Origin of the sequence: Halorubrum trueperi (assembly GCF_042662525.1) — an archaeon.
GTDB lineage: Archaea > Halobacteriota > Halobacteria > Halobacteriales > Haloferacaceae > Halorubrum > Halorubrum trueperi.
Window position 1 is genome coordinate 312,446 of record NZ_JBHSXI010000023.1, and the last position, 51,364, is coordinate 363,809.

Here is a 51,364-nt window from a genome sequence, read left to right on the forward strand (position 1 = left end):
TCGCGACCGCGGCCGACGTGCGGGTCGCCTCCGAGCGCTCGGAGCTCGGACAGCCGGAACACGACCTCGGGTTGCTTCCGGGCTGGGGCGGTACCCAGCGGCTCGCCCACATCGTCGGCGAGGGGCGCGCGAAGGAGATCATCTTCACCGCGGACCGCTACGAGGCCGAGACGCTCGCGGAGTACGGCTTCATCAACGACGTGGTCCCGGACGACGAACTCGACGAGCGAGCGTGGGAGCTGGTGACGCAGCTCGCAGCCGGACCGCCGATCGCCCAGAAGTACACGAAACGCGCCATGCACGCCGGCCGGACCGACGCCGAAGCCGGCCTCGAAGTCGAGGCGATGGGCTTCGGCCACGTCATGAACACGGACGACCTCATGGAGGGGATCACGGCGTTCATGGGCGACGGCGAGCCGGAGTTCGAAGGGAAATGAGCGACCTGCAAGTCCGCGTCGGCGACCGCGAGCTGACGGCGACGTGGACGGACGACGCCCCCGAAGTTCGCGAGGCGATAGCGAGCGGGCTCCCGCTCGCCGGCGACGCCGAGCGGTGGGGCGACGAGCTCTACTTCGACGTTCCCGTCGACGTACCGGCGGAGAACGCGCGGGCTGCGGTACCGGTCGGGGCGGTCGCCTACTGGCCCCGCGGGAACGCGCTCTGTCTCTTCTGGGGGCCGACGCCCGCCAGCGAGGGAGCGGAGCCGCGCGCCGCTAGTCCGGTGAGCGTGGTCGCCGAGATCGACGACGTGCGCCCGCTGCGGTCGCTGTCCGGCGGTGCGAGCGTCGCGATCGAACGGGAGTAGGAGTCGGATTACAGCCTCGAAACGACCGGAAGCGTCCGCCGCCAGTCTCGAAACGTGCGGAGACTTCAGCACCGAACGGAGGCGCGTCGCTGCGACCCGTCTAGACGTACCCTTCCTCGACGAGCAGCTCACCGTTGAGCAGCGACGCACCCGCTGCACCGCGGATCGTGTTGTGCGCGAGGCAGTTGTACTTCGCGCCGGCGTCGGTCGCCTGCACGCCGCCGGCGACGACGCCCATCCCGTCAGCGTACGTGCGGTCGAGGCGGGGCTGCGGGCGCTCCGGTTCGTCGTCGCCGAAGACCTTGATCAACTGGTCGGGGGAGCTCGGAAGCTCGGCTGCGCCCTCGAACGACCGCATCGCCTCGCGGAGGTCGTCTGGGGACGGGTCCTCCGCGAACTCGGCGAAGACGTTCTCCAGGTGGCCGTCGAGCGTCGGGATACGGTTACAGGAGGCGGCCACGTCGGCGCTGTGGAGGTCGACCGCCGCGCCGTCGAACTCGCCGAGCAGCTTCCGCGACTCCGTCTCCATCTTCTCCTCCTCGCCGCCGATGTGCGGGATGGCGTTGTCGATGATCTCCATCGACGTGACGCCGGAGTAACCCGCACCCGACACGGCCTGTAAGGTGGAGACGCGGACGCTCTCCAGGCCGAACCGATCGATCGCCGCGAGGGTCGGAACCATCGTGATCGTCGAGCAGTTCGGGTTCTTCACGAGAGCGCCGTCCCAGCCGCGCTCGTCGCGCTGGACCTCGATCAGATCGAGGTGGTCGGGGTTGATCTCGGGGATCGTCAGCGGCACGTCCGCGGCCATGCGGTCGTTCGAGGAGTTCGACGAGACGACGTGTCCCTCCTCCAAGAAGTCAGGCTCGACCTCGGCGGCGACGCCCGAGGGAAGCGACGAAAAGAGGAGGTCGACGTCGGCGTCGGCGACGCCGGCCGGGGTCGTCTCCGTCACTTCCATCTCGGCCACGTCGTCCGGGATGGGCGTGTCGACGCGCCACTTGGCGGCCTCGCGGTACGTCTTGCCGGCGCTGTCCGCGCTCGCCGTGACCGCGGCGAGATCGAACGTCGGGTGATCGTCGAGCAACTGGATGAACCGCTGACCCACGGCACCGGTGGCACCGAGGATGCCGACTCGTACAGACATTGCACGTGGGTCGGTCACAGGGACGTAAGTGCGTTCGGATACGCGCCGGTTCCGCCGACCCCGGTCACCTCGAAGACTGCCGCTATTCCAAAAATCTGAATACGCGTTTGACAGTATGCGACGAACAGGGCCTTTCTCAACAGATTTGCGCAGAATCTTTCGAGTATTTCCGATATTATTCTCGACTCCGGCAGTCGTTCGGCCGGGGAGGACTTATGTACATCTGCGTGGGATACGGTACCAATGACCGAGTTCGGAGCGCTGTCCGTCTTCCCGCCGTTGCTCGCGATCCTGCTGGCGGTGATCACTCGCAAGGCGGTTCTGTCGCTGTTCCTCGGCATCTGGTCGGGGGCGGTGATCTACACCGACGGCATCGGGATCGTCCAGACGTTCGAGTGGATCGTCGCAGCGATCTCCGACGAGTTCCAGGCGACGATCATCGTGTTCACGCTGCTTCTCGGCTCCGGCGTCGCCATGGTATGGAACCTCGGCGGGACCGCCGCCGTCCGCGACTGGGCGCTCGACCGGCTCGACAGCCAGCGGAAGGCCGGGCTCGTCGCGTGGGGGCTCGGGCTCGTCCTCTTTTTCGACGACTACGCGAACACCGCCATCGTCGGCTCCGCGATGAAGGACGTCTCCGACCGGCTCCGGATCTCCCGAGAGAAGCTGTCGTACGTCGTCGACTCCACCGCGGCACCGGTCGCGACCCTCGGGATTTCCTCGTGGGTGGCGTTCCAACTCTCGCTCATCGGAGAGGGATACGAGTCGGCCGGCGTCGCCGAGGCCGATCGCCCCGGGACCGTCGAGGTGTTCCTCTCGTCGATCCCGTTCAACATGTACGCGATCCTCGCGATCGCGATGGTCCTAGTGATCGTCGGCTCCGGGCGCGACTACGGCGAGATGCTGACCGCAGAACACCGCTCGTGGACGACCGGAAAGGTCACCCGCGACGAGGCGGTGCCGATGCAGGACGTCGCCGGCGAGCTAGGCGAGCCGCCGGCGTCGACGCCGCGACTCAGAAACTTCTTCGTCCCCGTGGCGGTGCTGATCGCGGTCACGATCGCGACCGCCCTGTGGTCCGGTGAGTTTTCGTCGGCCGGCTTCGTCGGCGATCTCCTCGGCGGCGAGTTCGCTCTCGCCGGGCAGCGACTGTGGGACGCGGCGCTCGGGGCATCCTACGAGATCGCGCTCATGATCGGCTCGTTCGCGATGGTCGCGAGCGGGTTTCTGCTCGGAAAGATATACGGCGTCTTCGGCGTCGGCGACGCGACCGAGTACACGATAGACGGGTTCGGGATCATGCTCACCGCGGTCTCCATCCTCGCGCTCGCGTGGGGAATCGGCGAGGCCATCGACGCGCTCGGAACCGGCGACTACGTCGCGACCGCGACCGTCGGTGCCGTCTCCCCCGAGCTCTTGCCCGCGCTCGTCTTCGTGGTCGCCGGCGTGATCGCCTTCTCGACGGGAACCTCCTGGGGAACGATGGGGATCGTCACTCCCATCGCAATCCCGATCGCGTGGGAGATCAGTGGCGGCGGCCCGGCGGGACACACCCTCGTCGCGGCGATGGTCGGCGTCATCTTCTCCGGTGCCATTTTCGGCGACCACAGCTCGCCGATCTCGGACACGACGGTCCTGTCGGCGACGTTCACCGGCGCAGACCTGATCGACCACGTCCGGACCCAGATCTACTACGCCGTCACCGTCGCCGTCGTCGTCGTCGTTCTGTTGGTCGCGTGGGGATACACGCGGGTGACACCGCTCGCGCTGCTCCCGCTCGGGGCCCTGCTTCTCGTCGGGCTCGTGTACATCCTCTCGGAGATCGACGCAGCGCGTCGCGGGATCGATCCGGTGTCTGCGAACGAGTCGCAGGCGGACGACGGCGAGGCGGTGATCGTCGCCGGGAGCGAGCAGGACGATTAAGCCCCTCCGCGCGCTACGACCCAACGCGCGCCCTCAGTCCCCGCCCGAGTACTCCCCGATGGGAGCGATGACCGCGCGGAGAACCCAGGCGCGCGACATGTGGTCGCTGACGCGACCCGCCCGTCGCCGCGCAGGCGACCGCCCGCCACGAGGGTTTCCCGGTCGACGCGGCACGCCGCCGGAGATGAGACCGGTCGTTAGTGTCGCGGGCGACAATCTACTAGTAGATAGCTACCGCCACGAAACAAATCCACACACGACGGCTGTATTGGAATCCCTGGCAGATAATATATTTTGACTCGGTTGTGCTCAAGACAGGGGACTCAAATACTGAGCGGAACCGGGGTCAAATACATCAGTTGGAGAGGTTTTTAACAGAGCCATCCCAGTCTAATTTCTGATTTATTCTCTCGTAGGCATTCTTAATCAACGCCGTGCAGATGAGTCCCAAACTTGCATCGACGAAAACCTCAACAAAGGAACATAGGATGTTCATATATAGGTAGTAGTTATAGTGCCGTCGATGATTGATTGAGCGTAGGTTTTTATGAATTGGCGGGTCTGTTGAGATCCTCTACAACCGGTTCTCGGGTTCAGTGGGAGTTTTAGCGCTCAAATAGATAACAAACCTTCTCACTTACGCCATCAGAATTATTCAATGGCACCCAATAATGTTTAACCAGATGGCTCGTTAACCATTATATATGGCTGACAAGATTGAACAATCTGGAGACCACCTCAGTATCAAGATTATCTCCCTCACAGACATTGATTTGTCGAAGTTGACGGATAATCCGAGAGTATCTGGGGATGGTGGGCAGAGGCGAGTGGCATTCTTTGAAATACACAATAAGAGCGATGATCCATGGGAATGGGAAGAAGATGGGTTTCAGTTCGTTACTAAAGATGGATTTGTTATGGAACCAGATCTAATTCGTATCCCATCTCATAACCTTCCAAAAGGGTGGTACTCTTCAACTGTGGATATACCCTCATCAGCCAAAGCGAAAGTAATCGTTAGTTTAGGCCAGCTTGATGAAAGAGATCATATTGACTACATATTGTATAAGAAAAATCTTGCTGAGGCATGGTATAGCGCCTTATCTGATGAGGAAGTCAGAAATTATTCAGACAAATTTGAAGAGATAAAATTAGATATACCTAATGATCTGATCCATGAGTTAGATAAATTGCCAGATATTTAGAAAAAGTACGCATATTTTCCAATACTATCTTCTTGGAGATCAGTATCTGGCCCTATATCTGAATATTCACCCGCGACACTACCTTCTGCTTTTTTAGCATCTGCTTTTGAGGGATACCAGCGGATCTCTTCGATTTTGATAGGCGAAAATATTTTTGTAAATAGAGATCCATTATTTACTACATGTTTAGTTATTCTTTCTTCTACTTTATTACTCCAGCCAACATAATATATGTCCTCAGCGTTGTAACAGTATTCAATCCACGCTGGATATGAGATATATGGATCGTATTTCATGTTCTTTGTTTCAGTATCAAGCGCTTCTTCGAATGAGTTAGGCCTTGAAGTGCTTGAAGTTCTATTATCTCTCCTTTCTTTGATTGGGTCTAAATATAGTTTCTCATCATCATTAGGATATTCTTCTAGTAGCTCTTTTGCAGCTTCTATCGTTGATTCTTTTGATTTTGCCTTATTACACTCAAGTACATAAACAGAATCAGATTTTTCATCACCTGGATGGGATTTTTCGACAAATTCTTTAATTCTTTGTTTGACTTCTTTTGTATTTGGATTCTTGACAGGCAATCTCATTTGTCTGTTATTAGCATATTTGACATTACTTATAAATTTAGTCTTCAGTCCATGTTCGAGTGTAGCTTGATATATTACGGGCGTATCTTCATCTATCTAAAACGATAGGCTCAGAATATCATACTAGTGTTCCCTAACAATTCGTGGTTCTAGAATAAGCCTCACAGCAATAGAACCTCAATTCGCAGTCTTCAGTAATCAGTTGTTTCAGACAAGGATATGTCTGAAGAAGATGGTTTCAACAAAGCTACAATAATCTATCTGAAGAATAGAATTCCAACAGAAGCCCGGCTCAATCGGCAATTGAGCAAGTAGGAGTCTGGCTTACAGGCTGTTGACGATGTGGAGACACACAACTGTGGTGATGAGAGCATGTTCATAGCGAAACACACGAACAATACCGTTGTTACTGGTGTGGACTGGGAGAATCACGTGAAGAAAAATGGGGCGGTGAACCCACGTCTTTCATGCCCGATTTGTGCGAAGCCCGTTGAGAGGAGTGGATCAGTAAATCATGTGGTTAATTATTTTTCACATGCTGACGGGACGTTGGATTGTTTTGCGATTGAGTCAGCATCCGATTCACATCGACTCGGTGTTGAACTGACAGTAAAGGCCCTTTACAATCGCGTGCGGGAGATCTTCGGGTTACCTATTGAGATTGACGTAGAACGGCGTGTCGGGGATCAGTCTAATTTTGTAATTGCAGACATTCGGATGTCGTCACCGTTCCAGATTGTTGCTGAGGTGTACTACAAGAAGGTGTATCTTGAATTGGTACGGCGGTTACAGACGCTATTTGCGAACAATTACCAAGCATTTATTATTTTTCATACTGAGGGGCGGCACGATGTGGAACAGGTTGAACAAGAGATTCAGCGAATCGCTCCATTACAGGTTGGCCGATTCGATCCTGACTCGCTGGAAGTCTCGCTTGGGGATTTATTTTCGAGGGAGCACGTGCCAGTGAGTCCAGCAGTACGGGACTTACTGCCAATTCATATACGGTAAATTGGCTCCGTTGAAACCCCACTCTTCAGCCACAGCTGGTAGCTGAATACTGCGTATCAGTCACGAGGCTCCTTCCACAGTGAAGAAGATTAGCGCTTCAGATTACTCGTAGTAACTGACGCGCTCGACAACTTCCGCGAACGCGACATTCTCGCGCACATCGGTGATCTCGATAGTGACACGCTCGCTCTGTTTGGTGTCGGGTACAATAACGACGAATCCGCGCTCAACACGGGTGATGCCATCGCCTTGGTCGCCAATGTCTTCGATCTCAACAGTGCGTTGTTCGCCTTCCTCGACAGGGGGCGTCTGTGGCGTTTGCTCGGGCTGTGGAGCGGCGTCAGTATCGTTGGCCTCGTTGGTCGCGGGTACCGGTAGAACAGCCACACGGTACGTCTCATCTACCTGTAGGCCGCCAAGGCGGAGCTCTTGCGCCGGTACCTCAACCACATATGACCCGTTGCGCTCTTCGACACTGCCCGAGAACAGACAATGTAGTTGCTCTGAAATCTCCATTTGTAGACCTTACACCGGATACGCGACGAAGAACACTTTATTCTGCTGTCTGTGAACTACTCCGGCGCGACAACGTCTTCGCATACCGGACATTCGGCCCACACCCCCTCGGTACCGTCTTCCTTCTCGTACTCAACAAGAATCCACGCTTCCGAAACGTCCTCACCACATTCCGGGCAACGACCGAGGGACGATTCGTCAGCGTTCATGGAAAGGGGAAGGAGCGTGTGACAGTGTTCCTTCCAAACGAATGTCAACCGGCTGTGAACGTAAGCCTTTGGCGGCATTGTGGGTTGAACACACTGGATTTCCGGTGGATACTCACTATTTCAGTTCGGTGATTCGGTATACTGGTTTTCCCATTCTTCCCGTGCTGTGATTTCGCGTTGCCCGCGTCTGGTCAGCGTATACACGTTTGTTCTGCGATCTTGTTCGCCTTTCTCAACGAGTCCTTTCTCAACAAGCGTGTCCAGATTTGGATAGAGTCGTCCATGGTGAATTTCTTTCTCGTAGTAATTTTCTAATTCATCTTTCAGGGCAAGTCCGTGAGGGTCATCGAGACCCGCAACTACGTACAGTAAATCTCTCTGGAATCCTGTCAAATCGTACATAGTTATAAGTAGTGTTATAAATTATTAAATCTATTGTTGTGTCAAAACAAATCCCAGTCGTTGTACTCAGGGTGAAGCTAGAAGTACGGAAGTTCACTCGGAGTGGTCGATTGGTCACTATGAATGCGGCGCTGACTTAAGTGGTAGAGAACATTGAGTTGAATTTCTTCGGCCATCATATCAAGGGCTGTTTGCTGTGAAATAGTGGACGAATCAGTGCGTGGGGACTGGGCATCTAACCACTTAGCGAGTGCATCCCGCCAGTCGTTCGTGTCAAACCCTTCGTCCAGATTTTTGTCATCCGGTTTTAGTCGGTCATGAGTTGGTTCCTTGTATAATTCTGTGTTCGTATCAACCAATATTATATCTGGGATAGTGTCTGTGTCAGGTGATTCAACGCGTGATTTCCCGATTTTAATGCCGTCGGTTAGTGCTCGTCGGAACTGTAAGAGTTCGTCAACGCTCTGTGACGGATTCATTGCTGATCCAACGCCACGATCGGGGTCATTTGGTGAGGTTGATTCGTCCCGGGGGTGGAGCATCATGTCTTCGACAATATCTGTGTAGTCGATTGGTTCGTTCGTGATGATGTAGGCGAGTGCGATCAGGTACTGGGCACACTCTTCCCGATCCATATCTGTGTGCGAATCGACGCGGGTAAAGAGGTCGCTTAGACTGTCGGTCGAAGGCTGCGAGATTTCATCAAGATCTTGATCGAATAAGAACTTGATGTCGTCCATCAGCTCGGCTATGGCGATCGTAAGTGCATGTTTTTGGTCATAACGGCCGTGGTCGCCTGAGAGCCACTGCTTGTCGGTGTCTGTGAGGAGACCTTGTCTCTTGTCAGATGTCATACCTTCGGGTTTCGCGTAAAATTTATTAATAGTAATGGTCGCAGCGCAGATTCAGCGAAAGTCTCGAAGTCTGCTTCGAAAAAAGCAGATTTCGCTGCTGACGGGAGTTTGGGGCGCATGTCGTTCCGACTAATGAGAAGCGGTTTGCCGCCGACCAGACGTATCAATCAGCGATTGCCTATTGGCTTAGTCCCCGTGCGTGTGCGTATGTGTGTACGGAATGAGGTGAATAACGATGAGCGCTGACGGGGCGCAAGATGGAGCGTCGGAGTGCGAGACTGTTGTCGCAACGTCGTATGTCCCGCAGGGGCAGTATGAGCGGTGGGAAAGTGAGGCTACGAAGCGGAACCAGTCTGTGAGCTCGTGGATCGCGTCGATGGTGGAGACTGGGTTACGCGATATTCAGGTTGAAGCGGAGTCGCCGGATGAAATCGGTGATCTACGTCGTCGACTACGGCAGTTGCGGAATGAGCGAGACGAATTACAGCAAAGATTGAATGCGCAGCAGCAGCAGGAGTACCAGGTTGGCCTGGGTAAAATAAAGGACCTGATTATTGAGAATCCAGGGTTGAATCGGAGAGAAATTATGAACCATGTGAGTGACAATATTGCGGTGTTTGTTGACGAGTTCTTGGATCACTTGGAGAATTCAGAGTTCGTTAAGGACGACGGTGACTGGTATCCACCGGAAGAGGTGAACAAGCGATGATGGAGCTGTCTCGGAAGTCCGGAGACTTCCCACCGGTCTACTCCACATTCGATCAGATTCCCGAGGAGAGGCGGTTCTGTACATACGAGGATCAATTTGCAGGTCGGGATATTTGGAGTGAATATATTGACGACCAGTATACTGGAGAAGACGGTGTTCGTAATTACCGACAACGTCAGCTTGTGGAAAGGGTGTGGAAGCAGTTCTGCGAAGAGCAGGACTGTCACCACGCGTTAGCATCCCCGACGGTGATAAACGAATGGTGCGAAGAACTACTGGAAACTCGAAAGCCAATTACCGTGAGTCGGGGGTACCTAAGGTTTCTAAACACGTTCTATCGGTACTTGATGTGGAACGTTGAGTACCCACACACGTACAATCCAGTTCAGTTTGCTGCAGCGGAGTTTGAGACAGTTTCCCACGTTGAAGGGCTTGTGTACGAGTGATTATAATGAGTGAAAAACCAGAGGACGACGACGAGTTATCAGCATTTGACAAGTTTGGAGAGGCATTCAATCAAGATGAGGATAAACTTCGGGAGTTTGATGAGAAATTCAGGCAGTTGGATGAGGATCCCTTAGAGTTATATAAGAGTACTCGGATTGGTGGACAGAATATCACGAAGAAACATATTCAGCGCAAGAAGAGTAATATTGATCGGTGGAAGCGTCATATGGCAGGATACGATCGGCATGCTGCCTGCCCAAGTACGAGGCATGCCGGTGATTTTATTGATGTGTTGATAACGGAAGACCTATCAAAAGATTATACAAAACGGATACTGAGAATTATTAGAAATATGTTTGATTATTGGTCGAAGCACCCGAAGATGCCGCATGGTACAGGCGATGCTAAAGGGTACAATCCAATTGAGGCCGCGATGATGTTCAAGGAAGACAAGATCAATAGTGAAACAGCCAGTGAGGCACGGTCAGTGCCGCGAATAACGGTTGAAGAGTTGGGACACCGCTTGCGAAATGTAAAAAACCTATTACATATAGTGGTGATGAATACACAGTTTAAATACGGAATCCGTGGGTCGCAGGTTTGCCATATTCAGCTGCCAGAAGTCAAGATCGAACATAAGGAATTGAATGAGTTGTACCCGTCTTTGGGTACACATCATCGTATTGAGGATATGGATGGGGATGTTATTTATTTCGCATCGCGGGATGAGACACCGGGGGTCAAGTCAGAGCGGCCGATAGTGATGCCGATTGATCGTGAGACTCGACAGTTGCTGGTGAAATATCTTCGGCAGCGTCCACCGGTTAAATCGTCTTGGTTGTTCATTAATAATGCGACTGGGAATCAGCTCCAGACGGGTTATCTGAACAGCGCGATCTACAAGCCGGCGTTCCATCCTGAGTATAGTGGATCTGACGAGATGAGACCTGTTACGTCGCATTATCCTCGTCATAAATTTACGACGCATTGGAAGAAGGAGAAGGATATTAATCACGAGTTGGTGAAATATATGCGAGGTGACAAGCAAGGGGAGCTGAAGAATAATAAGACAGATGCTGTGGATTATTATGTCCACACATATTATGAGGATATTAAAGACGTGTACTTGTCGAACATCTATAAGTTCAATCTCTAGCATTTCTATCAAGTTATCCTATCTTTCTGGTATTAATTACTTATAGTAATAAATGGCTGTGGTCTCACAGCAGTTAGAATAGGTTTGATCTACGTAGCTATTGGATGGTCGAATTTTATAATTGACAGTTGGTGATGATGGTTGAGGTAGTTGAGGTGACCCCGAAGAGTTTGATATATATGAAATTGAAGAAGATACTAGCATTTTCTGGATTCCAGACCGGGAAATCCGGATTATGCTAGTACACCTGCGGAAGTCATCGGGGACAACGTGTTAGTTGTATACAGGGGATTCATAGACCGAATTTACCATACACCTCTCTCACTTCTGTTAGGAACGCCCTACAAGATACAGAGTATCTATCCATCAATAGTATTATCAGTATTTGTTTTGTTAATATTCAGCCATGATCGCGGCAGCAGCTATCGGATTTGGTGCCACGGTAGTTGGAGCACTTGTCGGAGCAGGTGCTTCAATTTGGACAACAAAAAAAGCTCAAGAATCAGAAATGAAAAGATGGTATGCAGACTATTTTTTGGAGAAAGAATCACAGCGAATGGCTGATTTATATGCTGATATTGAAGATTGTCACTACACATTAAATCGATATGGGAACGCACCCCCCTCTGAGCGTGAGGTGTATGAGGAAGAAGTAAGTCCGAAACTTGAATCGTACATACGGTCATTCAGATTAGCTCAAATACATCTTGATGATGAAGAAGAGGAGCCACTGAAGGAGCTTTTGGGCAGTTTTAGACGAATGGATTACCATATTATTCGAGAAATGCCTGACGAAGAGTGGAATGGCTACAATCCTCCTCAAACCGATACCGACCCGTGGCACGAATTTTCAACTGATTATGAGCGTGCCATGGAAGTGATGGAAGAAATATTGCAGCCCGCCGCCTTAGACAATATTGAAGATAACTTTGGTAATTAATACAAATACCACTCATTTTGATGCATTTGTAACATGATGGTCATATAGCATTAGGAAATCACGACACGCGGATTATGCGCATTGTATAGACCGATCTGAACAGATAGCTTTCCGTAGACTTCCCATGCCAGATACGCGCGCTGGATCTCGCACGGTTGACGGAACATCCCTCTGAGCTGGTAGAATTCTGGGCGGTCAATACGCACCTCTCATCGACCAGCTGTTTCAGATGAGAATTTGTCTGAAGAAGAGGATTTCAACAGAGCCACTTGAATATGTTCGCCAAGATGGACAGATTGAGTTAGAAGTCGGGAAGTACGTTCACACTTGGAAGTTGCTAAAGTTGTTGAGTGGTAAATATGCTGAAGACGGTATAATGGGGACACAATGGGAGATGGATAGTGGACAACGGTTGTAAGAAAGACTGCTCATCTACAGACGGAGCAGGCTGAGTGCCTCGGGGCTTGACCCCAAGGCAGTTCACGAGTGTAGGACTACCGTGGATCGTCTTGTTTCTCAAGCAATTGTATTCCCCCATTCTGAGTAATACCATAGTGGATGTTCATGGTGCCATCCGGGTCGATTCCAAGGTCAACTAGATCATCGGCTCTAAGATGGAGTGACACACCCACTGGGTCACCATTGTCTCGCCGTATCACTGGGGTTTCCCAAGGGCCTTTCACGACATCAGCCGACTGAGCCTCGCAGGAGTGACCACCTTGATCATTCGAAGTACTGGATGGGTCGCTTGCCATAGCGTACTTATTAGGTACTTGGGTAATCGTCAATTGGTGATTGCGAGGTTAGTCCGCCAGCATAGAGATCAGCTGCAGACGTGTGGAATACCATGTGGATCGGTGAAGTCGTTGACACTGCGATAAGGAGCGGGAACAGGTTCTGAGCCGGGCGCACAATCTTCCGATCTGAGTCATACGATACGGCATCGATCGCGTCCAGGCGCGGGAGATGTGACTGGATCAACGAGGTGTACACGTTATGATACGGTTCGCCTGTCGCGCGATCGGTCGGAACTTCTTGTTCAATAGCTGTGATTTCTCGTGCAATCTCACGGACGGTTAAGTCTCCATCCGCAGAATTCTGTTTGTCATACTGGTCACGGTCTGATGGTTGCTGTGCGAAGGATTCTGAAACGTGCTCGGCAACGATGACGATGCAGAGACGCCGGCGTGAAGAACGGAGTGCGTGGTGGATTGCGGAGACTGAGTCATCAGAATACCAGTCCAGTAATGAATTCATACGTACCTCTTATGTTGGTTGTCTTCGGTGCCGGGACACCCGGGTGTGCAACGAGGCGTGAAGCACGCTTCATTGTCGACTGTCATGTATGCATTCTCCTATTTAATTCCTCGGTAGGAACTAATTCCTCGATTGGAGCAAATGTCTATTTTAACACGACTAGATGGTCCATACAATGGCAGGCCGAGAACCGACTATCACCGATGATGACGTACTCGATGTTTTCAGAGGTGCCACTGACCCATTCCTGACAACGAAAGAAGTTTCAGATGAACTGGATCTTGGACGCCGAGGAACTTACGATAGGCTGACCGATCTCGCAGACGAAGGCAAGTTGGAACGGAAGAAAGTCGGAGAATCAGCGATCATCTGGTGGTATCCAAAAGCCTTGGAAAATAACCATACGTAGTCACGGCTCTAGGCCAGTCAGTACATTTCACTGAGAGTCCACCCGCAGCAATATAGTTCGACTGTCGGTGAAAGATCGGGTTCAAGAAAGATTTATATGGTACTACCGTACTCGGAGATTCATCTCCTGCGTCTCGAAGTCGGCTTCGCAGAAGTTCCGTTGAAAATACGGCCGGACGATTAGTGGATGGCAGCACGGGAAGACCAAACCGCGATACGAACCGCCTCAGTCGCAACATTCGACGATCAACCCGTTGGTGTTTGCATCGTTTTATCGCCTGTTGACCTGCGCGCGCTCGGGATTGACCCGGACACGACGACAACTGTTCGGTACTGGGCAGATACTCAAGACCACCAGCTCAGACTGCGGAGCACCGAGCAAGAGGGGTAACACGCGATGACATGGCTCAACCACCGATTGACTACGCCGTTTCCCACGGTGAACGTCCACCAAGGAGTCCACTTATGCCAGATATAAGTGACGACAAGGCCACCGCTACGACGTATCCGCCGGCCGATCTCTATGCCGAGTGGTGTGTAGGTGCAGATGAGCGGAACATCCCGATCAGCCAGTTTATCATTCGGATGGTTGAGGCTGGGCGGCAAGAGATCAACCTGGATACGCTGACGAGTGATTCTGTCCAAGAACTCCGGCAGCAGCGAGCGGACCTACAGCAAGAATTAGATCGGGAACGTCGTCGTGTTGAGCAACTGGAACAGCAGCTCCACCATACGGCGCAGGTTGATATTCTGAAGTATATCGAGAAAAACCCGGGAGCGACAACGCCGGAGATCATTCAGCACGTCGCTGATACAGTCCCTTCCCGGGTTGCCAGTCACCTCGACGTTCTGGAAGGAGATGCGATTAAACACGGAGACGACGGGTATCACCTACAGGATACTCAGGGTGAAATAGACACTCCGAGTGACGTGGTCTCGTTCATCGGGGCTGGGGTGGATGGATGAACCGGAAGCCGACTTCACCAGAAGCCCATGCAGGCATCTTCCAAGAATACGGTGACATCCCAGCACGGTACCGCCTGGAAACCTACACGCAGCATTACGACGGTGTAGATACCCTACAGCGGTACTACGATGAGGTATACTACCCAGCACATGAGCCAGTCTCAGACTGGATGGAAGAGCAGATAGACCGCGTCGCCACCTCATGGAAGAACCACATGGCAGACCGTAACCGGCATCATGCGCTCGCTACACCGGAAGACGTGGACCTGTGGTGTCAGGACTTACTTGAGTTCTGCAGCCCGAAAACGAGTTACAAGTCGTATTTTCGCCGTATCTACAACTTCTACAATTACCTTCAGGACAGTCACCAGCACCCGCACTTGTACAACCCGCTGCTCTTAGCAGCAATCGAATACGACGCGACGTACCGCGTCTGGCAGTACCGAGTCAAACTACGATAACAATCTCAGTAATCATGAGTAACAACACTCCTTCACAGTCGAACTCAGACGACGCACGGAACGCATACGCAGAAGCATTCAACGAATCCGCAGACCCCTTAGCACAGTACAGCACCCAATTCTATGAATTACCGGACCCGTTCGAGTACTATATCGAGACGGTGATCTACAATAAAACAAACATTACGCGTGAGTCAACGATCAACGAATACCGACGGACGTACCGGCAATGGCGGAATCATATGGAGTCGAAGGATCGTCACCCGGCGTGCCCGAGCCCGAAGCATGTCTCTGGCTTTATTGCCTGGCGGCGTGACGAGCATGAGAATAGCCGCCGATCGATCAAATCCAAGTTAAGCCGGCTAATTGGTGCCTATGAGCACTGGCAGTCAGAGTCCGTTTTCCCTCACCCGTCGGATTTTAACCCGTTTGCACTGGCTCGGGAACGCACCGATCTTGGATCGAACTCGCATAAGCCGTTTCCGGACCCATCGTTATCTCAACTCCAAAGTGACTTCGCTGAGATCCAAGATGTGCGGAGTCGTGGTGTGATCGGGACTCAGCTCAAGGAAGGAATTAGGCGAGGTGAGGTCTGTAACCTACAATTACAGGACATTCATATTAGTCATAAGGAGCTACAAGAGGCGTATCCGGAGTTAGGAACACACCCCGCCCTTGAGGGGCGCGAGGATGCGATGTACATCCCACACGACAGAGAAGGGAATAAGTCGTCGAATCCTCGATTGCTGCCGATCGATGAGGAGCTCCGATGGTTGCTCGTGCAGTATCTGGCTACCCGACCGCAGGTTGATGAGCCGTGGGTGTTCCTGTCGGAGACGAGTTTCAGTCAGTTGGGAAAGAAGGATGTGAATGAGATTTGGAAGGATGCGTTTCATCCGAAGTATGCGGAGACGGACCAGACGAGAGGATTGACGAGTCACTTTGGCCGGCACTGGTTCAGTTCTCACTGGCGGTTAGAGATTGGGCTGGAACGGGAGCTGATCCAGTACATGCGTGGTGATCGTGTCGAACCGATTAATGAGTTCCCGGATGCGATTGACGATTACCTACATCCGAATTTCGATCACGTGGAGCAAATGTACCGAAATAACATCTTCAAATTAGATCTCTCAATGCGGCACTTCATCTCTAGCTAGCATAGGTGTCAGAGACGAACCGGTTCACCAAAGCAGAGAAGCAAACAACTCATCCCCTAAATCGGCAAAATTATGCGATCGGTTCTTGTTGTATTTCCATATTGATGGTAGATCCTGCATGGTTTTTTTCAACCTTGGCTCAAGCTACTGCAGCTTCGATCGGGTTCCTGATTGCATTTTTAGCAGCGTTGTATACTGCTAGGAAAAATAAGACACAAGACAATTATCGGGAGTTTATGAATCAGTTGCAGCAAATAGAGACAAATTACAAGCCTCTCCTACGTCAAATGCAAAAACAGCTGGTTGGTGTCACTGATTTTTCGGTATCTGGCGGCACTACTGAAGAGACCTGTGAAATTGATTTATCTCAATCCGAAATTGAGGATATTGCTGAGGAGTATGATCAATCGACTGCCGTCAGAATGTGGGCCAACTTAAATAGGAGTCAGAAGATTCTGGATCAAATAATTCTTCCACAGCCAAACAATAAAAAACGCTGTCAGCTTCGACGATTGAATGAATCATCGAAGGCGATGATTGAGCAAATTGATACAGCAGCATCTGCGTTTGAATTGCTTGGCGACACCAGTATCGGACACTTAGAACCGGAAGAAGTGAGGAACAAAGAGGTGTTTCCTGATGTAGTAGATGATGAATCAGTAGTAGTGAAGGGAACCCACCCAAAGACAGATACATTTCAGTCGTGGGAGAAGGTTCTTAGTGAGTTTCGACAACAAACGGTTAGAGCTGCAATGTGGACTCAGAATTCGGAACTGACTGTGGATTTTGATGAATTCAAGATAGCATTAGACCAAATACTGACACTATTCTTCATTGGTGTAGCCCTGCCCATGCTCTTTTTATTATCATGGGTACCGGATTGGTGGGTTACAACCAATGGACTGGCTCTCACAATTATTGAACTCGCATTTATTCTGGCGGTTAGCTACCACACAGTAGCATTATTCGGGACTGTCAAGAGTATATTGACCTACTCCAACAGGGTGTGAAGGTCTCAAAGATTGAGTTTTGACAGCCTAACGAAGATTTGAATCTGATCTTCGCTCTTCTGGCGGAGATTGTTGATACAAATCAGTCGAACTCGAAATGAGTGCTGAACCCCACGGAGATCGGTTTACAAGACGATTCTCGAACCGAAGTCAAACCCATCAAACCGCAAGAAGGCGGGCCATCAACAAACTGCTACACATGAGCGTACTAAAAATAAGTAGGTTGAACAGTATGCAGATAGACATTACAATCAAGTACTTCGCAGATAGATTATGGATAATGGCTGTAGCTTCTAACCCACAAAAAGCAGTTAGAGATGCGGTGGACGAGGTAACGGCTGATGCTGTTTCTATTGGAGACCATAATCCAGAAGATATTGAAGCATTTGATCGCGGGAAAAGGAACAAAAATATTATGTGGATATTCATGATCTTAGCACGGGAGAACGTGGTCAAGTAATTGTAGAATTAACTAAGAGATCACAAGTCTGGGAAGGAAAAGTGATTAATAAGTTTAAAATCTGATTTTAATCATTGATGTCCATACGGGACTGTATCAGCTGACATCTATGACAACTCCCACATGGACATCAGTTATTTCCTCCGTTGTTTCATATAATGTGTCTCCTTCTTCGTCTTGTATGACAACTTCGGCGAGAATTGCTTCATCAGTAGTTATATCAATATTTACTTCTTCTTCTGATATTATGAAGTTTGTCTTGCAATTTTGTAATTGGGTTTCACTCATATGGAGAGTTCCTCCCGTCTGAGGGCTCATTACTGTCAATTCCATTTTATATATATCAGATTGTTCACCATTATACTGAATATGACTACGTAAGATAGAACTTTCATCGTCAAGGATCTCTGGGGTTCTGACTAAACTCAGATGTTCAATCGTAATTGGACTTTCATCAGAACAAGATACATCATTAATACGATAGTAAGACGTAAAGGATAAACTGAACTTAGCATCTGTCCCTGGTTCATGGCTTTCAAAATGTAGATAGTATAATCCTGCTGGAACTTCTAAAGAAAACTCTGTAGTTTTTTCAATAGGCCTCCGGCTACCTTTCTCAATTGTATCAAATGGCTCGTTTTGAATAGAATTAAAATGATTGTCTGCATCGACCAACGAGACCTCTATGGGTGTTTTTTCATATCCAGGTTGCTCGTCTAAACTGACTTCATATTCAATTAATGCAGTAGTAGGAATTTCCAATGCAATAGCCTTCCGCCCAAATTCGCTTTCCTCGTCATTCTCCACCCCTACAGAATCAGTAATCTCAATAGAATTTATCTCTTCATTCTCGTCGGAAGGAGAATCCTCTGAATTGGTTGAATTGGTCGAATTGGTCGAATTGGTCGAATTGGAAGGTTCATCATTGTTGGCTGATATACAACCAGAGAGAGACGCCGTACCAACGCACGAAGAACCTAAAATAAACTTGCGACGATTCATTGGTTTAATATCGTATTAGTAGGAGGGACTTATATGATTTGTCAAGTGTGTTTGCGAGGTTCAGATGGTCGTAATATAAAGTAACATCAGAGTGGTTATGGTCGAAATCGAACGGCTCACTGAAAGTATCGCGTGGATCGACTGATCATTTGTGGAGCAATCTCAGGCGGTGTTTACAGGACGCTCTTCCGGCGGAGATTGTTGATACAACTCAGCCGAACTCTAAGTCAGTGCTGAACCCCACGGAGATCGGTTTACAAGACGATTATCGAACCGAAGGCAAACCCATTAAACCGCAAGAAGGCGGGCCATCAACAATCTGCTACACATGAGCGTCTGATCTTTTGAGTAGCCAGTTGGAGATCTCAAGAAGGATATAGGCTATTCTGTGGTGATCTTGATCTGCCATCGCTAGGCAATAGCTTTACATTCTAACCAGATAGATTCTACCCAACTTGTTGCCAGCGAGCTATATAGATGACTGGAACAGGCAGTGACGAAACAGACGATGATTGGACTGATGTATTCGATCCAGTAAGGGTCGAACAGTCGGTAGACTACGATCAAATCGAGAATGCGATAAATCGGTTCGAACGGACTATTGACCATCAGATCGACCTCTTACGTGAAATCGATAACAAAGCCCAGCGTGTGGTTCAATATACAGCCGTTCTGATTGGTGTTCTTTTAACTGCAATTTCACTTATCCCAGAAACTGATAGTGTCTCCCTTGCGGATGGCGGGCTGATCGCAACTATTTCGTTTTCGATTGGGTTAGTGGGTTTTCTTATTGCGATCTGCGCGGCAATCATTACCTTCCTGAGTAGCGTTCAAGAATATGGACTCGCGCGGGAGTTTGGGTATAACGTTTCGGATGGGGTTTTTGATGATCAGACATACAAGCAGGCAATCCTGAATAGCTACGCCGATGCGGTGGCCGAAAATCGCCGTGTCATTGCAATCAATGCCCAGCGGTTCGGATACTCTCTGGCAGCGCTTTTCGTGGGGATCGTGTTTTCGTCGCTTGCTGGATTTTTCTTCCTCACATCGTTCAGTCTGATAATAAATGTTTCTCTCGTTGGGGTGGCGACGATCTCTGTAGCCGTAGTGACCCTTGGGATATTCACGGAACGATTTTTAGTGCTGGAGCGTGACCTTCCAAGTGATGACTGACCCAGAAAAACGGACATCCGCGGCCGAGCTGGAAGATGCGGACGGGGTCACAGTAGATGATGATGGCCGGGTTCGGGCGAAGATGGTAAAAAACGCTAAGGGTGCGGCCGCCGAGGACGACGAGTAGTTGTTACAGCGGGGCAAGACGGAAGCCCACTCGCTTTAGCGGTGGGATGAGGCCGACACAGATTCATCAACTATTGTCCTGATTGCCGGCAGGATATTTGCACACGATGTCGGCGTATCAGGTTGTGACTGGTCTCAGTACGATGGCCGATACGTACCCGAACCGAGACGTGTTCGGTGGGCAAGAAGAACACATCCTATTAGAATTTGATTAGATCTGCGTTTTTTTGTGGGTATAATGCCTTCAAAACAGGTACTACACTTTCACCGAGCCTACTAGTAGATTTTCGTCCGGTAGTGTCGCGGGCGTACATTTTGAGTACGTTAGTAGAATAGGTTATGGATGAGACACGTATCCTCGATACCAGTCTCTCGGTGAAACCAATTATTCTCGCTTTCAGGTGATGGAAGCTCTCAGTACAGGAACAGCAGCGAAATATTGCGGGAGCGGGCGTGTCGATCTCATGATGTTTGTTTATACGTGAGTGAACAACCACGGGGGCGACGGTTGCGGGCTTACCACCCCACCGCTGGAGCCCGATACCGTCAAACCGGCCCGGTACCGGCGGGGTTTTTCCTCGTCGCCACGCAGTGGAACGCATGGAGCTGTTCGCCGTCCCGGACCTCCCCGAGATCCGGGAAGGGGACGATCTCGCGGCCATGATCGACGACCGAGTCGACTTTCGCGAGGACGACGTCGTCGTCGTCGCCAGCACGGTCGTCTCCAAGGCGGAGGGGCGCGTCTTCGACCTCGAAGACTTCCCGCCGAGTCCGCGCGCGAACGAGGTCGCCGATCGGCTCGCGGCGATCGCCGGCGAGGAGAAGGACCCGCGCTTCGCGCAGGCCGTCATCGAGGAGTCGACGGAACTGATCACGGAGGCCCCGTTCCTCCTGACGGCGACCCGGTTCGGTCACATCGGCGTCAACGCCGGGATCGACCGGTCGAACGTCCCCGACGGCGACCTGCTGTTGCTCCCGCAGAACCCGTCGGCGAGCGCGGAACGGATCCGCGACGGGCTCGCGGCCGATCGCGTCGTCGTCAGCGACACCTGCGGCCGACCGTTCAGACACGGCCAGCGCGGTGTCGCGATCGGCTGGGCGGGGCTGCCGGCGAGCCGCGACTGGCGCGGCGAGCGCGACCGCGACGGCCGCGAGATGGGCGTCACCGTCCAGAACGTGATCGACGAGCTGGCGAGCGCCGCCAACCTCGTCGCCGGCGAGGGCGACGGCGGCACCCCGGTCGTCGTCGTCCGCGGTTGGGCGTTCGGCGACCACGACGGCTCGGACAGTCACTTCCGCGAGGTCGAGGGCGACTTCGTCCGGCAGGCGCTGCGGGAGTGGCGCTACGAGGACTGATATCATGCTCGGAATCGAACTCACCCCCGAACACGACCTGCACCGCCTCGTCGACCTCGGCGTCCGCGCCGAGGCGGCCGGCTACGACGCCGTCTACTCGACGTGTCACTACAACAACCGCGACCCGTGGGCGTTCCTCTCGCAGCTCGCGACCGCCACCGACACCGTCCGGCTCGGTCCCGGCGTCGCGAACCCGTACGAGACCCACCCCGCGACGCTCGCCTCGAAGGTCGCCACTCTCGACGAGCTGTCGGGGGGCCGCGCCGTCTTCGGTCTCGGTCCCGGCGACCCCTCGACGCTCAGAAACCTCGGGCTCGAAGACGAGCGGGGGCTCCGTCCCGTGTTGGAGGCGTTCAAGACGGCCCAGAAGCTGTGGACCGGCGAGCGCGTCGATCACGACGGAACCTTCGAGGCCAGCGAGGCCGGACTCAACTACGAACCCCCACAGGGAGCGGACATCCCGGTCCACGTCGGCGGCGAGGGGCCGCACATGTGCCGGATGGCCGCGAAGCACGCCGACGGGCTACTGTACAACGGCTCGCACCCGAAGGACCTCGCGTGGGCCCGCGAGCAGGTGGACGACGGGCTCGACGACAGGCCGGACCGCCGGGGCGACTTCGATCTGATCGCCTACGCCGCCGTGTCGGTCGATGAGGACGAGTCGGCGGCCCGCGAGGCCGCCCGCCCGCCGGTGGCGTTCATCGCCGCGGGGGCGGCCCCGCCCGTGTTGAAACGGCACGGTATCGACTCCGAAGCGGCGGCGGTCATCGGAGAGCGCGTCTCGGCCGGGGAGTTCTCCGCAGCCTTCGAGTCGGTCACCCCCGAGATGATCGACGCGTTCTGTATGGCCGGCTCTCCGGAAACCATCCGCGATCGCGCCGCCGCGGTCGCCGAGCACGCCGACGGACTGGTCGTCGGATCGCCGCTCGGGCCGGATCTGGAGGACGCGGTCGACCTCGCGGCCGACGCCGTCGGCGATAGCTTTTAAACCCAACGTCGGCCTCTCGGCGGCCGGGAATCGAGAATCGATCGTGAGAACTTCGACGGGAGATTCATAACCCGGTTCCGCCCAGTTGCGGACATGTCGACCACGCGACGACGCCGCGCGGGCGTTCGAGGGCGGTACGAGTCCCTCCTGTGGCGGACGATGGACCTGCTGGGTATCTCGGAGTCGATAGAGCGGAAGGTCGTCACGGCCGTGGGGATCCAGTTCCTCGTGACGGTCGGAATCTTCCTCACGCCGTTTCTGCTCGCCGGGACGCTCTCGTACGTCGTCTCCGGCGCGCTGTTTCTCGGGGCCGTCGTCGCGATTTACAACACCCTCTTGATCGTCAGGCGCGATTTCGTCGCGCCGATCCGGCGACTGGAGGCCGGTGCGGACGCGATCGCCGCGGGCGATATCCGAGCCGCCGGACACGGCCCCGACGAGGCGGCCCTCGTCGGGAGCGACCAGCCCGACGAAATCGGGAACCTCGTGAACGCGTTCACGGAGGTCCAGCGGTACCTCGGAACCGTCTCGGCACAGGCCGAGGCGCTCGCCGCACACGAGTTCGACGACCCCTCTCTCGACGAGACGGTCCCCGGCACCTTCGGCGACTCACTCTCCGAGATGGCCGCGAATCTCGAAGCGTACACCGCGGAACTCGAATCGCTGGTCGACGCCTTCGGCGACGCCGCCGAGCGCGCACAGGGCGGCGACCTGACCGCGACGATCGACTCGGCGACGCTGGCGACCGACGAGGATCGATACGCCGAACTCGTCGAGAACTACAACCGACTCGTGGCCACGCTCGGCGGCACCGTCGGCGAGGTGCAGACGTTCACCGGGGACGTCGCGACGGCGAGCGACGACGTGCGCGCGAGCATGGACGAGGTCGACGGCGCGAGCGAGGAGGTCGCGGGGTCGGTTCAAGAGATCTCCGACGGCGCGGCCGAGCAGACCGAGAAGCTGGAGTCGGTATCAGGGGAGATGAGCACCCTCTCGGCGACGGTCGAGGAAATCGCGGCGTCGGCCGACGACGCCGCGGCGACCGCTCGGAACGCCGCCGATCGGGGCCGCGCCGGTCGCGAGGAGGCGGCCGAGGCCATCGAGGAACTGGAAACGCTCGAAGCGCGGATCGCCGAGACGGCGACGGCCGTGGCGAACCTCGTCGATCGGATCGAGGAGATCGACGAGATCGCGTCCGTGATCGACGGGATCGCGGAAGAGACGAACCTGCTCGCGCTCAACGCCTCGATCGAGGCGGCGCGGGCGAACGGCTCAGGTGACGGCTTCGCGGTCGTCGCCGACGAGGTCAAGGCGCTCGCCGAGGAGACGCGCGCCGAGGCTGCCGAGATATCCGGACGGATCGACGAGGTACAGGACGCGTCCGCGGGGACGGCGGCCGACGTGGACGCGATGGAGTCGCGGGTCTCGGAGAGCGTCGGGACCATCGAATCGACGCTTCGGGAGTTCGAGGAGGTCGTCGAGGACGTGACGACGGTCGACGAGACGGTTCAAGAGATCAGCGACGCGACCGACGATCAGGCGCGGACGACACAGGAGGTCGTGGACATGATCGACGGGATCGCGTCCGTCAGCCGGCAGACAGCGACAGAAGCGGAGAACGTCGCCGCGGCCGCAGAGGAGCAGACCGCGACCGTCTCCGAGGTAACGCGTCACGTACACGCGCTCTCCGATCAGTCCGACGAGCTGCTCGCGACGCTCGACGAGTTCGTCGTTCCGGCGGACGAGTCGGGTGAGCCGGGCGAGTCGCGTGAGCCAGGCAAGTCGGGTGAGTCGTTGGAGAAATGGTCCCGTGCGGACGGTTCGGAGCGCCCCGCCTCCGCGCCGGCGCAGTCGAGCGCGGGCGACGACTGAGTCCTCGAAGAACTGGTGTCGGCCGGGTCGTTCGGGAGCTACTCCGTTTTCGTCCGTCCGCGACCGCCGAGCGACGGGAGCGTCACGCCGATTTCGTTGAGAAGCGCGCCGACGGCGGCGTACCCAAGCGCGAGTACCGAGGCGACGAGAATGACCTGCCCGACGACGACGAGAAGGGCCGACACCGGGTCGCCAGCGCCGAGGATGAGGTCGTTCAGGAAGATGTCGACGAACCGACTGACGTCCCCAACGAGCCGGGAGACGAAATCGATGAGCGCGTTCATAAGCGTTGGTTGATCCGGGGGGTACTTGGGTGTTGAGTTCGCGGCCGTACTGCTGGCCCGCGGTCGCACCTCCGTCGGGTCGGATCCGCATCGCTGGCGACGATCGGTTTCGACAACCGAACGCCTTACACCCGGCCGACCCGGATCCATTCGTCATGAACACGTTGCTGTGGGTCCTCACGGGGATCCTCGCGTACTCCGCGGTGGCGCTGTGGCTGCGGGACCGGGGGATCCTTCCCGACTCCGTCCGCGTCTCCGGGCCGATACTGACGCTCCGCACCCACCGCGGCCGGGCGTTCCTCGATCGGCTCGCCGGCCCGAAGCGGCTCTGGCGGGCCGTCGCGAACCTCGGTCTCGGCGGGGCGCTCGTGGCGATGGTCGGATCGTTCGTCCTGATCGTCGACTCCGCGTGGTCAACGCTCGGAACCGCCCAGCCGTCGGCGATCCGGCAGCCGCAGAACTTCCTCATCATTCCCGGGGTCAACGACTTCCTCCCGCTTTCCGTCGCGCCCGAGATCGTGGCCGGACTCGCAATCGCGATGGTGGTCCACGAGGGAGCTCACGGTCTTCTCTGCCGCGTCGAGGGGATAGACATCGAGTCGATGGGACTCGTGTTTTTCACGCTTCTCCCGGTCGGCGCGTTCGTCGAACCGGACGAGGAGGCGACACAGGAAGTGTCCCGCGGCGCGCGCGCCCGGATGTTCGCCGCCGGAGTCACCGCGAACACCCTCCTCACGATCGTCGTGTTCGCGCTGCTCTTCGGTCCCGTGGTCGGGGCCATCTCCACGGCACCCGGCTACGCGGTCGGCGAGGTGAATCCCGGATCGCCGGCCGCCGCGACCGATATCACACAGGGCGACCGGTTGGTCGAAGTCGCCGGGACGCCGGTCAACACTGCGGAGGAGTTCGAGTCGGCGCTCGCCGACGCCGGCGGGACCGTGACCGTGACGGCCGACGACGGCGACGGCGAGCGGACGGTCGAGGTGGACCGCGAACTCCAGGTGGTCGGCTCCGCGGGCGGGAACCCCCTCGGCGTGACGATCGCCGACGAGCCGCTGACGGTCGAGTCGGTGAACGGCGAGCCGGTGGCGACCGAGGGCGGCTTCTTCGACGCCGTCGGCGACGACGAGCGCGCGACCGTAACGGTGACGGCGGAAACGAGCGACGGATCCAGCGCGACGAACGGTGAAAACGAGACGACCGCCGAGATCCCGATCGGCGCGTACGCGCTCGCGGCACAGGAGGGAGGGCCGCTCCACGACGAGGGCGCGTCCCTCGATGAACCCCTGACCATCGTCGCGATCGACGGCGAGCGCATCCAGAACGACGACGATCTCTCGGCCGTTCTCGCAGACCGCGAACCCGGGGCGACCGTCGAGGTCGCGGCCTACGATACGGACGACGAACGCGTGAGCTACGACGCCGAACTGGACCCGCACCCGAACCGAGAGGGTGGGTTTATCGGCGTCTCGGTCTTCCCGGGCGCCAGCGGTCTCGCGCTCGACGACTTCGGCGTCACCGAGTACCCGGCCGGTGCGTACCTCGAACTGCTCGGCGGCGACGGCGGCGAGGGGGCAACCGATAGTGTGGCAATCGGCGGGCTCACCGACTCGCCGCTCGGGCTCGTGTTCGTCTCGCTCATCCTCCCGCTCGGCAGCCTGTTCGGGCTCCCGTTCAACTTCGCGGGGTTCACCGGCGAACTCACCAACTTCTACGCGGTCGAGGGGACCCTCGCAGTCCTCGGTGGCGGGACGTTCCTGTTGGCGAACCTCCTCTTTTGGACCGGCTGGATCAACATCCAGCTCGCGCTGTTCAACTGCCTGCCGGCGTTCCCGCTCGACGGCGGGCGGATCCTGCGAATGGTCGCCGAGGCGGTGATCAGCCGGGTCCCGCTGTCCGACCGCCACGCCGCGGTCCGGACGGTCACGGTCTCCTCGGGGCTCGTCATGCTCGCCGGACTGATCGCGATGATCTTCGGGAACCAGATCCTTGCCGCGTTCGGACTGCTCTGACCGGTCGAGTCTGCTTTCGCGTCTTCGGATGCCCTTCTCGCGCCGACCCCCGCGAAGGGGAAACCGGTTTCTCCGCGCGTGGAAACGGTGGCGTATGAGCCACTCACGCACCGTCGAGATCGAGGGTCACATCATCGACAGCGGGACGATGCAGCGCTGTTTCGGCGCGGTGATGGATCTGGGCGGCTCCTTCGACGTCGAGCGGTTCGACGTGGGAAAACACGAGAACGAGGAGTCGTACTGTCGGATGACCGTCTCGGCCGGCGACGCGGAGACGTTGCAGGCGATCCTCCACGAGCTACACCAGAACGGTGCCGTACTGGAGGATCCCTCCGACGTCGACCTCGTCGCGGCACCCGCGGACAGGGTCGTCCCGCCGAACTTCTACTCCACCACGAACCACCCGACCGAGGTGCTGTACGACGGAGAGTGGATCGAGGTGGAGCGGATCGAGATGGACTGCGCGCTGGTCGTGGAGCCCGGCGGCGGCCCGGACGGCGAACCGCGGGCGTACACGAAAGTTCTCAACGCGATCGAGGAGGGCGACCTCGTCGCCACCGACCAGTCCGGGATCCGGGTTCGTCCGCCGGAGCGCCCGCGGAGCGGCGGGGGCGCGTTCGGGTTCATGCAAGGCGGCGTGTCTTCCGAGCGTCCCTCGGAGTCGACGATCCGTGAGGTCGCGGAGGAGGTCCGCGAGGTGACCGAGGCCGGGGGCAACGTGATGGTCGTCGCCGGTCCGGCGGTGATCCACTCCGGTGCTGGCGACGCGCTCGCCGACCTGGTCGAGGCGGGGTACGTCGACGCGCTCTCGGCAGGCAACGGCTTCGCCACCCACGACCTCGAACGCTCGCTGTACGGCACGTCGCTCGGGATGGACGTCGAGACGCTCGAACATCCGCGAAAGGGACACAAACACCACATCTGGACGATCTCGGAGATCATCCGCGCGGGCGGGATCGAGGCGGCCGTCGACGACGGGATCGTGACGGAGGGCGTGATGTACCAGTGCGTCGAAAACGGCGTCGACACCGTCCTCGCGGGCTCGATCCGCGACGACGGCCCGCTTCCCGACACGATCACCGACGCGGTCGAGGCCCAGGACGCGATCCGCGGGCAGGCGCACGACGCCGACATCGTGTTGATGCTCGCGACCCTGCTCCACTCGGTCGCGGTCGGCAACTGCCTCCCGTCGACGACGAAGACCGTCTGCGTCGACATCAACCCCGCCACGGTCACGCAACTGCTCGATCGGGGGTCGGCGCAGGCGGTCGGGATGGTCACCGACATCGGGACGTTCGTCCCGACGCTCGCGGAGTTCGTGCTGGGTGACGACGCGGACGGAGCGGATCGAGGCGCGGACGGAGCGGACCGAGACGCCGAGGAGTTGACGTGACCGTCGACGTTCGTCCGTACGATCCGGCGGCCGACGCGGGCGCGCTCTACGACCGAAAGCTCGCCTTCGAGCGCGGCCTGGGCGAGAGCACCGGCGGCGAGGGAAAGGCGGCCGCCTACGAGGGGAAGCTCACCGACGAGTACCGCGAACGGTGGCTCGCATGGGTCGAGCGCTGTACCGACGACGACGAGCGGTGTGTGACGGTCGCGATTGACGGAAAGAGGACCGCCGGAAGCAACGATGACAGCGGCAGCAACACCGACCGAGGTGGTGACAGCGGTAGCAACACCGACCGAGACGGTGACAGCGGTAGCGATCTCGTCGGCTACGTCTTCGTCCTTCCCGAACGCCTCGCGATGATCTGGGACGCCGCCGTGATCAACGAACTCTACGTCGCGCCCGACCACCGCGGAGCCGGCGTCGCCGACGAACTTATGCGAGCCGCGATCGACATCGCCGCCGATCAGGACCTCCCGCTCGATCGGATCGTTCTCGACGTCGATCCCGCGAACGGGCGCGCCAAGGCTTTCTACAACCGGCACGGGTTCGAGACGTGGGGCGAGATGGTCGCGCGACCAGTCGAGACGGAGTGAGTGCGTAACCGGCCGAAAAGGGTGAGTGCGTAACCGGCCGAAAAGGGGTGAGCGTGCGGCCGATCGGATCGAGTGGGCGTGCGGCCGGCAGTCGAAACCACCATCCCGGCTCGTATTCGGACCGCGGGAACGGCGGATAGAAGTTATGTGGGTTCCGGTCTCATCTCCGGGTATGAGCTATCTCGTTGCGACCGACGGATCGACGGAGAGCGACGAGGCCGTCAGGTACGCCGCGCGGCAGGCGGTCGCGTTCTACGAGACGCTGGAAATCGTCCACGTGCTGACGCCGGACTCGGAACTGGTCGACGGGACGATCGTCCTGCCGGGCGAGGAGGCCGCGGTCGAGGCGGGCGAGGGGGTTCTCTCGAACGCTCGCACTATCGCGGAGGAGGCGGTCGGTGACGAGCCGATCGACGTCGAGATGCAACTGCTGACGGGCCGGCCGGCCGACGCTATCATCCAGTACGCGGACGAGGCCCCCGTGGACGCGATCTACGTCGGCCACCGCGGGCTCTCCGCCGAACGCGAGCAGGTCGTCGGCAGCGTCGCGAAGAGCGTCGTCGACAAGGCTGACGTTCCCGTGACGGTGATCCGGTAGGCGCGGTGTAGATCCGGCGCGGCGTCCGAGACGCCGGCAACGACCACCAGTATCGGGGCTTCAAAACCGTTCGGGTGCGTACTACGGGGTGATGACGGACGACGTACTCGTCACGGCGGACTGGGTGGAATCGAACCTGGAGAAGTTCCAGAGCGACGACCCCGACTACCGGCTCGTCGAGATCAACAACCCGACGGTCACGGACGACTCGGACTACACGCCCTACGAGAAGGGGCACGTTCCGGGCGCGCTGAACTTCGCGTGGGACGAGGTCTTCACCGACGAGACCGAACGCGACATCGTCTCGAAGGAGGACTTCGCGGAGCGAAACGGCGACGCGGGTATCACGGCCGACTCGACGGTCGTGGTGTACGGCGGCGGTCGAGTTCCCAACTGGTTCGCGCTCTTCGGCTACTGGATCTACAAGTACTACGGCCACGACGACGTGCGCGTGATCGACGGCGGGAAAGGGTACTGGGTCGCCAACGACTATCCGCTCTCGACCGACGAGCCCGACTTCCCGGCCCAGGAGTACGAGGCACGCGGCCCCTTCGAGAGCGTCCGGGCGTACAAAGACGACATCGACAATGCCATCGAGGAGGGGCTCCCGATGGTCGACGTGCGCTCCCCCGAGGAGTTCTCCGGTGAGGTCATCGCCCCTGAAGGGCTCAACGAGACGGCCCAGCGCGGCGGCCACATCCCCGGCGCGAGCAACGTCCCGATCGGGACCACCCTGAACGAGGATGGGACGTTCAAGAGCGCCGACGAGCTGCGCGAGCTGTATGCCGACGCCGGCGTCGACGGCGACGAGTCGACGATCGCCTACTGCCGCGTCGGCGAGCGCTCGTCGATCGAGTGGTTCCTCCTGCACGAACTGCTCGGCTACGACGACGTCCGAAACTACGACGGTTCGTGGACCGAGTGGGGTAACCTCGTCGGTGCACCGATCGAGACCGGAAACTAGGCCAGAAACGAGGCCGTAAACGAGAGCGGAAACGAGACCGCCCGCGAACTCCCGGCCCTACTTTCGTATTTTCGCCCACAAACGCGAACAGCCGTGCAAACGTATTTACGGTTGTGTGCTGTATTGTGAATTATGGACCAGAACGTTGGTATCACGGACAAGCGCGTCAGAACGGCTCTCGGCGCAGTCTCGGGAATCGTCTCGCTGGCATCCCTCGCCGGTGTCGTTCCCCTCCCCGGAATCGCGTCGCTCGCGCTCGGTATCGCCGCCCTGATCATGCTCGGCACCGCGGCGACGGGATTTTGCGGGCTCTACGCGCTGCTCGGCGTGGACACCTGTCCGGCGTCGACGGGCGGCTCGCGGTAGGAACCCTGAAACTGCGATAGATCGCGGGAGCACGTATCGCAGACCGCCGTCAGCCACGTGGTATTTAAAGATGAAGAGTGCGACGGCGACGGTTGCAATATAAACGCGCCTCACATCGCTCCTCCTTGAGTCCGCAGTCAGGGGAGCTAAACCCCTCGGCACCGTACGCGATGCGTATATGCAGTTCTGTGACGACTGCGGCTCGATGATGGTCTCTCGCGACGGGGAGATGGTGTGTCAAAACGACGACTGCGGTGCCACCACCGAGCGCGACGAGGCGCTCGCCGCGGAGTTCGAGTCGACGACCGAACAGACCGGCGACGAGGTAATCGAGACCGAGGAGGGCGCGAACTTCGAGGGGAAGCCGACCGCGACCGACGTGGTCTGCGACGAGTGCGGCCACGACGAGGCGTGGTACACGATCAAACAGACCGGTGCCGCCGACGAGCCACCGACGCGCTTTTTTAAATGTAAGGAGTGCGGCCGTCGCTGGCGCGGATACAACTGACCCCCCTTTATAAACCGTCACTCAGCCGCGGCTCGAAAAACGTCGCCACCGCCTCACCCACGTCACTGGCACGCCCGACGAAGAAGTGGTCTGAGTCGAAGGCGACCGTCTCGATCTCCAGTTCCGTGGCCCGCTCGACCACGGGCTCCCAGTCGGCGGTCGAGTCGCGCGTCGCGTACAGGATCCGAGTCGGGACGCCGTGATCGACGAGGTCGTCGAGGGCGGCGATCGCGTCGACGTCCGGATTCAGGCGCGCGGTGGGCGCGAGCGCGCAGACGCCCACAAGCTCGGGACGTGAGGCGGCCGTTACGAGCGCGACCGTTCCCCCGAACGAGAACCCGAACAGCCCCACGCGCTCGTAGCGCTCGACCGGCCAGCCGACCGCCTCGTCCGCGTCAGTGCTCTCGCCGTACCCCTCGTCCCAGTCGCCGTAATCGATCCGAAGGCAGTCGATCCCGCGTTCGTTCAGCGCGTCGCTCACGGCGGTCAGGCGCTCGTCGCCGCGGTGACCCCGGTGTTGCGGGTGCGGCGGACAGGCGACGACGATCGAGTCGGATCGGACATCGTCGCTTGCATCCGGTCCCGTCCCGTCGCTCGCGGCGAGGTCGAGACTGGCACGCACGTCGCGGCCGCCGGGGATGAGGACGGTGTCGGTCACGGGTGGGAGACGGGATCGGCCTGTCGCCGACAGCTCACGGGACCTGTGTCACGCGGTCGACGCCGTCGAGGTCGGAAAGGTCGGCCGCGAGCGCGTCTTGCTCGACGTCGGCCTCGTAATAGAAGACGAGATCGAAGGTGCCGTTCCGGAGGAGTTGCTGGCACTCCCAGACGAACGCCTCGTCGTCGAGGGTGAGTCCCTGAAACTGGTTCGAGGAGAAGTTCGTGTCGTCGTTGCCGGCCTCGATGTACGTCTCGCCCTTCTCGGCGTGGTCGGCGATGATCTCGTTGATCGCGACCGTCAGTTCGTGCATCTCCAGGTCCTCGTCCCCGCCGAGCGTCGTGTGGACGATACAGCCCAGCAGTTCGACGTCGCCCGGCTCCAAGAGCGCCTTCGTCCGCGTGTAGAGGTCGGAATCGACGGTTTCGCTCATGATTGATCTTGCGCCTCCGTTTATAAACGAATGACGATTCCCCGCCGGTCGCTCGATCTCGGACCTCATCGGCGGAGCGAGACGACGGCCTCGCCCGTGACGTCACCGGTCTGACGCGTCTCCATCGTCACGAGTCCGTCGTCCGCGAGGTCCGCGACCAGCCCGCGCAGCCACTCTCGGCCGTGCTCGCCGTCGGGCGAATAGTCGACGCGAACGCGGGGACCGAGCTCGTCGAGTACCAATTCGTCGTACTCGCCGAGAACCCGAACGACACGTCCGCGAAACTGTCGCCGACTCCCCTCGAAGCTCGGCTGCTCGGGTACGTCGGGCGCGGTGAAGTCGCCCGTCTCGTAGGCGTGACACCACCTGCGCCAGGGACACCTCGCCTCGTCACAGCGCGGGGTCGTCCCGCAGGCGACGCCGCCGAGCTCCATGATCGCGTTGTTCCAGACGCGAGAGTCTCCGTGTGGCATCACGTGCGAGGCGACCCGGGAGAACGCCGAATCGTCGTCGGGAACCGCGAAGGCGCGGTGGAGCACACGTTTCACATTGGTGTCGACGACGGCGTCTCCGTTGTTGAACGCGAACGACGCCACCGCGTTCGCGGTGTACGGGCCGACGCCCATCAGCTCCTGGAGGTCGTCGGGCGACTCCGGGAAGGACCCACCGTAGTCGTCTTCGACCTGTCCGGCGGCCTCGTGGAGGTACTTTGCGCGGTTGTTGTACCCGAGCGAGTGGTCGGACCAGAACGCGACCACGTCGGCGCGGTCGGCGGCAGCGAGGGCGGCCGTCGTCGGCCACTCGGCGAGGAAGTCCTCCCACGCGGGGACGACCCGGTCGAGCTGGGTCTGCTGGCTCATCACCTCGCTGACGAGGATTTCGTAGGGGTCGTCCGTGCGCCGCCACGGGAAGTCCCGGTGGTCAGCCTCGTACCAATCGACGAGCGCACCGCGAACCGCGTCGATATCCGCGGGAAGCGCGGGAGCGTCGCCGTCGAGTGCGGGAGCGTCGCCGTCGAGCGCGGGAGCGTCATCGTCGAGTGCGGGAGTGTCGTCCTCGGCGATGCCGTCGCCGCCGGGACCACCCTCGACGGGCTCCTCCCCCGAAGACGCGTCCGAATCGGTCATTGTCGCCCGTCGGGTCGGCGGCCGTTTATCCGTGCTGGTCTCCGTCGGTCTTGCTCCGGACGGCCCCCAACGAGCGCGGGTCGCGGTCCGGCCCCGGATACTCACCGCCGACGGTCTCGGGATACAGCCCCCTCGGCGAGAACACGGTCGCGAACGCTCGGGGGTCGCGGACGCTCACCGGCATCCGATCGCGGAGCCCGGCCGCGGCCTTCGGTCCCGTGAGAGAGGGATCGAGGCTCACCACCTGCATCGCGCCGCCGCGGTAGGCCGACGCCAGCGCCGGGTGATCGTTCGTGGGATGCGCGACCGGCTCGCGCCACGCCTCCACCGCGGCGCGCCAGTCCGCCGCCAGTTCGTCGTCCGCGAGCGCGGCGATCACGGCTTCCGCGTCGTCGAGCAGCGGATCGCTTGCGACGAGCGTCGTCCACGAGTGCGAGCGCAACGCGTCGAGCGCCTCGCGGGCCGACCCATCGATGAAGAGGTCCATCGCGAGGACGTCGGCGTCGGCGACCACACGGGCCGGACTCGGGTCGCGATCGGCGGTCGAGAAGTCTTTCGAGGAATCCTCGGTGTGTGAGTCGGCGTCCTCATCGGTTCGAGGGGAGCGGTCGGGATCCGAGTTCGATCGGCGGTCGGCGAGCGCGACGCGCACCGCGTCCTCGGTCGCGTCGTACTCGGCGGCCCGCCCGAACAGGTCGGCGAAGGTCATGGCCGGACCGTGGTCGGCCACGGACATCCGAGTTGCGACTGCTCGCATGACAGTTGTCCACGAAGCCACGTCGGATCCGAGGCCTTCACTCGAGGCGATCCGCGAGATCGTGGAAGCTCTCGATGACGATGTCGGGGTCGGGGCCCAGCTCCTCCTTCGGGAGCGTCTTTCCGGGGCGAGAGACCCACGCGGTCGACATGCCGGCGTGTTTCGCGCCCCAGACGTCGCGCATCCCGCCGCCGGAGGCGTGCAGCACCTCCCCGATCGGCGTGCCCGTTCGCTCGGCGGCGTGTTCGTAGATCCCCGCGTCGGGTTTGTACGTCTCGACCTCGTCGGCGCTGATCGCATCCGTCACGACGTCCCCGAGGCCCGCGGCCGCGACCAGGTGCTCCAGCATCTCGGGCGAGCCGTTCGAGACGATGTACACCTCGTAACCCGCGTCGGTGATCCGTCCGATCCCGTCCTCGACGTCGTCGAAGATCGACAGCTCGTCCTCGTACACGGTGCGTCGGATCTCGTCGCGGGTCGCCTTCGGAACGTCGTGTCCGTTGGCTTCGAGGGCGTATCGGAGGCCCTGTCCGATGAGCTCCCAGAACGGTTGGTACGCGTCGATGTCGTTCGCGATCATCGAGTACTGGAGGTACTGCGCACGCCACAGCTGCGAGACGCTCTCGGCGTCTTCGAGGCCGTCGACGTGCGCTTCGAGCACCGCCTCCTGCGAGCCGATGTCCACGAGCGTGCTGTACGAGTCGACGGTGACCGTCGAGACCGAATCGAAGTCCATACGGGTGGTACCGCACCCCACGTCATAACCGTGGTGAAGCCGGGCACGACGACGCTCTACCGAGTGATAGTTGAGCGAATCGCGATGCGGTAAGAGATGTCCTGTTTACCGAGAGAAACGAATGTTGAACGTGTTTTCTTCAGGTGAGTGTAGCCAACAAGGTGTGCGTACAAGGGGTACGACAGGAAGAGCCTAGGCGGGGATTTGAACCCCGGCTCTCGTCCTTACCAAGGACGCGCTTTACCGCTAAGCTACCCAGGCGCGCAATCAGTCGTTGACCGGATTCGACTTTAGGGGTTTCGATCCGTCGCCGGCGCGTCCGTCGGATCCGGACGCCCGCAGTCGCCCGCAGGGCGCTGTGAGGTCGTTTGTAGGTGCCGCCAGCTCGCTCACCGGTCGGCCGCGCTCACGGCGCGGTCGGAGATGTCGGCGATCCGGTCGGCGGTCGCCTCGGGGAGCGCGCGTCCCGGCGGGGGGAACTCGCCGTCGCAGTCCGTCGCCAGCTCGCGGGCGTAGGTCAGCAGCTCCTCGGGCGGGTCGCCGCCGACGGCGGTGGTGCCGGCGACGACCGCGAGTTCGAGGGCGTCGACCTCCAGGTTGCGGTCGAGCGCCGTCGCCGCGGCGGGGTCGGTTCCCTCGCGATCGCGGAGCGTCTGATCGCGGCCGAACGCGCGAACGACCTCGACCGCAGCAGCGGCCGCGTCGGTACACGCCAGAAGCGAAAAGCCGCGGGAGACGAGCACGTCGGCGGTGAGCACGTCCATGTCGGCGTCGATGTCGGACTCCCGCGTCGGCGCGGTCACCCACGGCTCCTCGTGGGCAACCGCGCGGGTGAGACGGAGCCCCTCGTAGATGAGTTGAACGCCCGCGGCGCGGTCGACGACGTCGTCGGGATCGACGGCGGGATCGACGGCACGGGCGGTGACGAGCGCCAGCACGCCGGGGGTGACGGCGGCGTCTCCGATCCGGGTTTCGAGGGCCGTACGCAGTTGTTCGGGCTCGACGTCCGCGAGCGCCTCGCATGCGGCCTCACGCGCTCGCGCGGCATCGTCCATTGCGCCGTGGTAGTCGAGCGAGGGGCAAAGACCTTTGGAAACGACCGGGATACACGCCCGTGATTCGCATCCGAGACGAGGGTCGCGTCCGCGTCGTGACGCTGGACCGCCCCGACAGCCGAAACGCGCTCCGACCCGCCGATCTGACCGACCTCCGAACCGCCGTCGAGGGCGCGGACGAGCCCGTGACGTACCTCCGCGGCGCGGGCGATGCCTTCTGTGCCGGCGCTGACATCGACGTCGTCGCCGCGCTCGACGACGCCGCGGCGTTCGCGCGGCGCGGCCAGCGGACGATGTCGGCGATCGCGAACGCCGAGACGGTCGTCGTCTGCGGGATCGACGGGGCCGCCCGCGGCGGGGGCGTCGAACTCGCGTTGGCGGCCGACGTTCGGATCGCTACTCCGGCGGCGACGTTCGGCGAACCGGGCGTCTCGTTCGGGCTGTTCGGTGCGTGGGGCGGAACGGTCAGGCTCCCTCGGGTGATGGGCGAGGGTGACGCCTTGGAGTTCGCGCTTTCGGGGCGCGTCCTCGACGCCGACGAGGCGCTTCGCACCGGACTCGTCTCGCGGATCGTCGACGACCCTCGCGCGGTCGCCGACGCGATCGCGGGCGGCAAGTCGGACGCGCTCGCGGTGGTCAAACGTCGGATCCGCGACCGACGTGACGACGAGATGCAGGAGCGCGCGGAGGCCGACGCGTTCGACGACCTCGTCCGCTCGCACGCGGACGAGATCGCGGCCGACCGCGCCGACTGACCTGACCGACTGAGCCGACTGGGCCGATCCGGACCCCCCGCGGGCGATCGTCCCCTCGCCGTCGCCGGATGTGACAGGTTTAAGTGGATCTCGACGTAACTAGCAGTTGCGAAGCACGCACCGGTAGTGTAGTGGTATCACGCAACCTTGCCATGGTTGCAACCCGAGTTCAAATCTCGGCCGGTGCACTCCCTTCGGTCGTTCCTCGGCCTGTCTCCCGCTCGTTTCACTCACGGGAGTCTCGGCCGGTGCATTTCTCGAACGTAGTGAGAGAAATCACCGAGTGATTTGAACTCAGAAAGTCGCAGCGGCGAGCGAAGCGAGCCGACCGTCTTTCCCTAGTTCAAATCTCGGCCGGTGCACTCCCTGCGGTCGTGCCCCGGCCTGTCTCCCGCTCGCTTTGCTCGCGGGAGTCTCGGCCGGTGCATTTCTCGAACGTAATGAGCGCACTATCTGGTATTTAAATGGATACAAGCGGTAGCGATAATCGCTTATAAATAAAATAACGCGGTGGCGCGCCTCCGAGCGCCCGGAGGGCGCGAGGAGCCCGCGAGGGACGCCGCGAGCGAAGCGAGCGGCGAGGTTGGGGAGGTGTGAGGTGCTGTGCAGCGCGGTTGGGTGGACTCAAAGAGGCAGTCGCCGGCGCTACGCGCCGGCTGCCAGAGGCGCTTCGCGCCTCGCTGCCGCGAGGACGAAGGCGCGGGACGCAAGGACCACAGAGAGCGAACGGAGTGAGCGAACGAGGACCGCAGCGACCGCACCGAGTCCTCGCGGCTGGGGCTTTGGAAGTGTTCACCGCGCCGTCAACGAGTTATACGTAAGCGACTGGGGCTTTGGAAGTGTTCACCGCGCCGTCAACGAGTTATACGTAAGCGACTGGGGCTTTGGAAGTGTCCGGTGCCACTTCGAGGACAGCAACAATCACTTAAAAGTGATCTACGGCGTGTGAGCAATTCACCACACCGACGCCGACCGCAACGTACAGACGATCAACGGCAACGATTGATACGAATGCCGCCCGTACGGGACCCATGAGCTACCCGGTCAGCTACTACTGCCCGCACTGCGGAACCCTCGTCGAACTCGACCGCGACGGGTACCTCGCGGACAAGTCGGTGACGCCGTACCCCCTCGACGGATGGACGTACGTCGCACCCGCGGAGCCGTTCGAGGAGGCCGCCGACGGCGTTCGCTTCGTCTGCGGCGAGAGCGACGGCGTCGTCTGGGATCCCCGCGACGGAGTCCGAGGGACGGACGTGAGCGGGACGGAGCGGAGCGACGTCGATGTCGCCGAGGACACCACTAACGCCGCCGCCGAAACCACCAACGCCGCCGATGACGCTACTCCCGATGCGGCCGACCGCGACGGTCCGGGCTGTGGCGAGCCCTTCTACCTCTCCTTCGTTCGCTACGAGGAGGGGCACGAGATTGACCCCCGTCCGGAGACGGAGTTGGTGGAGATCGATCCCGATCCGCGGTCGAGCGGGCCGCGGGGCCCGCGAGGGCCACAGGGACCGGACGGCCCGAACGGAACTGACGGCGGCTTCCGGTAGGTCGCTTCCGAGAGAGGAGGGCCCTCCTCCGGATTCGATCGGCGGACTCGTGCGTCGGAATCGCCCGTAGCATTATGCCGATGAGTCGCGATGAGACATGTATGCCGGACACCAAATCGGGCCGCGAGAAGCAGGCGCGAACGGAGGAACGGCGACAGGCTCAGCGGGACATCTCCGAGGCCCGCGAGCGTGCCGACGAGATGGAGCCGCCGGACGACACGCCGACAGAGTGTTATCGCCGGGGGTGTTCCGAGCCCGCCGCGTTCTCCGTCACCGAACGGTATCTGGAGGACACGGGGAAGGGTGCCGTGGAGGCGACCGCGCTCCTCTGTGTGGACCACACGGTCGCGGAGGGGCCCGCTAACCTGGATCGCGCGTACGACGAGTACGTGTTCCGCATCGACCCGATCGAGGGCGTCGACGTCGAACTCGACGCCTAACTCGGAACACCGTCGAGCTGACCGGGTCCTGCCAGCGCCGACGACAGACAAACCCCTTAATGCGGGAGCGAGAAGGGGGTGCATGGAAAGCATCAATCGGACCGCGATCGAGCTCGTCGACGAGGCGCTCGATTTCGCCGGCGAACTCGACGTCGTCGGCTACGAGCTAGACAACGGTGCCACCGTCGTCGACTTCGGCGTGGACGCGAACGGCGGAGTCGAGGCCGGGCTGTTGCTCGCCGAGATTCAGACCGCCGGCCTCGCGAACCTCCGCACTCGCATGGGCGAGGTCGCGGGCGCGCCGCGCCAGTACGTCGATCTGTCGACCGACCATCCCGCCGTCGCGCTGCTCTGCTCGCAGAAGGCCGGCTGGGAGCTCGCCTTCGAGGACGGCTTCGAGGGGCTCGGCTCCGGGCCCGCCCGCGCCCTCGTCGGACAGGAGACGGAGTTCGAGCGCGTCGGCTACTACGACTCCTCGGAGTTCGCAACCCTCGCCGTCGAGTCCACGACGCTCCCGACGGAGGAGGTGGCGGAACATGTCGCCGACCTCGCAGAGGTCGACCCCGAGGGCGTCTTCCTCCCGACGTACGCCACCGGCTCGACCGCGGGATCGGTCGCGACCGCCGCGCGCGCCGCCGAGCTCGCCGTCTTCCGTCTTCTGGAACTCGGCTACGAGCCGACCGACGTGCTCCACGCCTCCGGATCCGCGCCGATGGCACCCGTCACCCGCGACGAGGACCTCGCGATGGCCCGCACGAACGACGCCTTGGCCTACGGCGGCGAGGTCCACCTGCAGGTCGCCCGCGACGACGACCGCTTCGACCAGATCGTCTCGACGGCCCGCGAGGAGTACGGCACGCCGTTCGCCGAGATATTCGAGGACGCCGGCTGGGACTTCTACGAGGTCGACGAGCGCGTCTTCGCGCCGGCGGAGGTCACCGTCGACGTCGTCGACGGCCCCGTCTACACGGTCGGCGAGACCGACGAGGAGCTGCTCGCGGAGTCGTTCGACTACCGCTGACCTCGGATAGCGACCGACGAGGAACCCCGTGCGACTCAAACCCGTTCCCGACCCGCCCGCGAGCCTCGACGAGCTCGGAGCCGTTCAGCGGGCCGTCCCGCTCGTTCCCGGGAGCACCGACGACTGCTGCGCCCGGCTCCGCGACCGTCGCGACCTCCGGGACCGCCACGCCGCGAACGACTGGCTCGCGTTCCTCCGCGCGCTCGGACTGGTCCGAGAGACGCCGCGGGGGTTCGCCCGGACCGACGCGGAGCCGACACTGGAGCGCGTCCGCGAGGGGCTCCGAGAGGGCGTCCTGCACGTTCCAGAGGCAATTTCAGCCCTGCGGGACGCCTCGGTAGAGGATCCGCTAACCCCCGACGACCTCTTCGCGGCGACCCGCGAGTCGGTCCCCCGACACGATCGCGCTCGGGATCCGAACTGGGAGGAGACGTGGCGCGAGCGCGCGGACCGGCTGCTGCGCTGGCTCGCACTCGTCGACCTCGCCACGAGGGTCCACAGCTGCGAAGGCGACGGCGGAACAGCCTACGTCGCTGGCGACGCTCCGGCCTCCGTCGCTGGCGACGACGCCGGCGACGACGCCGGCGACGACGCCTGATCCGCCGGACGCAACGCCCAACGGCGGGGATCGTGACAAGCCTTTTACTCGGAGCCGGCGAGGGTATCGCATGGGACGATTCGACGGGCGGGAGTCGCCGATCTCGGTCCGGTACGAGCCGGCGAGCGTGAAGGACCTGCTCGTGGAGATGAAAGACACCGCCGAGCTGTTGATCGATCTGTCGTACTCCGCGGTCCTCCACGGGAGTCCGACGATCGCTCACGAGGTCGTCGAGCTCGAACACCGGATGGACGTCCTCCAGATGCGCGCGCGGATGAGCCTCATGCTCGCGGCGCGGAGCCCGGACGAGGCCGAGACGCTCGCACCGGTGCTCGGCGTCGTCGGTGCGGCGGACAAGATCTCGGACGCCGCCGGCGACATCGCGAAGATCGTCATCGAGGAGATCGGTCTCCCCGACGCGATGCGCGGCGCGCTCACCGAGGGCGTCGAAACGCTGGTCCGCGGCACCGTCGCCGGCGACTCCCCGTACGCGGGGCGGACCCTGAAGGAGGTCGACTTGGAGTCCGAGACGGGCGTGCGCGTCATCGCGATCCGGCGCGAGGACGACTGGATACTCAACCCCGGGCCGACGACGCGGCTCGACTCCGGTGACGTTACGCTCCTGCGCGGCCCCGAGACCGGGATCGCCGAGGCGTACCCCGAGCTGGCCAGCGAGCCGTTCGAGCCGGACGAGCCGGTCGAGCCCGCGATAGACGACCTGGAGCGTGCAGTCGACTCCATCGTGTTGATGAAGAACCTCTCGGAGCTCGCCGTCGACCTGGCGTACGGCTCCGTCCTGTTCAACAACGAGGCGCTCGCCGAGGAGGTGCACAACCTCGAGATCGAGGTCGACGCCCTCCAGTCCAGGTTCGAGGCGTGGACCCTGCGCGCCGCCAGAGAGGCCGACGACCCCGTGTCGCTCCGCGGGCTGATCCACCTCGGCGTCGCGACAGAGGAGATCTCCGACGCCGCCTTGGAGATCACCGAGGGCGTCGTGCGCGACCTCGGCGTCCACCCCGTCGTGGAGATGGCGGTCCAGGAGTCCGACGAGATCATCACCCGAACGGTCGTCCAAGCCGGAAGCGACCTCGACGGCACCCGGATCGAGGCGGGCATCCCCGCGACCGACATCTCGACGAGCGTCATCGCGCTCCGTCGGCCGGACGAGGGATGGCTGATCGGTCACGACATCGACACGACTCTGCGCGCGGGCGACGCCATCATCTCGAAGGGGACGCGCACCTCGGCCGAGGAATTCGAGGCGCTGGCGGCGTGATCGACGCGTTCCGACCCGCCCCCGGCGAGGTGGGTGCGTGACCGCCCCCACGACCGGCGAGCCGAGCGCGATCGCTCGCGCGTACTACGCGGCGCTCGACGCGGGCGACTACGACCGGCTCGCCGACTTGCTCGATCCCGAGTTCGTTCAGCGTCGCCCGGATCGCACCTTCGAGGGGCGCGACCGCTTCGTGGCGTTCATGCGCGACGAGCGCCCCATGACGGACACGACTCACGCAGTCGACGCGGTGTACCCCGAGGGGCCGGGAGTGGCCGTTCGCGGTCGCCTTCTCGACGCGGACGGCGAGGAACTATTCGCGTTCGTGGACGTCTTCGACGTCGCCGACGGACGACTCGCCGCCCTGGAGACGTACGCGTCCCCGGACGCATCGTAGCGACGCCGTCGCGGGTGTCGGAACGAACGACGGCGACGACTGCTTATAAATGAACGTGGCGGTGCGGGGGCGTCGCCGGCGCTACGCGCCTCGCTGTGCCTCCGAGCGGCGGATAGGCCGCGAGGAGCCCGCGAGGCTGGGGAGGCGTGAGGTGCGGGGCGGGACTCAAAGGGGCAGGCGCGAGGGCGAAGCCCGACGAAGTAAGCAGTGAGGGACCGAAGGTCCCTTTTGAAGCCGGCGCGCAGCGCCGGCGACAGCGTGGCGCGTAGCGCCACGGGCAGCCGGACGTAGTCCGGCGACAGCGCAACGAAGGAGCGTCAGCGACTGAGTGAGGAGCACAGCGAGTCGCGCGAACCCTCGCGGCTGGGGCTTTGTGAGTGGTCACCGCGCTAGCAACGATTTATAAGCCATCGCCGATCTCACGCCCCACCGGATCGGAAGGCCCGCTCAGGGGGTCAGCCGACCGATAGAGAGCCACGAGACGTCGGCGGACTCGCTCCCGCCGTCACCGCCGATCGTCGTGAGCGCGAACACCATCTCCTTGCGGACGCCCCCAGCGAGCCGCACGTCGAGCGACAGCTCGCGCGGCGAGAACCGGTGGTCGGCGTCGACAACGCGCACGAGGTGCTCGGAGTGCGGCAGGTCCTCGACCGTCTCCACGTCGAGGTACGTCCGGAAGTCTGCGCCGAACTTGAACCCGGTCTTCGGGACCGCGTCGCGCTCGCGGAGGCGGTTATAAACCGCGAGCCGGCGGTCGAAGCGCTCGCCCTCGACGTCGCGGCCGCGGGCGACAACCGCGGCGGCGGGGCCGTCCGCGCTCGGGCGGGTCTCGCCCGCATCCCCACCGGCACCCCCGCCGACCGCTTCCACCGACGCCGACAGTGACAGGACGCCGTCAGCCGCGAGTGCGGCCGCCTCGACCAACGAGAGCTGGATCGCGCCCTCGACGGCCGCGGCGCGGCCGGTGAGCGGCTGGCCGTAGAAGCCGCGCTCGTAGAGATCCTCGGGCGCGTCCCAGACGACGACGCGGTCCGAGAGGAGAACGCCCGAAAGCGACGCCGGCGGCTCGTAGTCGGTCTCGCCGCGGATCTCCCCGTCGGTCGCCGCGAAGTAGGTGATGTCGGACTCCTCGTCGACGACGGCGAGGGTGCGCCCCGCGAGCCCGGCCGCGGGGAGCGACTCGCGCTCGCCGACGACCTGCACCGGGTACTTCACGTCTCCCGTGTCGGGAGTCGAGCCACGTTCGTAGGCGACGAAATCGACCGCGTCGGCGACGTCGGCGGTCCCGCCGGGCCACGGATCGCGGGCCGGCGAGAGGTAGAAACCGCGGTCGCGGAGGTCCGCGTAGACGAGGTAGCGCACAGCGAACCGGTCGGCCGCGGCCGCGCTCTCGACGAAGAAGCGCTCGAATCCGACCGCGTCGCTATCGTCCGATCCGCCGCCGAGGACGACCCCAGAGAGATCGCCGCGGAACAGGAGGTGGGCGGCCTCCACGCGCGAGAGCGCGATCTCGTCGCCGCCGAGCGAACGACCGTAGCCGCGGGAGTCGTAGAACCGCTGGCGGGCGTCGCCGGCGACGCGGACCTCGTCGCCGCGCAGGTGCCCTGTCGGTTGCATACCCGAATGGGGCCCGGACGAGGTAAGGCGGTTGCGGTCGACGCTGAGATGCGACCGGCGACGGCGCTGAGATGCGACCGGCGACGTAATCGGCGACGTGATCGGCGACGACACCCACGCCGGCAACCCACTCGCAGCCTCGGACCATCCGGATAAACATAAAGGGTCGCCGGCGAGTACGGTGTCCATGAACGAGACCGCCGGCCTCCGGCTCACCGTGCGTGCCGCCGAGAAGCGGGACGCGGGCCGCGGCATCGCTCGGCTCCCCGAACCCGCCCGCAAGCGACTCGGCCTCCTCAGCGGCGACACCGTCGAGATCCGCGGCGAGCGCGCCGCCGTCGCGAAGGTGTGGCCCGGCGGTGCCGACGCCGCGGACGGATCCGTCCTCATCGACGCCGACACCCGCGCGAACGCCGGCGTGAAAGTCGGCGACACCGTCACCGTCGCCGCCGTCGACGTCGAGGACGCCGACCGGGTCGTCCTCTCCGCGCCCGCTCGGCTCGCCGACGTCGACGTGAGCCGCGAGGTCGTCGAGCGCGCGCTCGCTCGCGACCTCCGCGACCGCCCCGTCACTGAGGGCGAGGCCGTCCACGTCGAGCGGCTCGGCGGCCTCCGATTCGTCGTCGCCGAGACGGCTCCCGCGGGGACGGTGCGAGTGACGAGTCGGACCGACGTGTCGGCGGTGTACGGGGGCGGCGGGGACGACGGCCGGACCGACGCCCGTGCCGACGACCGATCCGAGTCTCCCAAAGACGACGCGCGCTCGACAGCCGACCCGCGCTCGACGGCCGGCGCGCCATCGACGACGGATGCGCCATCGACGGCGGATGCGCCATCGACGGCGGGCGGAACCGCGCCGCCGGCGGAACACACCGCGGGCGCGACCTACGAGGACATCGGCGGGCTCGACGAGGAGCTGGAGTTAGTCCGCGAGACGATCGAGCTCCCGCTCTCCGAGCCGGAGGTGTTCACCCGGCTCGGGGTCGACCCGCCGAAGGGGGTCCTGCTCCACGGCCCGCCGGGCACCGGGAAGACGCTGATCGCGCGCGCCGTCGCCAACGAGGTGGACGCGACGTTCGTCACCGTCGACGGCCCGGAGATCATGTCGAAGTACAAGGGCGAGAGCGAGGAGCGGCTCCGTGACGTGTTCGAAGAGGCCGCCGAGAACGCCCCGGCGATCGTCTTCTTCGACGAGATCGACTCGATCGCCGGCAAGCGCGACGACGGCGGCGACGTGGAGAACCGCGTCGTCGGCCAGTTGCTCTCGCTGATGGACGGGCTCGACGCCCGGGGCGACGTGATCGTCATCGGCGCGACCAACCGCGTCGACAGCCTCGACCCGGCCCTCCGCCGCGGCGGCCGGTTCGACCGCGAGATCGAGATCGGCGTCCCCGGCGTGAGCGGGCGTCGGCAGATCCTCGACGTCCACACGCGCCGGATGCCGCTCGCCGCCGACGTGGACCTCGACCGCATCGCGAGCCGAACCCACGGGTTCGTCGGTGCCGACATCGAGGGGCTCACGCAGGAGGCCGCGATGACCGCGCTCCGTCGCGCCCGCGAGTCGGACGCGACGGCGCTCGATACGGTGACCGTCGAGAAGGCCGACTTCGAGGCGGCCCACGCGGCGATCGAACCGAGTGCGATGCGCGAGTACGTCGCCGAGCAGCCGACCACCGACTTCTCCGACGTGGGGGGGCTCCCGGAGGCGAAAGAGAAGCTGGAACGCGCAGTCACGTGGCCGCTGACCTACGGTCCGCTGTTCGACGCCGCCGACGCCGATCCGCCGACGGGAGTCCTCCTCCACGGGCCGCCCGGCACCGGGAAGACGCTGCTCGCGCGGGCCATCGCCGGCGAGAGCGGCGTGAACTTCATCCAGGTGGCCGGGCCCGAGCTCCTCGATCGGTACGTCGGCGAGTCCGAGAAGGCGGTCCGCGACCTGTTCGATCGCGCCCGGCAGGCGGCACCGGCGATCGTCTTCTTCGACGAGATAGACGCGATCGCCGCCGACCGCGACGGGGCGGGCGGGGACGGCTCCGGCGTCGGCGAGCGGGTCGTTTCACAGCTCCTCACGGAGCTCGACCGCGCGAGCGACAATCCGAACCTCGTCGTGCTCGCGGCGACGAACCGGCGGAACGCGCTCGACCCCGCCCTGCTCCGGCCGGGACGGCTCGAGACCCACATCGAGGTCCCGGAGCCGGATCGCGACGCGCGCCGGAAGATCCTCGACGTCCACACCCGCGAGAAGCCGCTCGTCGTCGAGAGCGATAGCGACGACGGCGATGACGGCGACTACGCTGCCCGCGGCGTCGACCTCGACCGACTCGCGGACGAGACGGAGGGGTATTCCGGCGCGGAGATCGCGTCGCTCTGCCGCGAGGCCGCGCTCGTCGCCATCGAGCGCGTCGCGGACGAGCACGGCGCGGCCGCGAACGACCACGCCGACGAGGTCGGGATCACCCACGCCGACTTCGCGGCGGCCCTAGAGACGGTGCGCCCGGCGAACGCGTAGGTCGCACGGGAGTTCGAGGAGGCATCGGCGACCATCGGAGATCCCTGGAAGCCGCCGGAGGCCGCCACCGCCAACGCGAGTGAGAATGAGAACGCGAACGCGAACGATCGGTGCGAAAGAAGCCGGCTCGACCCGTCCGATCTGCGAAACTCGTCCGGCCTAACTGACGCGCGCGACTCGTCCGGCCCCTCCGATCTCGTTCACTCGTCCACGTGACCGTGACCGTGGCCGTCGTCGCCGTTCACGCTTCCGTCCGCCGGCGCGTCAGCGCCGAACTCGTCGACCGGCGTCACGCTGTAATCGACGGTGAGCGTGTCGGTCGTCGCGCGGATTTTGCCGACGAACGTCGAGATATCCTCGAGTTTCCCTTCGAGCACGAACAGTTCCATGCAGTACCGAGACCCGACGTGGCTGTGGAAGTTGGAGGCGACGAGCCCCTCGTGTTTGTGTCGCAGCCGCATCATCCGCTCTTCGACGCTCGTCGTCTCGTAGTCGAAAAGCACCGTCACCACCGCCATCAGATCCCTGTCCTCCAGCTTCGCGTCCTCGAACTCGCCGAGCAGATTCTGCGAGGCGTCACGGACGACCTCGCTGCGCCCGGTGTAGCCGTGTTCGTCGGCAAATCCGTCGATCCGTTCCAAGAGCTCCTCCGGCATCGAGACGCTGACGACGGTCATATAATAACTGACGGCGCTGATCTTGTTAATCCTTGAGGTTCGGTTCGCCTCGATCCCCAGTCCCTCGCGTGTCGTCCACGCGAGCCGAGAGCCACTCGTAGTGGTCGAGGAGCGCCCGCTCGCCGGCGGCGGAAAGCGCGTACACGTCCGCGATCCCCTCGGTTCGTCGGTCGAGGAATCCGGACTCGACCATGGAGGTCAGCGTCGCGTAGAAGGAACGGGGATCGATCCGCTCGTCGTAGTGCGATTCGAGCCGATTCTTCAGCGACTGCGCCCGCAGCTCGCCGGCGTCGTACAGGAGGGCACACAGGTCGCGCCGGCGACCGCTGTGGAGCCACTTCGTCATGGGTCGACTTTCACCCGGCGACTCACGACGGTTTCGGTCGCGGTAGCTTCGGTGGATCAGTTCGGTGGCGTGGGCGTTTGTACGTGAGAGAGTGGTGTTGCTGGCGGCCGCTTATAAAGCGTTGACGGCGCGGTGAACGCTTCCAACGCCCCAGTCGCCGGCGCACCCTCCCGTTCATTTGTGAGCAGTCATCACTCTCGCGCTCGCTCGTTTACATACCACGTCGCCGACGGCGGTCTGCAAGGCTCACTCCCGCTATCGATCACACTCCCGCTATCGATCACACTCCCGCTATCGATCACACTCCCGCTATCGATCACACTCCCGCTATCGATCACACTCTCAGAGGCGGGCACCCTTCCAGTCGCGTCTCACGGAATGGTGGTCACGGATCGACCCGGACCAGCCAGGCCTCGGGGTCGTCGATCTCGGCGTCCGTCGGGAGGTTCGCCGGACGATCCCAGACGGTGCCCGCGGCCTCGATCCCGCGAACGTCGGTGACGTGCCGGAAGAAGGCGGCTCCGCGCTCGTACTGACGCCGCTTCAGGTCGAGTCCGAGCAGCCGCCGCGCGAACCGCTGGACCGGCCCGCCGCCGCCGCGGCGCTCGTCGAGCTTCCGCCGCAGATCGGCGTATTCATCGTCGAACGCGCGGTCCATCAGCACCTCCGCGTAGCCCTCGACCGCCGTCATCGCCGTCTGAAGCTCCGCGAACGCTGCCGGGTCGAGTCCCCCGGCGGTCAGCCCCTCGACGCCGCGCTCGACGCGAGATTCCAGGTATTCCGGGAGCCACGGTGCCGCGCCGAACTCCGCGGCGTGGGTGACTTCGTGAAACGCGATCCAGCGCCTGAATCGCGGGTAATCCACGTCGAGCGCCGCCGCGACGGCGACGACGTTCGGGTGGACGAAGTAGAGCCCGTGGTCGGCGTCCGGCTCGTTGGCCAGGAGGAGCGGGTCGTACTGGCCGAGCACGTTGCGCGCGAGGAAGCCGAGGGTGAATGCCATCGAACCCGTGTTGACGATCCGCGAGAGATCGCGGGCAGGATTCCACGAGCGGCCGGCGCGTCGGTCGCGATTCACCTCCTCGACCGCGGCCGCTTCGATCGGCGCAATCACGTTCCGAAAGGTGTCGACGCTGGCGTCGATCCAGTGGTGTCGGTTCTGCACTTCGATCGCGTCCGGGACGTCGAAGTCGATCCCCGCCTCGTCCCTGAGGCGTTCGCGTGCGTCCCGCACATCGATCGCGTAGCCCTCCCGCTCCGCGGGGGCGAGCGCGACGGAGCCGGGATCGGTACTCGCCTTCGCGGCCGTCGCCGCCCGCTCCCAGTCGACGACGCCCGACCCGGACGCCTCGGAGACCGCGCGGATACTTCGGAGGATGTCCATACCGATCGGAGGAGTGCCCGACTCAAATCGCTTGTGTCGACGCTCGTCGCCAGCACGCCCTCCTTCACACCTGCCCCTCTCCTTCACATCACCGCCGTCCGCGGTGACGGACCGGCGGTTTCTTGGTCACCCCCCGACAGCCACCCCCATGAACGAGCCACAGCGAGCGTTCCTCGACGACCTGCTGGCCACCGCCAGCCCCTCCGGGTTCGAAACCGCGAGCCAGCGCGTCTGGACCGAGTACGTCCGCGAGTTCGCCGACGACGTCTCCACCGACGCCTACGGCAACGCCATCGCCGTCCACGAGGGCGATTCGGACGCGCCGACGATCGCCCTCACGGGCCACGCCGACGAGATCGGGTTCATCGTCCGCGACGTGCTCGATGACGGGTTCCTCCGGATCGCGCGGATCGGCGGCTCCGATCGCACAGTCTCGAAGGGACAACACGTCACCGTCCACGCCGCCGAACCCGTCCAGGGCGTGATCGGACAGACCGCGATCCATCTCCGGGATCCGACCGAAGACGAGTACGAGGACATCGCGGGGCAGTTCGTCGACATCGGCGCGGCCGACGCCGAGGAGGCCCGCGAGCACGTCGAGATCGGCGACCCGGTCACGTTCTCGACGGACCTCGAGGAGTTGGTCGGCGACCGGATCGCCGCCCGCGGGATCGACAACCGAGCCGGCACGTGGGCGGCCGCCGAGGGGCTCCGCCGCGCGGCCGACGGCGACGTCGACGCCACCGTCTACGCCGTCTCGACCGTCCAGGAGGAGGTCGGGCTCCAGGGCGCTCGGATGGTCGGCGTCGACCTCGACGACGTGGACGCGTTCGTCGCCGTCGACGTCACCCACGCCACCGACAACCCCGACGTCGACGGCGAGCGCCAGGGGCCCGTCGAACTGGGGGCAGGACCGGTGGTAACTCGCGGCAGCGCAAACCACCCCGTCCTCGTTGACCTCGCTCGTGCCGCCGCGGCCGACGGCGACGTCGACGTCCAGCTGCAGGCGGCCGGCACGCGGACGGGCACCGACGCCGATGCGTTCTACACCGCTCGCGGCGGCGTTCCGTCGCTCAACGTCTCGATCCCCAACCGCTACATGCACACGCCGGTGGAGGTAATAGACACCGGCGACCTCGATGCCGTCGCCGACCTCCTCGCCGCGATCGCCGCCGCCGCGGCTGAAACATCGCCGTTCGCAGTCGACGTGTGAGCCGCTCTCTAGACCGGCGAATTCGGGGCGCAGGGCCACGGTAAACCGATGCATGGCGCGGTCGAAACGGAACTGTTTTACAATCACCTTTCGTACCGATAGATGCGTCAAACGGACGTGCGCTCTGGTGGTGTAGTCCGGCCAATCATATTGCCCTCTCACGGCAATGACCTGGGTTCGAATCCCAGCCGGAGCATCCTTTTGCCGTCGTCGTCCTGCGATTTCGAGCCCGTGCTACGACCAACACACCATGTGGCTCAAAGGCAATGCGATTCAGATCGTCGGGGGACCCCGACGCAGTACCGCGATTAGAATTATTTGCCCTGCAATCCGACTCGCAGGACACCGATCGGGGGCGTCACAATGGACCTGAGCGAGTTCGCCGTTGTGACAGAACCCACTGTTGACCGGCTCAGCAAACGCCAACTCACCGATTACCGGACCGAACGCGAAGACGCGATCAAGTGGTTGCTCACGTTCGGTATCGACCCGGCGAAAGCCAACGGGTACGCCGAAAGCACCGTGAAAAACCGGATTTACCGGATGGATCAGTTCTACCGGTACGTGTGGGACGCCGAAAACCGGTACACGACCGCAGTGACGCACGACCACGCTGACGCGTGGATGCAGGAACTCGCGTACGCCGACTGCAGCGACACACACCGGAGCCTGTGTCAGAAAGCGGTGCGGATGCTGTTCAAGTGGCGAGCCCACCAACGCGGCGGCGACGAGTGGGATCCTGAGATTTCGTTCACTGGGAACACCGGGACGACGACTCCACGCGATTACCTGACGCTCACCGAACGGAAACGCGTCAGAGAAGCCGCGCTCGAATACGGGAGCATCCCGTCGTACAACAACGTCTCACCGCGTGAACGCAGTGACATCGCGGCGTACCTCGCACAGCGATTCGAAAAGCCGGTCGACGAGATCACCACGGATGACTGGGAGCGAGCGAACAACTGGAAGATCCCGAGTCTCGTTAACGTCAGCCTCGACGCCGCGTTACGCCCGATCGAAGTCGAACGCGCGGTCACTGGGTGGGTCGACCTCGATAACGGGTTGTTGCGGATCCCGATCGAGGACAGTTCGAAGAACGAAGAGAACTGGCGTGTGAGTCTCGGTAGCCGCTCTGTGAACGCGTTGGAACGGTGGCTTGCTCAACGCGCAACGTACGACCAGTACAAGGGCCGAGATGCGTTGTGGCTCACGCGCGAGGGGAACCCGTACGCGTCAGCGTCGCTCCGCCGGGTCCTGCATGAGTTGTGTGATATCGCCGGGATTGACTACGCGAACCGGCGAATGAGTTGGTATACTATCCGGCATTCGACAGGAACGTACATGACGCGAGAAGAGGACCTCGCCGCTACCCAAACACAGCTGCGACACAAGTCACCGAAGACTTCGATGAAATATGACCAGGTCCCGATCGAGGACCGCCGAGACGCCCTCGACAGGATCGGCTAACAACTGATCTGCTCAGCACCGGCATCGACCGGCAGCTGAGTTGGACTGGCATAATTTTCCGCGCTGTACGACACACCACCGAACTCGGGTGAAACAATACTGGTGGTGACACGTACCTCGCGGAATCGATTGTCCTCACAAACGACATCATCAGTTCCACAACACGCTACGGATGTCGACTCGTGTCGGTGCGAGCGGTCACTGCCCGAGATCGATTTTGGTACAAAGCGTAGTCGGTTCAACGCTGTAAACGAGGCACGTCCAGGGACTGCCCGCACCAGCAGTTGACGACGTGATTGTCGATACGAGAACGATGAGTGAGGTCACCTAGCTGCTGTCAGCGGTTGCTAGGGTATGACGTTGAATCATCACCTAGTTGGCGGGGGCGTGAACTGTTCGATATACTAGCCTTGATCATCCGTCTTTAGCTAAGCGAAGGACCACGTGACAGCGGCGGCTTATCGAGGCTACTTTTCGAGA

At 61.2% G+C, this 51,364-nt stretch carries 56 protein-coding genes and 3 tRNA genes (1 of these 59 only partly in view); 39 read left to right on the forward strand and 20 right to left on the reverse strand.

The window, feature by feature from the left end:
• A protein-coding gene (locus ACFQEY_RS16765; RefSeq protein WP_379770822.1) for a 3-hydroxyacyl-CoA dehydrogenase/enoyl-CoA hydratase family protein crosses the window boundary here: on the forward strand, nt 1–437 show its 3' portion. The gene continues 1,573 nt to the left of window position 1, outside the view; 437 of the gene's 2,010 nt are visible here — the last part of the coding sequence; the start codon falls outside the window, past its left edge; the stop codon is at nt 435–437.
• The gene (locus ACFQEY_RS16770; RefSeq protein WP_379770824.1) at nt 434–805 is read left to right on the forward strand and encodes a cyclophilin-like fold protein; all 372 of its coding nucleotides are present in this window, start codon (nt 434–436) and stop codon (nt 803–805) included. Before ACFQEY_RS16765 ends, ACFQEY_RS16770 begins: the two co-directional genes overlap by 4 nt.
• Before the next feature lie 100 nt (nt 806–905).
• On the opposite strand, the gene asd is transcribed toward ACFQEY_RS16770, so the two are convergent.
• On the reverse strand, nt 906–1,952 hold the full coding sequence (asd, locus tag ACFQEY_RS16775; protein ID WP_379770826.1) for an aspartate-semialdehyde dehydrogenase: 1,047 nt from the start codon (nt 1,950–1,952) through the stop codon (nt 906–908).
• A gap of 243 nt (nt 1,953–2,195) precedes the next feature.
• On the opposite strand from asd, the gene ACFQEY_RS16780 reads away from it, so the two are divergent.
• A complete protein-coding gene (locus ACFQEY_RS16780; RefSeq protein WP_379770828.1) occupies nt 2,196–3,875 on the forward strand; it encodes a Na+/H+ antiporter NhaC family protein in 1,680 nt (559 codons plus the stop codon).
• 704 nt (nt 3,876–4,579) lie between these two features.
• Nucleotides 4,580–5,080 (forward strand): hypothetical protein, encoded by a 501-nt coding sequence (locus tag ACFQEY_RS16785; RefSeq protein WP_379770830.1) that lies wholly within the window; start codon nt 4,580–4,582, stop codon nt 5,078–5,080.
• On the opposite strand, the gene ACFQEY_RS16790 is transcribed toward ACFQEY_RS16785, so the two are convergent.
• The gene (locus ACFQEY_RS16790; protein ID WP_379770832.1) at nt 5,077–5,670 is read right to left on the reverse strand and encodes a GIY-YIG nuclease family protein; all 594 of its coding nucleotides are present in this window, start codon (nt 5,668–5,670) and stop codon (nt 5,077–5,079) included. The genes ACFQEY_RS16785 and ACFQEY_RS16790 overlap by 4 nt on opposite strands.
• A 342-nt stretch (nt 5,671–6,012) precedes the next feature.
• On the opposite strand from ACFQEY_RS16790, the gene ACFQEY_RS16795 reads away from it, so the two are divergent.
• On the forward strand, nt 6,013–6,681 hold the full coding sequence (locus ACFQEY_RS16795; RefSeq protein WP_379770835.1) for a competence protein CoiA family protein: 669 nt from the start codon (nt 6,013–6,015) through the stop codon (nt 6,679–6,681).
• Nucleotides 6,682–6,783: 102 nt separating this feature from the next.
• Here the strand turns inward: ACFQEY_RS16795 and ACFQEY_RS16800 are convergent, their stop codons facing one another.
• The 4 genes from ACFQEY_RS16800 to ACFQEY_RS16810 form a co-directional block, all read right to left on the reverse strand.
• The gene (locus ACFQEY_RS16800; RefSeq protein WP_379770837.1) at nt 6,784–7,197 is read right to left on the reverse strand and encodes a TRAM domain-containing protein; all 414 of its coding nucleotides are present in this window, start codon (nt 7,195–7,197) and stop codon (nt 6,784–6,786) included.
• 56 nt (nt 7,198–7,253) lie between these two features.
• On the reverse strand, nt 7,254–7,406 hold the full coding sequence (locus ACFQEY_RS18820; protein WP_459863334.1) for a DUF7837 family putative zinc-binding protein: 153 nt from the start codon (nt 7,404–7,406) through the stop codon (nt 7,254–7,256).
• Nucleotides 7,407–7,526: 120 nt separating this feature from the next.
• On the reverse strand, nt 7,527–7,808 hold the full coding sequence (locus ACFQEY_RS16805) for a PadR family transcriptional regulator (RefSeq protein WP_379770840.1): 282 nt from the start codon (nt 7,806–7,808) through the stop codon (nt 7,527–7,529).
• Between the two features lie 77 nt (nt 7,809–7,885).
• Nucleotides 7,886–8,662, reverse strand: a complete 777-nt coding sequence (locus ACFQEY_RS16810) for a hypothetical protein (RefSeq protein ID WP_379770842.1) — start codon at nt 8,660–8,662, stop codon at nt 7,886–7,888.
• A gap of 235 nt (nt 8,663–8,897) precedes the next feature.
• On the opposite strand from ACFQEY_RS16810, the gene ACFQEY_RS16815 reads away from it, so the two are divergent.
• From ACFQEY_RS16815 to ACFQEY_RS16830, 4 genes are all read left to right on the forward strand, one after another.
• The gene (locus ACFQEY_RS16815; protein ID WP_379770844.1) at nt 8,898–9,371 is read left to right on the forward strand and encodes a hypothetical protein; all 474 of its coding nucleotides are present in this window, start codon (nt 8,898–8,900) and stop codon (nt 9,369–9,371) included.
• A complete protein-coding gene (locus ACFQEY_RS16820; protein WP_379770846.1) occupies nt 9,368–9,817 on the forward strand; it encodes a hypothetical protein in 450 nt (149 codons plus the stop codon). Before ACFQEY_RS16815 ends, ACFQEY_RS16820 begins: the two co-directional genes overlap by 4 nt.
• Nucleotides 9,818–9,822: 5 nt before the next feature.
• Nucleotides 9,823–10,974, forward strand: coding sequence for a hypothetical protein (locus tag ACFQEY_RS16825; protein ID WP_379770848.1), 1,152 nt, complete (start codon nt 9,823–9,825; stop codon nt 10,972–10,974).
• A 406-nt stretch (nt 10,975–11,380) separates the two neighbouring features.
• Complete coding sequence (locus ACFQEY_RS16830; protein WP_379770851.1) at nt 11,381–11,914, forward strand: hypothetical protein; 534 nt, start codon at nt 11,381–11,383, stop codon at nt 11,912–11,914.
• Between the two features lie 765 nt (nt 11,915–12,679).
• On the opposite strand, the gene ACFQEY_RS18825 is transcribed toward ACFQEY_RS16830, so the two are convergent.
• Nucleotides 12,680–13,171 carry a DUF7344 domain-containing protein gene (locus ACFQEY_RS18825; RefSeq protein WP_459863342.1) on the reverse strand — a complete coding sequence of 164 codons (492 nt, stop codon included), beginning with the start codon at nt 13,169–13,171 and terminating at the stop codon, nt 12,680–12,682.
• 175 nt (nt 13,172–13,346) lie between these two features.
• On the opposite strand from ACFQEY_RS18825, the gene ACFQEY_RS16835 reads away from it, so the two are divergent.
• The 6 genes from ACFQEY_RS16835 (at nt 13,347) to ACFQEY_RS16860 (ending at nt 17,633) form a co-directional block, all read left to right on the forward strand.
• The gene (locus ACFQEY_RS16835; protein WP_379770853.1) at nt 13,347–13,580 is read left to right on the forward strand and encodes a hypothetical protein; all 234 of its coding nucleotides are present in this window, start codon (nt 13,347–13,349) and stop codon (nt 13,578–13,580) included.
• Between the two features lie 464 nt (nt 13,581–14,044).
• Complete coding sequence (locus ACFQEY_RS16840; RefSeq protein ID WP_379770855.1) at nt 14,045–14,545, forward strand: hypothetical protein; 501 nt, start codon at nt 14,045–14,047, stop codon at nt 14,543–14,545.
• Nucleotides 14,542–15,006 (forward strand): hypothetical protein, encoded by a 465-nt coding sequence (locus ACFQEY_RS16845; protein WP_379770858.1) that lies wholly within the window; start codon nt 14,542–14,544, stop codon nt 15,004–15,006. Before ACFQEY_RS16840 ends, ACFQEY_RS16845 begins: the two co-directional genes overlap by 4 nt.
• Before the next feature lie 14 nt (nt 15,007–15,020).
• Complete coding sequence (locus ACFQEY_RS16850) at nt 15,021–16,163, forward strand: tyrosine-type recombinase/integrase (protein WP_379770861.1); 1,143 nt, start codon at nt 15,021–15,023, stop codon at nt 16,161–16,163.
• Nucleotides 16,164–16,267: 104 nt separating this feature from the next.
• Nucleotides 16,268–17,173 carry a hypothetical protein gene (locus ACFQEY_RS16855; RefSeq protein WP_379770863.1) on the forward strand — a complete coding sequence of 302 codons (906 nt, stop codon included), beginning with the start codon at nt 16,268–16,270 and terminating at the stop codon, nt 17,171–17,173.
• A gap of 199 nt (nt 17,174–17,372) precedes the next feature.
• Entirely contained in the window at nt 17,373–17,633 is a 261-nt protein-coding gene (locus ACFQEY_RS16860) for a hypothetical protein (RefSeq protein ID WP_379770865.1), read from the forward strand.
• 96 nt (nt 17,634–17,729) lie between these two features.
• Here ACFQEY_RS16860 and ACFQEY_RS16865 read toward each other — a convergent pair whose 3' ends face one another.
• Nucleotides 17,730–18,635 carry a hypothetical protein gene (locus tag ACFQEY_RS16865; RefSeq protein ID WP_379770868.1) on the reverse strand — a complete coding sequence of 302 codons (906 nt, stop codon included), beginning with the start codon at nt 18,633–18,635 and terminating at the stop codon, nt 17,730–17,732.
• A 477-nt stretch (nt 18,636–19,112) separates the two neighbouring features.
• Here ACFQEY_RS16865 and ACFQEY_RS16870 point away from each other — a divergent pair, with 477 nt between their 5' ends.
• The 5 genes from ACFQEY_RS16870 to ACFQEY_RS16890 all read left to right on the forward strand — a co-directional run bounded on the left by ACFQEY_RS16870 (nt 19,113) and on the right by ACFQEY_RS16890 (nt 24,150).
• Nucleotides 19,113–19,808: a hypothetical protein gene (locus ACFQEY_RS16870; RefSeq protein WP_379770870.1), complete on the forward strand. Its 696-nt coding sequence runs from the start codon at nt 19,113–19,115 to the stop codon at nt 19,806–19,808.
• Nucleotides 19,801–19,935 carry a hypothetical protein gene (locus ACFQEY_RS16875; protein ID WP_277424151.1) on the forward strand — a complete coding sequence of 45 codons (135 nt, stop codon included), beginning with the start codon at nt 19,801–19,803 and terminating at the stop codon, nt 19,933–19,935. The genes ACFQEY_RS16870 and ACFQEY_RS16875 overlap by 8 nt, the downstream gene beginning before the upstream one ends.
• A 599-nt stretch (nt 19,936–20,534) precedes the next feature.
• Complete coding sequence (locus tag ACFQEY_RS16880; RefSeq protein WP_379770873.1) at nt 20,535–21,290, forward strand: coenzyme F420-0:L-glutamate ligase; 756 nt, start codon at nt 20,535–20,537, stop codon at nt 21,288–21,290.
• Nucleotides 21,291–21,294: 4 nt separating this feature from the next.
• Nucleotides 21,295–22,278 carry a 5,10-methylenetetrahydromethanopterin reductase gene (locus ACFQEY_RS16885; protein ID WP_379770875.1) on the forward strand — a complete coding sequence of 328 codons (984 nt, stop codon included), beginning with the start codon at nt 21,295–21,297 and terminating at the stop codon, nt 22,276–22,278.
• A 159-nt stretch (nt 22,279–22,437) separates the two neighbouring features.
• Complete coding sequence (locus ACFQEY_RS16890; RefSeq protein WP_379770960.1) at nt 22,438–24,150, forward strand: methyl-accepting chemotaxis protein; 1,713 nt, start codon at nt 22,438–22,440, stop codon at nt 24,148–24,150.
• A gap of 38 nt (nt 24,151–24,188) precedes the next feature.
• Here ACFQEY_RS16890 and ACFQEY_RS16895 read toward each other — a convergent pair whose 3' ends face one another.
• Nucleotides 24,189–24,434 carry a hypothetical protein gene (locus tag ACFQEY_RS16895; protein WP_379770877.1) on the reverse strand — a complete coding sequence of 82 codons (246 nt, stop codon included), beginning with the start codon at nt 24,432–24,434 and terminating at the stop codon, nt 24,189–24,191.
• A 155-nt stretch (nt 24,435–24,589) separates the two neighbouring features.
• On the opposite strand from ACFQEY_RS16895, the gene ACFQEY_RS16900 reads away from it, so the two are divergent.
• From ACFQEY_RS16900 to ACFQEY_RS16930, 7 genes are all read left to right on the forward strand, one after another.
• Nucleotides 24,590–26,446: a site-2 protease family protein gene (locus ACFQEY_RS16900; protein WP_379770880.1), complete on the forward strand. Its 1,857-nt coding sequence runs from the start codon at nt 24,590–24,592 to the stop codon at nt 26,444–26,446.
• A gap of 94 nt (nt 26,447–26,540) precedes the next feature.
• Nucleotides 26,541–27,839, forward strand: a complete 1,299-nt coding sequence (locus tag ACFQEY_RS16905) for an ornithine cyclodeaminase, nickel-pincer nucleotide-dependent (protein ID WP_379770882.1) — start codon at nt 26,541–26,543, stop codon at nt 27,837–27,839.
• Nucleotides 27,836–28,432 (forward strand): GNAT family N-acetyltransferase, encoded by a 597-nt coding sequence (locus tag ACFQEY_RS16910; RefSeq protein ID WP_379770884.1) that lies wholly within the window; start codon nt 27,836–27,838, stop codon nt 28,430–28,432. Before ACFQEY_RS16905 ends, ACFQEY_RS16910 begins: the two co-directional genes overlap by 4 nt.
• A 172-nt stretch (nt 28,433–28,604) precedes the next feature.
• Complete coding sequence (locus ACFQEY_RS16915; protein ID WP_379770887.1) at nt 28,605–29,030, forward strand: universal stress protein; 426 nt, start codon at nt 28,605–28,607, stop codon at nt 29,028–29,030.
• A gap of 91 nt (nt 29,031–29,121) precedes the next feature.
• Nucleotides 29,122–29,994: a sulfurtransferase gene (locus ACFQEY_RS16920; protein ID WP_379770889.1), complete on the forward strand. Its 873-nt coding sequence runs from the start codon at nt 29,122–29,124 to the stop codon at nt 29,992–29,994.
• Between the two features lie 132 nt (nt 29,995–30,126).
• Complete coding sequence (locus ACFQEY_RS16925; RefSeq protein WP_379770892.1) at nt 30,127–30,360, forward strand: YgaP family membrane protein; 234 nt, start codon at nt 30,127–30,129, stop codon at nt 30,358–30,360.
• A gap of 178 nt (nt 30,361–30,538) precedes the next feature.
• Nucleotides 30,539–30,868 (forward strand): transcription factor S, encoded by a 330-nt coding sequence (locus ACFQEY_RS16930; RefSeq protein ID WP_379770894.1) that lies wholly within the window; start codon nt 30,539–30,541, stop codon nt 30,866–30,868.
• Between the two features lie 7 nt (nt 30,869–30,875).
• Here the strand turns inward: ACFQEY_RS16930 and ACFQEY_RS16935 are convergent, their stop codons facing one another.
• The 7 genes from ACFQEY_RS16935 to ACFQEY_RS16965 form a co-directional block, all read right to left on the reverse strand.
• Entirely contained in the window at nt 30,876–31,526 is a 651-nt protein-coding gene (locus ACFQEY_RS16935; RefSeq protein WP_379770896.1) for an alpha/beta hydrolase, read from the reverse strand.
• A 34-nt stretch (nt 31,527–31,560) separates the two neighbouring features.
• Nucleotides 31,561–31,959 (reverse strand): DUF5778 family protein, encoded by a 399-nt coding sequence (locus ACFQEY_RS16940; protein ID WP_379770898.1) that lies wholly within the window; start codon nt 31,957–31,959, stop codon nt 31,561–31,563.
• Nucleotides 31,960–32,024: 65 nt separating this feature from the next.
• Nucleotides 32,025–33,086, reverse strand: a complete 1,062-nt coding sequence (locus ACFQEY_RS16945; RefSeq protein WP_379770900.1) for an HhH-GPD family protein — start codon at nt 33,084–33,086, stop codon at nt 32,025–32,027.
• Between the two features lie 25 nt (nt 33,087–33,111).
• Nucleotides 33,112–33,795 carry a DUF7384 family protein gene (locus ACFQEY_RS16950; protein WP_379770962.1) on the reverse strand — a complete coding sequence of 228 codons (684 nt, stop codon included), beginning with the start codon at nt 33,793–33,795 and terminating at the stop codon, nt 33,112–33,114.
• Between the two features lie 85 nt (nt 33,796–33,880).
• Nucleotides 33,881–34,579 carry a haloacid dehalogenase type II gene (locus tag ACFQEY_RS16955; RefSeq protein WP_379770902.1) on the reverse strand — a complete coding sequence of 233 codons (699 nt, stop codon included), beginning with the start codon at nt 34,577–34,579 and terminating at the stop codon, nt 33,881–33,883.
• A gap of 189 nt (nt 34,580–34,768) precedes the next feature.
• A tRNA-Thr gene (locus ACFQEY_RS16960) sits at nt 34,769–34,840 on the reverse strand.
• Nucleotides 34,841–34,968: 128 nt separating this feature from the next.
• Complete coding sequence (locus ACFQEY_RS16965; RefSeq protein ID WP_379770905.1) at nt 34,969–35,634, reverse strand: DUF7114 family protein; 666 nt, start codon at nt 35,632–35,634, stop codon at nt 34,969–34,971.
• 59 nt (nt 35,635–35,693) lie between these two features.
• Here ACFQEY_RS16965 and ACFQEY_RS16970 point away from each other — a divergent pair, with 59 nt between their 5' ends.
• The 8 genes from ACFQEY_RS16970 (at nt 35,694) to ACFQEY_RS17005 (ending at nt 41,671) form a co-directional block, all read left to right on the forward strand.
• Nucleotides 35,694–36,389, forward strand: coding sequence for an enoyl-CoA hydratase/isomerase family protein (locus ACFQEY_RS16970; RefSeq protein ID WP_379770907.1), 696 nt, complete (start codon nt 35,694–35,696; stop codon nt 36,387–36,389).
• Nucleotides 36,390–36,506: 117 nt separating this feature from the next.
• A tRNA-Gly gene (locus ACFQEY_RS16975) sits at nt 36,507–36,577 on the forward strand.
• An 843-nt stretch (nt 36,578–37,420) separates the two neighbouring features.
• Nucleotides 37,421–37,942, forward strand: coding sequence for a hypothetical protein (locus ACFQEY_RS16980; RefSeq protein WP_379770909.1), 522 nt, complete (start codon nt 37,421–37,423; stop codon nt 37,940–37,942).
• Between the two features lie 101 nt (nt 37,943–38,043).
• A complete protein-coding gene (locus tag ACFQEY_RS16985) occupies nt 38,044–38,382 on the forward strand; it encodes a hypothetical protein (protein WP_379770911.1) in 339 nt (112 codons plus the stop codon).
• A gap of 82 nt (nt 38,383–38,464) precedes the next feature.
• Nucleotides 38,465–39,403, forward strand: a complete 939-nt coding sequence (mch, locus tag ACFQEY_RS16990; RefSeq protein ID WP_379770914.1) for a methenyltetrahydromethanopterin cyclohydrolase — start codon at nt 38,465–38,467, stop codon at nt 39,401–39,403.
• Between the two features lie 28 nt (nt 39,404–39,431).
• Nucleotides 39,432–40,001: a hypothetical protein gene (locus ACFQEY_RS16995; RefSeq protein ID WP_379770916.1), complete on the forward strand. Its 570-nt coding sequence runs from the start codon at nt 39,432–39,434 to the stop codon at nt 39,999–40,001.
• A 70-nt stretch (nt 40,002–40,071) separates the two neighbouring features.
• Entirely contained in the window at nt 40,072–41,277 is a 1,206-nt protein-coding gene (locus tag ACFQEY_RS17000; protein WP_379770918.1) for a potassium channel family protein, read from the forward strand.
• A gap of 37 nt (nt 41,278–41,314) precedes the next feature.
• On the forward strand, nt 41,315–41,671 hold the full coding sequence (locus tag ACFQEY_RS17005; RefSeq protein WP_379770920.1) for a nuclear transport factor 2 family protein: 357 nt from the start codon (nt 41,315–41,317) through the stop codon (nt 41,669–41,671).
• 447 nt (nt 41,672–42,118) lie between these two features.
• Here ACFQEY_RS17005 and endA read toward each other — a convergent pair whose 3' ends face one another.
• A complete protein-coding gene (gene endA / locus ACFQEY_RS17010; RefSeq protein WP_379770922.1) occupies nt 42,119–43,288 on the reverse strand; it encodes a tRNA-intron lyase in 1,170 nt (389 codons plus the stop codon).
• 187 nt (nt 43,289–43,475) lie between these two features.
• Here endA and ACFQEY_RS17015 point away from each other — a divergent pair, with 187 nt between their 5' ends.
• Nucleotides 43,476–45,797: an AAA family ATPase gene (locus ACFQEY_RS17015; RefSeq protein ID WP_379770925.1), complete on the forward strand. Its 2,322-nt coding sequence runs from the start codon at nt 43,476–43,478 to the stop codon at nt 45,795–45,797.
• 200 nt (nt 45,798–45,997) lie between these two features.
• Here ACFQEY_RS17015 and ACFQEY_RS17020 read toward each other — a convergent pair whose 3' ends face one another.
• The 3 genes from ACFQEY_RS17020 to ACFQEY_RS17030 form a co-directional block, all read right to left on the reverse strand.
• Entirely contained in the window at nt 45,998–46,474 is a 477-nt protein-coding gene (locus ACFQEY_RS17020; protein ID WP_379770928.1) for a CopG family ribbon-helix-helix protein, read from the reverse strand.
• Nucleotides 46,475–46,499: 25 nt separating this feature from the next.
• On the reverse strand, nt 46,500–46,820 hold the full coding sequence (locus ACFQEY_RS17025) for a PadR family transcriptional regulator (RefSeq protein ID WP_379770930.1): 321 nt from the start codon (nt 46,818–46,820) through the stop codon (nt 46,500–46,502).
• A 385-nt stretch (nt 46,821–47,205) separates the two neighbouring features.
• A complete protein-coding gene (locus ACFQEY_RS17030; RefSeq protein ID WP_379770933.1) occupies nt 47,206–48,204 on the reverse strand; it encodes a zinc-dependent metalloprotease in 999 nt (332 codons plus the stop codon).
• 148 nt (nt 48,205–48,352) lie between these two features.
• Here ACFQEY_RS17030 and ACFQEY_RS17035 point away from each other — a divergent pair, with 148 nt between their 5' ends.
• From ACFQEY_RS17035 to ACFQEY_RS17045, 3 genes are all read left to right on the forward strand, one after another.
• Nucleotides 48,353–49,417 carry a M20/M25/M40 family metallo-hydrolase gene (locus ACFQEY_RS17035; RefSeq protein ID WP_379770935.1) on the forward strand — a complete coding sequence of 355 codons (1,065 nt, stop codon included), beginning with the start codon at nt 48,353–48,355 and terminating at the stop codon, nt 49,415–49,417.
• A gap of 121 nt (nt 49,418–49,538) precedes the next feature.
• A tRNA-Glu gene (locus tag ACFQEY_RS17040) sits at nt 49,539–49,613 on the forward strand.
• Nucleotides 49,614–49,780: 167 nt separating this feature from the next.
• Nucleotides 49,781–50,884, forward strand: a complete 1,104-nt coding sequence (locus tag ACFQEY_RS17045) for a tyrosine-type recombinase/integrase (RefSeq protein ID WP_379770938.1) — start codon at nt 49,781–49,783, stop codon at nt 50,882–50,884.
• Nucleotides 50,885–51,364 lie beyond the last annotated feature (480 nt).

What these genes read in the sequence shown, in the direction of transcription:
- ACFQEY_RS16980 (WP_379770909.1), top strand. Translation starts at nt 37,421, where the DNA reads ATGAGCTACCCGGTCAGCTACTACTGCCCGCACTGCGGAACCCTCGTC.
- ACFQEY_RS16830 (WP_379770851.1), top strand. Translation starts at nt 11,381, where the DNA reads ATGATCGCGGCAGCAGCTATCGGATTTGGTGCCACGGTAGTTGGAGCA.
- ACFQEY_RS16890 (WP_379770960.1), top strand. Translation starts at nt 22,438, where the DNA reads ATGGACCTGCTGGGTATCTCGGAGTCGATAGAGCGGAAGGTCGTCACG.
- ACFQEY_RS16810 (WP_379770842.1), bottom strand. Translation starts at nt 8,662, where the DNA reads ATGACATCTGACAAGAGACAAGGTCTCCTCACAGACACCGACAAGCAG.
- ACFQEY_RS16925 (WP_379770892.1), top strand. Translation starts at nt 30,127, where the DNA reads ATGGACCAGAACGTTGGTATCACGGACAAGCGCGTCAGAACGGCTCTC.
- ACFQEY_RS16785 (WP_379770830.1), top strand. Translation starts at nt 4,580, where the DNA reads ATGGCTGACAAGATTGAACAATCTGGAGACCACCTCAGTATCAAGATT.
- ACFQEY_RS16950 (WP_379770962.1), bottom strand. Translation starts at nt 33,795, where the DNA reads ATGACCTTCGCCGACCTGTTCGGGCGGGCCGCCGAGTACGACGCGACC.
- ACFQEY_RS17035 (WP_379770935.1), top strand. Translation starts at nt 48,353, where the DNA reads ATGAACGAGCCACAGCGAGCGTTCCTCGACGACCTGCTGGCCACCGCC.
- ACFQEY_RS16800 (WP_379770837.1), bottom strand. Translation starts at nt 7,197, where the DNA reads ATGGAGATTTCAGAGCAACTACATTGTCTGTTCTCGGGCAGTGTCGAA.
- ACFQEY_RS16985 (WP_379770911.1), top strand. Translation starts at nt 38,044, where the DNA reads ATGCCGGACACCAAATCGGGCCGCGAGAAGCAGGCGCGAACGGAGGAA.
- ACFQEY_RS16845 (WP_379770858.1), top strand. Translation starts at nt 14,542, where the DNA reads ATGAACCGGAAGCCGACTTCACCAGAAGCCCATGCAGGCATCTTCCAA.
- ACFQEY_RS16900 (WP_379770880.1), top strand. Translation starts at nt 24,590, where the DNA reads ATGAACACGTTGCTGTGGGTCCTCACGGGGATCCTCGCGTACTCCGCG.
- ACFQEY_RS16835 (WP_379770853.1), top strand. Translation starts at nt 13,347, where the DNA reads ATGGCAGGCCGAGAACCGACTATCACCGATGATGACGTACTCGATGTT.
- ACFQEY_RS16780 (WP_379770828.1), top strand. Translation starts at nt 2,196, where the DNA reads ATGACCGAGTTCGGAGCGCTGTCCGTCTTCCCGCCGTTGCTCGCGATC.
- ACFQEY_RS16955 (WP_379770902.1), bottom strand. Translation starts at nt 34,579, where the DNA reads ATGGACTTCGATTCGGTCTCGACGGTCACCGTCGACTCGTACAGCACG.
- ACFQEY_RS16805 (WP_379770840.1), bottom strand. Translation starts at nt 7,808, where the DNA reads ATGTACGATTTGACAGGATTCCAGAGAGATTTACTGTACGTAGTTGCG.
- ACFQEY_RS17020 (WP_379770928.1), bottom strand. Translation starts at nt 46,474, where the DNA reads ATGACCGTCGTCAGCGTCTCGATGCCGGAGGAGCTCTTGGAACGGATC.
- ACFQEY_RS16850 (WP_379770861.1), top strand. Translation starts at nt 15,021, where the DNA reads ATGAGTAACAACACTCCTTCACAGTCGAACTCAGACGACGCACGGAAC.
- ACFQEY_RS16880 (WP_379770873.1), top strand. Translation starts at nt 20,535, where the DNA reads ATGGAGCTGTTCGCCGTCCCGGACCTCCCCGAGATCCGGGAAGGGGAC.
- ACFQEY_RS16855 (WP_379770863.1), top strand. Translation starts at nt 16,268, where the DNA reads ATGGTAGATCCTGCATGGTTTTTTTCAACCTTGGCTCAAGCTACTGCA.
- ACFQEY_RS16820 (WP_379770846.1), top strand. Translation starts at nt 9,368, where the DNA reads ATGATGGAGCTGTCTCGGAAGTCCGGAGACTTCCCACCGGTCTACTCC.
- asd (WP_379770826.1), bottom strand. Translation starts at nt 1,952, where the DNA reads ATGTCTGTACGAGTCGGCATCCTCGGTGCCACCGGTGCCGTGGGTCAG.
- ACFQEY_RS16930 (WP_379770894.1), top strand. Translation starts at nt 30,539, where the DNA reads ATGCAGTTCTGTGACGACTGCGGCTCGATGATGGTCTCTCGCGACGGG.
- ACFQEY_RS16965 (WP_379770905.1), bottom strand. Translation starts at nt 35,634, where the DNA reads ATGGACGATGCCGCGCGAGCGCGTGAGGCCGCATGCGAGGCGCTCGCG.
- mch (WP_379770914.1), top strand. Translation starts at nt 38,465, where the DNA reads ATGGAAAGCATCAATCGGACCGCGATCGAGCTCGTCGACGAGGCGCTC.
- ACFQEY_RS16840 (WP_379770855.1), top strand. Translation starts at nt 14,045, where the DNA reads ATGCCAGATATAAGTGACGACAAGGCCACCGCTACGACGTATCCGCCG.
- ACFQEY_RS16790 (WP_379770832.1), bottom strand. Translation starts at nt 5,670, where the DNA reads ATGAGATTGCCTGTCAAGAATCCAAATACAAAAGAAGTCAAACAAAGA.
- ACFQEY_RS17045 (WP_379770938.1), top strand. Translation starts at nt 49,781, where the DNA reads ATGGACCTGAGCGAGTTCGCCGTTGTGACAGAACCCACTGTTGACCGG.
- ACFQEY_RS16940 (WP_379770898.1), bottom strand. Translation starts at nt 31,959, where the DNA reads ATGAGCGAAACCGTCGATTCCGACCTCTACACGCGGACGAAGGCGCTC.
- ACFQEY_RS18825 (WP_459863342.1), bottom strand. Translation starts at nt 13,171, where the DNA reads ATGAATTCATTACTGGACTGGTATTCTGATGACTCAGTCTCCGCAATC.
- ACFQEY_RS16860 (WP_379770865.1), top strand. Translation starts at nt 17,373, where the DNA reads ATGAGCGTACTAAAAATAAGTAGGTTGAACAGTATGCAGATAGACATT.
- ACFQEY_RS17030 (WP_379770933.1), bottom strand. Translation starts at nt 48,204, where the DNA reads ATGGACATCCTCCGAAGTATCCGCGCGGTCTCCGAGGCGTCCGGGTCG.
- endA (WP_379770922.1), bottom strand. Translation starts at nt 43,288, where the DNA reads ATGCAACCGACAGGGCACCTGCGCGGCGACGAGGTCCGCGTCGCCGGC.
- ACFQEY_RS16875 (WP_277424151.1), top strand. Translation starts at nt 19,801, where the DNA reads ATGACTGACCCAGAAAAACGGACATCCGCGGCCGAGCTGGAAGATGCG.
- ACFQEY_RS16770 (WP_379770824.1), top strand. Translation starts at nt 434, where the DNA reads ATGAGCGACCTGCAAGTCCGCGTCGGCGACCGCGAGCTGACGGCGACG.
- ACFQEY_RS17015 (WP_379770925.1), top strand. Translation starts at nt 43,476, where the DNA reads ATGAACGAGACCGCCGGCCTCCGGCTCACCGTGCGTGCCGCCGAGAAG.
- ACFQEY_RS16865 (WP_379770868.1), bottom strand. Translation starts at nt 18,635, where the DNA reads ATGAATCGTCGCAAGTTTATTTTAGGTTCTTCGTGCGTTGGTACGGCG.
- ACFQEY_RS18820 (WP_459863334.1), bottom strand. Translation starts at nt 7,406, where the DNA reads ATGAACGCTGACGAATCGTCCCTCGGTCGTTGCCCGGAATGTGGTGAG.
- ACFQEY_RS17000 (WP_379770918.1), top strand. Translation starts at nt 40,072, where the DNA reads ATGGGACGATTCGACGGGCGGGAGTCGCCGATCTCGGTCCGGTACGAG.
- ACFQEY_RS16915 (WP_379770887.1), top strand. Translation starts at nt 28,605, where the DNA reads ATGAGCTATCTCGTTGCGACCGACGGATCGACGGAGAGCGACGAGGCC.
- ACFQEY_RS16815 (WP_379770844.1), top strand. Translation starts at nt 8,898, where the DNA reads ATGAGCGCTGACGGGGCGCAAGATGGAGCGTCGGAGTGCGAGACTGTT.
- ACFQEY_RS16870 (WP_379770870.1), top strand. Translation starts at nt 19,113, where the DNA reads ATGACTGGAACAGGCAGTGACGAAACAGACGATGATTGGACTGATGTA.
- ACFQEY_RS16905 (WP_379770882.1), top strand. Translation starts at nt 26,541, where the DNA reads ATGAGCCACTCACGCACCGTCGAGATCGAGGGTCACATCATCGACAGC.
- ACFQEY_RS16895 (WP_379770877.1), bottom strand. Translation starts at nt 24,434, where the DNA reads ATGAACGCGCTCATCGATTTCGTCTCCCGGCTCGTTGGGGACGTCAGT.
- ACFQEY_RS16920 (WP_379770889.1), top strand. Translation starts at nt 29,122, where the DNA reads ATGACGGACGACGTACTCGTCACGGCGGACTGGGTGGAATCGAACCTG.
- ACFQEY_RS16945 (WP_379770900.1), bottom strand. Translation starts at nt 33,086, where the DNA reads ATGACCGATTCGGACGCGTCTTCGGGGGAGGAGCCCGTCGAGGGTGGT.
- ACFQEY_RS16825 (WP_379770848.1), top strand. Translation starts at nt 9,823, where the DNA reads ATGAGTGAAAAACCAGAGGACGACGACGAGTTATCAGCATTTGACAAG.
- ACFQEY_RS16885 (WP_379770875.1), top strand. Translation starts at nt 21,295, where the DNA reads ATGCTCGGAATCGAACTCACCCCCGAACACGACCTGCACCGCCTCGTC.
- ACFQEY_RS17025 (WP_379770930.1), bottom strand. Translation starts at nt 46,820, where the DNA reads ATGACGAAGTGGCTCCACAGCGGTCGCCGGCGCGACCTGTGTGCCCTC.